The organism is Desemzia sp. FAM 23988 (assembly GCF_045528365.1).
In the GTDB taxonomy this organism is placed as follows: domain Bacteria; phylum Bacillota; class Bacilli; order Lactobacillales; family Carnobacteriaceae; genus Desemzia.
In genome coordinates, this window is sequence record NZ_JBGQQS010000021.1 from 1 (window position 1) to 46,901 (window position 46,901).

General features: G+C 38.0%; 38 protein-coding genes, 1 tRNA gene and 1 other annotated feature. Of the genes, 15 read left to right on the forward strand and 24 right to left on the reverse strand.

Annotated features, from left to right (window positions below; genetic code table 11):
• Window positions 1-491: 491 nt before the first annotated feature.
• From msrA to rsmG, 13 genes are all read right to left on the reverse strand, one after another.
• A complete protein-coding gene (gene msrA, locus ACEN4L_RS10575) occupies window positions 492-1,028 on the reverse strand; it encodes a peptide-methionine (S)-S-oxide reductase MsrA (protein WP_407097297.1) in 537 nt (178 codons plus the stop codon).
• A 164-nt stretch (window positions 1,029-1,192) separates the two neighbouring features.
• Entirely contained in the window at window positions 1,193-2,467 is a 1,275-nt protein-coding gene (gene serS / locus ACEN4L_RS10580; protein ID WP_407097296.1) for a serine--tRNA ligase, read from the reverse strand.
• Between the two features lie 55 nt (window positions 2,468-2,522).
• Window positions 2,523-2,761, reverse strand: a binding site (T-box leader).
• Window positions 2,762-2,831: 70 nt separating this feature from the next.
• Window positions 2,832-4,187, reverse strand: a complete 1,356-nt coding sequence (locus tag ACEN4L_RS10585; protein ID WP_407097295.1) for a serine hydrolase — start codon at window positions 4,185-4,187, stop codon at window positions 2,832-2,834.
• A 213-nt stretch (window positions 4,188-4,400) separates the two neighbouring features.
• Complete coding sequence (locus tag ACEN4L_RS10590) at window positions 4,401-5,525, reverse strand: sensor histidine kinase (protein ID WP_407097294.1); 1,125 nt, start codon at window positions 5,523-5,525, stop codon at window positions 4,401-4,403.
• Between the two features lie 62 nt (window positions 5,526-5,587).
• Window positions 5,588-6,274 carry a response regulator transcription factor gene (locus ACEN4L_RS10595; protein WP_407097293.1) on the reverse strand — a complete coding sequence of 229 codons (687 nt, stop codon included), beginning with the start codon at window positions 6,272-6,274 and terminating at the stop codon, window positions 5,588-5,590.
• Window positions 6,275-7,114: 840 nt separating this feature from the next.
• Window positions 7,115-8,596: an IMP dehydrogenase gene (guaB, locus tag ACEN4L_RS10600; RefSeq protein WP_407097300.1), complete on the reverse strand. Its 1,482-nt coding sequence runs from the start codon at window positions 8,594-8,596 to the stop codon at window positions 7,115-7,117.
• Between the two features lie 329 nt (window positions 8,597-8,925).
• Window positions 8,926-9,642 (reverse strand): DUF1129 domain-containing protein, encoded by a 717-nt coding sequence (locus ACEN4L_RS10605; protein WP_407097292.1) that lies wholly within the window; start codon window positions 9,640-9,642, stop codon window positions 8,926-8,928.
• A 23-nt stretch (window positions 9,643-9,665) separates the two neighbouring features.
• Window positions 9,666-10,766, reverse strand: a complete 1,101-nt coding sequence (gene ychF / locus ACEN4L_RS10610) for a redox-regulated ATPase YchF (RefSeq protein ID WP_407097291.1) — start codon at window positions 10,764-10,766, stop codon at window positions 9,666-9,668.
• Window positions 10,767-10,788: 22 nt separating this feature from the next.
• On the reverse strand, window positions 10,789-10,998 hold the full coding sequence (locus ACEN4L_RS10615; RefSeq protein ID WP_079650637.1) for a DUF951 domain-containing protein: 210 nt from the start codon (window positions 10,996-10,998) through the stop codon (window positions 10,789-10,791).
• A gap of 34 nt (window positions 10,999-11,032) precedes the next feature.
• Entirely contained in the window at window positions 11,033-11,920 is an 888-nt protein-coding gene (locus tag ACEN4L_RS10620) for a ParB/RepB/Spo0J family partition protein (RefSeq protein WP_407097290.1), read from the reverse strand.
• Window positions 11,913-12,674, reverse strand: coding sequence for a ParA family protein (locus tag ACEN4L_RS10625; RefSeq protein WP_407097289.1), 762 nt, complete (start codon window positions 12,672-12,674; stop codon window positions 11,913-11,915). The genes ACEN4L_RS10620 and ACEN4L_RS10625 overlap by 8 nt, the downstream gene beginning before the upstream one ends.
• Before the next feature lie 127 nt (window positions 12,675-12,801).
• Complete coding sequence (gene noc / locus ACEN4L_RS10630) at window positions 12,802-13,674, reverse strand: nucleoid occlusion protein (RefSeq protein WP_407097288.1); 873 nt, start codon at window positions 13,672-13,674, stop codon at window positions 12,802-12,804.
• Window positions 13,675-13,808: 134 nt separating this feature from the next.
• Entirely contained in the window at window positions 13,809-14,525 is a 717-nt protein-coding gene (gene rsmG, locus ACEN4L_RS10635) for a 16S rRNA (guanine(527)-N(7))-methyltransferase RsmG (RefSeq protein WP_407097287.1), read from the reverse strand.
• 514 nt (window positions 14,526-15,039) lie between these two features.
• On the opposite strand from rsmG, the gene ACEN4L_RS10640 reads away from it, so the two are divergent.
• Window positions 15,040-16,056, forward strand: coding sequence for a PTS transporter subunit IIC (locus ACEN4L_RS10640; protein WP_407097286.1), 1,017 nt, complete (start codon window positions 15,040-15,042; stop codon window positions 16,054-16,056).
• Between the two features lie 283 nt (window positions 16,057-16,339).
• Here the strand turns inward: ACEN4L_RS10640 and ACEN4L_RS10645 are convergent.
• Window positions 16,340-16,412, reverse strand: a tRNA-Val gene (locus ACEN4L_RS10645).
• 206 nt (window positions 16,413-16,618) lie between these two features.
• On the opposite strand from ACEN4L_RS10645, the gene ACEN4L_RS10650 reads away from it, so the two are divergent.
• A complete protein-coding gene (locus tag ACEN4L_RS10650; protein ID WP_407097285.1) occupies window positions 16,619-17,134 on the forward strand; it encodes a helix-turn-helix domain-containing protein in 516 nt (171 codons plus the stop codon).
• A 99-nt stretch (window positions 17,135-17,233) separates the two neighbouring features.
• On the opposite strand, the gene ACEN4L_RS10655 is transcribed toward ACEN4L_RS10650, so the two are convergent.
• On the reverse strand, window positions 17,234-17,620 hold the full coding sequence (locus ACEN4L_RS10655) for a DUF5626 family protein (protein ID WP_407097284.1): 387 nt from the start codon (window positions 17,618-17,620) through the stop codon (window positions 17,234-17,236).
• A gap of 271 nt (window positions 17,621-17,891) precedes the next feature.
• On the opposite strand from ACEN4L_RS10655, the gene ACEN4L_RS10660 reads away from it, so the two are divergent.
• From ACEN4L_RS10660 to ACEN4L_RS10685, 6 genes are all read left to right on the forward strand, one after another.
• Window positions 17,892-18,056, forward strand: coding sequence for a hypothetical protein (locus ACEN4L_RS10660; protein WP_407097283.1), 165 nt, complete (start codon window positions 17,892-17,894; stop codon window positions 18,054-18,056).
• A gap of 93 nt (window positions 18,057-18,149) precedes the next feature.
• Window positions 18,150-18,470 (forward strand): hypothetical protein, encoded by a 321-nt coding sequence (locus ACEN4L_RS10665; protein ID WP_407097282.1) that lies wholly within the window; start codon window positions 18,150-18,152, stop codon window positions 18,468-18,470.
• A 365-nt stretch (window positions 18,471-18,835) separates the two neighbouring features.
• Window positions 18,836-19,333 (forward strand): AI-2E family transporter, encoded by a 498-nt coding sequence (locus ACEN4L_RS10670; protein WP_407097281.1) that lies wholly within the window; start codon window positions 18,836-18,838, stop codon window positions 19,331-19,333.
• Between the two features lie 176 nt (window positions 19,334-19,509).
• Entirely contained in the window at window positions 19,510-21,039 is a 1,530-nt protein-coding gene (locus ACEN4L_RS10675; RefSeq protein WP_407097280.1) for a chloride channel protein, read from the forward strand.
• A 114-nt stretch (window positions 21,040-21,153) separates the two neighbouring features.
• Window positions 21,154-22,410, forward strand: a complete 1,257-nt coding sequence (locus tag ACEN4L_RS10680; protein WP_407097279.1) for a cytochrome P450 — start codon at window positions 21,154-21,156, stop codon at window positions 22,408-22,410.
• A 296-nt stretch (window positions 22,411-22,706) separates the two neighbouring features.
• The gene (locus ACEN4L_RS10685) at window positions 22,707-23,528 is read left to right on the forward strand and encodes a ZIP family metal transporter (RefSeq protein WP_407097278.1); all 822 of its coding nucleotides are present in this window, start codon (window positions 22,707-22,709) and stop codon (window positions 23,526-23,528) included.
• A 126-nt stretch (window positions 23,529-23,654) separates the two neighbouring features.
• Here the strand turns inward: ACEN4L_RS10685 and ACEN4L_RS10690 are convergent, their stop codons facing one another.
• The 3 genes from ACEN4L_RS10690 to mnmE all read right to left on the reverse strand — a co-directional run bounded on the left by ACEN4L_RS10690 (window position 23,655) and on the right by mnmE (window position 28,898).
• Window positions 23,655-25,031, reverse strand: coding sequence for a Xaa-Pro aminopeptidase (locus tag ACEN4L_RS10690; RefSeq protein WP_407097277.1), 1,377 nt, complete (start codon window positions 25,029-25,031; stop codon window positions 23,655-23,657).
• A 555-nt stretch (window positions 25,032-25,586) separates the two neighbouring features.
• On the reverse strand, window positions 25,587-27,476 hold the full coding sequence (mnmG, locus tag ACEN4L_RS10695) for a tRNA uridine-5-carboxymethylaminomethyl(34) synthesis enzyme MnmG (RefSeq protein ID WP_407097276.1): 1,890 nt from the start codon (window positions 27,474-27,476) through the stop codon (window positions 25,587-25,589).
• Between the two features lie 33 nt (window positions 27,477-27,509).
• Entirely contained in the window at window positions 27,510-28,898 is a 1,389-nt protein-coding gene (gene mnmE, locus ACEN4L_RS10700) for a tRNA uridine-5-carboxymethylaminomethyl(34) synthesis GTPase MnmE (RefSeq protein WP_407097275.1), read from the reverse strand.
• A gap of 343 nt (window positions 28,899-29,241) precedes the next feature.
• Between mnmE and treR the strand changes: the two genes are divergently transcribed.
• Entirely contained in the window at window positions 29,242-29,955 is a 714-nt protein-coding gene (gene treR, locus ACEN4L_RS10705; protein ID WP_407097274.1) for a trehalose operon repressor, read from the forward strand.
• A gap of 529 nt (window positions 29,956-30,484) precedes the next feature.
• Here treR and treC read toward each other — a convergent pair.
• The 6 genes from treC to rpmH form a co-directional block, all read right to left on the reverse strand.
• Window positions 30,485-32,140, reverse strand: coding sequence for an alpha,alpha-phosphotrehalase (gene treC / locus ACEN4L_RS10710; protein WP_407097273.1), 1,656 nt, complete (start codon window positions 32,138-32,140; stop codon window positions 30,485-30,487).
• A 37-nt stretch (window positions 32,141-32,177) separates the two neighbouring features.
• A complete protein-coding gene (gene treP / locus ACEN4L_RS10715; RefSeq protein ID WP_407097272.1) occupies window positions 32,178-33,680 on the reverse strand; it encodes a PTS system trehalose-specific EIIBC component in 1,503 nt (500 codons plus the stop codon).
• 422 nt (window positions 33,681-34,102) lie between these two features.
• Window positions 34,103-34,915, reverse strand: a complete 813-nt coding sequence (gene jag / locus ACEN4L_RS10720; RefSeq protein ID WP_407097271.1) for an RNA-binding cell elongation regulator Jag/EloR — start codon at window positions 34,913-34,915, stop codon at window positions 34,103-34,105.
• A gap of 56 nt (window positions 34,916-34,971) precedes the next feature.
• Window positions 34,972-35,817, reverse strand: coding sequence for a membrane protein insertase YidC (yidC, locus tag ACEN4L_RS10725; protein WP_407097270.1), 846 nt, complete (start codon window positions 35,815-35,817; stop codon window positions 34,972-34,974).
• A gap of 22 nt (window positions 35,818-35,839) precedes the next feature.
• The gene (gene rnpA / locus ACEN4L_RS10730; protein ID WP_407097299.1) at window positions 35,840-36,181 is read right to left on the reverse strand and encodes a ribonuclease P protein component; all 342 of its coding nucleotides are present in this window, start codon (window positions 36,179-36,181) and stop codon (window positions 35,840-35,842) included.
• Between the two features lie 125 nt (window positions 36,182-36,306).
• Window positions 36,307-36,441 (reverse strand): 50S ribosomal protein L34, encoded by a 135-nt coding sequence (gene rpmH / locus ACEN4L_RS10735; protein WP_007725519.1) that lies wholly within the window; start codon window positions 36,439-36,441, stop codon window positions 36,307-36,309.
• A gap of 1,057 nt (window positions 36,442-37,498) precedes the next feature.
• Between rpmH and dnaA the strand changes: the two genes are divergently transcribed.
• The 6 genes from dnaA to gyrA all read left to right on the forward strand — a co-directional run bounded on the left by dnaA (window position 37,499) and on the right by gyrA (window position 46,406).
• Window positions 37,499-38,836 carry a chromosomal replication initiator protein DnaA gene (gene dnaA / locus ACEN4L_RS10740; protein WP_407097269.1) on the forward strand — a complete coding sequence of 446 codons (1,338 nt, stop codon included), beginning with the start codon at window positions 37,499-37,501 and terminating at the stop codon, window positions 38,834-38,836.
• A 190-nt stretch (window positions 38,837-39,026) separates the two neighbouring features.
• On the forward strand, window positions 39,027-40,169 hold the full coding sequence (gene dnaN / locus ACEN4L_RS10745; RefSeq protein WP_407097268.1) for a DNA polymerase III subunit beta: 1,143 nt from the start codon (window positions 39,027-39,029) through the stop codon (window positions 40,167-40,169).
• A 343-nt stretch (window positions 40,170-40,512) separates the two neighbouring features.
• Window positions 40,513-40,761, forward strand: a complete 249-nt coding sequence (yaaA, locus tag ACEN4L_RS10750) for a S4 domain-containing protein YaaA (RefSeq protein ID WP_407097267.1) — start codon at window positions 40,513-40,515, stop codon at window positions 40,759-40,761.
• Window positions 40,761-41,882, forward strand: coding sequence for a DNA replication/repair protein RecF (recF, locus tag ACEN4L_RS10755; protein ID WP_407097266.1), 1,122 nt, complete (start codon window positions 40,761-40,763; stop codon window positions 41,880-41,882). Before yaaA ends, recF begins: the two co-directional genes overlap by 1 nt.
• 14 nt (window positions 41,883-41,896) lie before the next feature.
• A complete protein-coding gene (gene gyrB, locus ACEN4L_RS10760; RefSeq protein ID WP_407097298.1) occupies window positions 41,897-43,822 on the forward strand; it encodes a DNA topoisomerase (ATP-hydrolyzing) subunit B in 1,926 nt (641 codons plus the stop codon).
• Window positions 43,823-43,838: 16 nt separating this feature from the next.
• Window positions 43,839-46,406 carry a DNA gyrase subunit A gene (gene gyrA / locus ACEN4L_RS10765; RefSeq protein WP_407097265.1) on the forward strand — a complete coding sequence of 856 codons (2,568 nt, stop codon included), beginning with the start codon at window positions 43,839-43,841 and terminating at the stop codon, window positions 46,404-46,406.
• Window positions 46,407-46,901: the final 495 nt, after the last annotated feature.

Consider the following 46,901-nt stretch of genomic DNA (forward strand, 5'->3'; position numbering starts at 1 on the left):
CAGGATCAAACTCTCATAAAAGTTGCAGACCGAAGCCTGCTTATTTTAATGATGCTTGTAGCTCATTAATTGATTGCTAGCGAATAAATATTCACTAATTTGTTTGTTTTGGCACTTGCCAAAACTTCCTTACACGTTTGGTTCGTCTTACTTTGTTTAGTTTTCAAAGGTCTAATTTCGTTCGCGTTGTCGCTGTGACAACTTCTTAATAATACCAGAGTGTCAAATCAATGTCAACAACTTTTTGAAATTATTTTTTGTTACTGGTTTGTTAAATCTTTGTCACCTGCAACGTTTATTACTATACCAACATTCTTGGGTTTCGTCAAGCTTTTCATTGAAATAAAATTTACAAAATACCAAAGCTGAACTTTACAAATCAAACCTTCGCTAAAACGACATATTTCATTCAAATTAGCGAACGTTAGTCGATTGATTTCTAAAATGGTACAGCTTTAATCAAAATGTATATTTATTGCAAAAATATACTATTATTCATTTCCCCAGTTTTGTTGGATAAACCCGACTCTACCTGAACCGCGACTGTATCTATTGTAATGAGCACTATTTTTCTTGTAGAAGTCTTGGTGATACTCTTCTGCTTCATAGAATGGTTGTGCCGGTTCTATAGAGGTAACAATCGGTTGCTTAAATCTTCCGCTGCTTTGTAAAGCTTGTTTAGAAGCTTCTGCAATTCTCTTTTGCTCTTCATCATAATAAAAAATAACAGGGCGGTAAGAATCTCCTTTGTCTGCAAATTGGCCTGAAGCATCTGTTGGGTCCGTTTGTCTCCAATACACTTCTACTAAATCTTCGTATTTAAATACTTCTGGATCGTATGTGATTTGTACAGCTTCTGTATGTCCAGTAGTACCCGTTGTAACTTCTTCATAGGTTGGATTCTTAACGTGCCCACCTGTATATCCAGAAACTACTTTCTCTATGCCGGGTAGAGAATCAAAAGGTTTTACCATACACCAGAAACATCCGCCAGCAAATGTAGCTTGTTTTAAATTAGTTTGTCCCATCTCTATACCTTCTTTTCTAAATTAGTATTTACTAGTATATCACCTTTAATGTAGATGTTAAAAAGTTACGACTGATGTTAATTACAAAAAGGAAGCATCAAATGACTGCTTCCTTTTGTACCTGTCTGATTAATAGAACAAGTTGCTACCATAGAATACATTTTTTAACGGATTTCAGTTAATCCACCCATATAGGAAACCAATGCTTCTGGAATTTTTACTGAGCCATCTGCTTGTTGATAGTTTTCTAGAATAGCTGCTACTGTTCGTCCTACTGCTAGTCCTGAACCATTTAACGTATGAACGTATTCTAATTTGCCTGTTTCTTCATTACGGTAGCGGATTTTTGCTCTTCTAGCTTGAAAAGCTTCCGTATTTGAGCAAGAAGAAATTTCGCGATACGTATTTTGAGCAGGTATCCATACTTCTAAATCATATGTTTTGGCTGCTGAAAAGCCCATATCTCCTGTACACAATGCCAACACACGGTAAGGAAGATTCAATTTTTGCAGCACATCCTCCGCATTAGCAGTCATTTTTTCTAGTTCTTCATATGATTCTTCAGGTTTACTAAATTTAACCATTTCTACTTTATTGAATTGGTGCAAACGAATCAAACCTCTGGTGTCTCGTCCAGCACTTCCAGCTTCAGATCTAAAAGAAGGGCTTAAAGCTGTGAAATAAATCGGCAATTCTTTTGCATCAATAATCTCATCTTGGTAATAGTTGGTCAGTGGTACTTCAGCGGTTGGAATCAAGGTCAGATCACTGTCTTGCATTTGGAAAACATCTTCTTTAAATTTAGGGAATTGTCCTGTTCCAAACATCGCTTTGCTGTTTACCAAGTAAGGTGTCATCATTTCTGTATAGTTGTGTTCATAAATATGCAAGTCTAACATAAAATTGTAAACAGCTCGTTCCAGTCGGGCTCCAAGTCCTTTATAGTAAAGGAAACGGCTGCCAGATACTTTCGCGCCGCGTTCGAAATCTAAAATTCCCAATTCTTCCCCTATTTCCCAGTGTGGTTTAGGTACAAAGTCATAACTAGGAGTTTCGCCCCATTTGCGTATTTCTACGTTTTCTTCTTCATCAGCGCCAACTGGTACTGATTCGTGCGGTAAATTAGGTAAACGAGTGGCAATGTTTTCCAGGTTTTCTTCTATAGTAGCCAACTCTTGATCCAACTGTTTGATCTTTCCGCCTACTTCACGCATTTCAACGATTTTACTCTCTGCATTTTCTTTCGCGCGCTTTAATGTAGCGATCGCATCGGACACTTCATTACGGTAGCTTTTTAACTTTTCTGTTTCGACTATTAAATCACGTCTCTTACCATCCAATTCGAGATAACGATTCAACTCTTCTTCCTTAACTCCACGAGCAGCTAATTTTTTAGCCACTTCATCAAAATTGTTTCTCAGCTCTTTGTTGTCTAACATTGTTTTCCCTCCTAAAATTGTATGTACAAAAAAAAGTCCAATTCGTCCCTAATGATATAGGGACGAATTGGACTATCTATTTCGCGGTACCACCCAGATTTAACTTTATAAAAAAGCTACTCTCTACTTCAGATAACGGTCTGGAGCCGAAATAATTTAATACTTAACAACAAGCCGTTAAGGTTCATTATTTACTTCATGTGATGGATTCAAGAAAAGTAATTATCAGCTTGCACCACCCGCTGACTCTCTGCAAATCAATTCTTCTTTACTAGCTCACATTACTAACGTTCAGTCTATTGAATTTATGTGCTTTTATTTTATCGAATCGCTATTTATAAGTCAACAAAAACTAAAACTTGGCTTACTTGAAGATATCAGCGAATAAATCTGAGAAGAAGTTACCAACCCAACGACCTGAAAGTACAAATACATTTGCTTTTTCAATGGCTTCTGTTGCAACAGCCGATACTTCTTGCCCATCATTTCCATCAATGTATCCTAGATCTTCACCTTCAACAGATACTTGGACTTTACCCATCTCTTGTCCTTTTTTAAGCGGAGCTGTTACTTGGTCTTCCGCATTTAGCAACTCTGGATCAGCAACAAAGTCAGCTGTTACAGATTCTGCGTCTGTTCCTTGTGGGACGACAATCGTTACATCAGAACCCGCTGAGACCTCTGCAGAATCAGCTTTTCCTTTATCAACAGCTACCGTTCCAGCTTCAGATACAACGTCTCCTTCTTTATAAACATCTAAGAAGTCCCAGTTGGCAAATACCCAATCCATGATTTTATCGGTTTCTTTGAAACGAGCCCCTTTGTCTGTCTCACCGTTTTCTGCGTTCATTACGATAGTGATAATACGCATGTCATCTTCTTTTGCCGTACCAGCTATTGAAGCTCCAGCAAAATCAGTCGTTCCTGTTTTAAGACCATCCACGTTTTCACGTTCAAATAACAAACCTTCCAGCATCCAGTTCCAGTTCGACATATCAATAGCGTCGGAAGTTCCTTCTCTAAAAGTCATTTTAGGAATACTCGTTGTTTCCAATACTTCTGGATAATCATTGACCAAATGCATCGCTACTTCAGCAATTCCTCTTGCAGTCATAGTGTTTTCATCTGTCTCTGAACTACCTGGATAAACATTTCCTTGTAAATCAGAATTATTTAAACCTGTAGCATTATAGATTTGGTATTCTGTGATACCCCACTCGTCCAGTTGTTCTCTCATTAAGTCAACAAAAGCTGGTTCTGATCCTGCAATAGCTTCAGCAATTGCGATCGTTGAGCCATTTGCTGAATAGATTGCTAGTGACTGGTACAATTCTTCGATAGAATAAGTTTCGTCTTGACGCAAATGAACATTTGACAGTCTTGTATCATGACTGATCTTAAATGCATAATCACTAATAGAAACTTGTTGATCCCAGCTCACTTCGCCAGCCTCAATAGCTTCAAATAAAATATATTCTACAATCATTTTCGTCATCGAAGCAATTCCTAGTGGAGTGTCTCCATTTTGGTTCAACAGCACTTTTCCTGTTCCTGCTTCTATAGCAAAGGCAGCATTTGCATTGATTTCAGGTGCTTGTGAAGCTGCTACAGCTTCTGTCGTGACGTTAAATTCTGTTCCAGCAATTTGAAAAGTAGGCGCTGCTGTCCCAACTAAGATTGTAGTAGCAAGGATAGCTCCGAATTTTTTAAGTTTTTTCATGGGTTTTATGTTCTCCTCAATCATATGATGATTTGTTTTTTAGTTTTTCTTTTAAATTCATTAAGGAATAGAGATAAATAAGTAATTTTCTCGCTTTTTCTATATTAACGAAGAAGGTATAAAAAAACAACCCTCTTTCCCGTTAAAGAAAGAATGACGGCTGTTTTGTGTTCACACTTTTTTAAAATGATTCACGTGAAACAATCAAGCATTTCACTCTAGAGAATTTAGTGGAAGTCGGATAATAAAACGCGTCCAGTTTTTATCTGATACTGCACTGATCGTCCCGTGATGCAATTCTACAATACTTTGAGCAATCGCTAGACCTAAACCAGTTCCAGCAGTCTCTTGAGAACGGGATTCATCCGCTCGGTAAAAACGATCAAAAAGATGCGCTAAAGCTTTGGAAGAAATTTTCTTCCCATCATTTTTGATGGTGATCACTGCTTCCTGTGCTTCCTGTTCCACTTCAATTAAGATGTGTTTGCCGTCTTTCCCGTATTTCAAAGCATTTGATAACAAATTATTGAATACCCGCACTAACTTTTCAGTGTCCGCTTCCATCTGCAAATGAGTTAAATGAGACACTACTTCAATTTCCATTTCACGTTTGCTCGCTTCTAACTCAAAATCAGCAGCAATTTGCTCCAGCATTTGGATCATATCAAAAGAAGTCGGCGTCAAAGGAGTCGTTTTTTGACGTACTCTGGTGTATTCAAACAGATCATCTACCAGAACTTTCATTTGCTTGGCTTTAGTGTACGCAGTTCTGGTGTACTTCAACAATTCTTCATTACTTTGGTAGCGTCCTTCTTCAATCAAGCCTAAGTAACCGATAATGGACGTTAGAGGAGTACGTATATCGTGACTGACATTGGTAATCAACTCATCTTTTGATTGTTCGATCATCCGTTCCTCTTCCATGGCTCTCACGGTACTGTCTACCAGCACATGGATACTATCCACTACTTCAGACATATCTCCTCGGTAATCATGTGAAATTCGATGTTCATAATGGCCTTCTGCAATGTAATGCAGTTCACTGATAATGTGGTTCAGCTGGTATTGACGGTAACGTCTTTTTAATCGCCAGTACGTCACTATTACGACGGATATCAGTAATAAAATAAGAAATGGTGGTGTAGAAGTAAACACTTGGCCGTCTTCAAGGTTGATGATCACGTCACCGATTACCCAAATAGATTTGAATGATTCAGGAAAAGCCAGCACTACACGTCTAAAAATCATGTGCACAGCATAGTAAGATAAGCACATTAATCCTGCAGTGATAAAAGCTTCTATAATCATTTTACTTTTTTCTTTTCTGGACAATTTCATGAGGAAAAAACTCCTTATATATAGTAGAAAGAACTGTTAGCGACAGCAAATAAAACCGCACCTTAACGATCTTCGATTTTATACCCTACTCCCCATACTGTTTGAATGACTTTCTCTCCACCAGTAGCTTCTTCAATCTTATCGCGCAAATGACTTACGTGAACCATAACGGTTTTCGCAGAAACAATACTTTCTTGCTGCCACACACGTTCAAAAATTTCTTCTGCGCTGAAAACACGGTTGGGATGACTGGCCAATAAATACAAAATACCGAATTCCAACACCGTAAGGACAATTTTTGTGCCAGTAATTGTTGAAACTTCGTGCGATTCTTTTTCAATAATCAGCGGCCCAATCTCCAATTTATCTGGTTGTTCAGGAACTCCCATATACTTACTCCTGCGAAGCAATGATTTGATACGGGCCATCACTTCTAACGGATTAAATGGTTTGACCACATAATCATCGGCTCCCGTCATTAAACCTTTTATCTTATCCACATCTGTTGTCTTAGCGCTCAACATTAAAATAGGCAGTTGCGTGTCTTTTCGAATTTCTTTAATGATCTCGTACCCGTCCATTTCGGGCATCATGACGTCTAAAACGACTAAATCGATCTCTTGCGTGTTCAATTTGCTCAATGCATCTTTTCCATTATAGGCTTTCTCTAAATCGAAGCCCTCATTTTGAATATATATCCCTAATAATTCAACAATTTCTTTATCATCATCAACGACCAATATTTTCATAACAATCCCTCGTTTTTCTTAGAATATAGTCACCTTCATCATAACAAAAAATAGCCGCTCTAAAGGTAAAATAATGATTAAGTTTTAAGAGAGTGGAGAAGAGTGTTTAGACTACTGGCTATAAGAAAATCTCAATAGACAGATGCGCAGAAAATGATTCAGCTGCTTAGTAAAATCTCCCCCAGAATCGAGTGTGCTTGGTGAGATCCATAGGAACGCTTTGCCGAAACCGTTGGAGCGTTAGCGAAGTACGGATTCGGTATGCGTAGCGAAGTCCAGCGCCTATGCTTTTTTAGAATATAGTACAACGATTAGTCATTTACGCTACTTAAGTTCTTCTAAGACAGCTTTTATTACTTCCAATATATTTCTCTTAATAAGCAAAAATAGTTTCAAAAATAAACTCTCTTAACTTTCACACACAAAAAAATTCTGGAGAAATCGTGATTGCTGGTAGCTATGTTCAAGATGAAATGCGAATTAGTCCGAGTTAACGCTTCAGCATTTATTTGGACTTTGAGGTTTGAAAGCTTTGAGACACTTTTTGACTCAAAGCGGTCCCATGGCTTTCACCCAGCAATCACGATTTTGGAAGAATTTTTTCTCTTTTCTTCAAGCCAAACGAAATCTTAAAATATCTAAATTTTAATTTACAAAAAAAGACTGCCTCAACTGAGACAATCTTTTAGTCTAAACGGCTTGCGTCACGCTCTTACTAGACGCGTTATGCAAGCCAGACTCTCTATGATTTCACTCCTCCTTTTATTTGGGAAAAGCACCCAATTAAAAGGAGGAGATGAACTCTACGAGAGTCTAAACGGCTTGCGTCACGCTCTTATCTTACTGAATAGAGTAGTTTGGTGATTCTTTTGTAATTTGTACATCGTGTGGGTGAGATTCGCGTAAACCTGCACCACTCATTTGAACAAATTGAGCATCTTCACGAAGCTCTTTTAAATTTCCTGCTCCAACATATCCCATACCTGAACGGATTCCGCCAAGCATTTGGAAAATAATATCTTGGACGCTTCCTTTATAAGCTACACGTCCTTCGATACCTTCAGGAACTAGCTTATTCGCTTCATTGGTTGCTTTTTGGAAGTAACGATCACTGGAACCAGCTTTCATTGCGCCTAAGCTGCCCATTCCACGATAAGTCTTGAAACGGCGTCCTTGGAAAATCTCGAATTCACCTGGAGATTCATCTGTACCAGCTAACATACTGCCCAGCATTACTGCGTGTCCTCCAGCAGCCATCGCTTTAACAATGTCTCCAGAATACTTGATTCCGCCATCAGCAATAATAGATTTGCCATACTCTTTAGCAGCTGTAGCTGCATCGTAAATCGCTGTGATTTGAGGAACACCAACACCCGCAACAACACGTGTCGTACAAATAGAACCTGGTCCAATACCAACTTTTACAACGTCAACTCCAACATCGAACAACGCTCTAGTTGCTGCGCCTGTTGCCACGTTACCAGCAATTAAATCAATATTTGGGAATTCTTCACGAATTTCTTTGATTTTACGGATAACGCCGGCACTATGTCCATGGGCTGTATCCACAATAATAGCATCCACACCTGCGTCAATTAACGCTTGAGCACGTTCAAACGTATCACTTGTTACTCCTACTGCTGCAGCAACTAATAAACGACCATGTTTGTCTTTAGCGCCATTAGGGAATTGGATGATCTTTTCAATATCTTTGATTGTGATCAACCCACTCAAACGACCCTCTTTATCTACTAAGGGTAATTTTTCAATTTTGTGTTGATGCAATAACTGTTCTGCTTCTTTGAGAGAAGTACCTTCTGGAGCCGTAACAAGTTTATCTTTCGTCATGACATCATTGATTTTTTGAGAGTAATCTGTGATGAAACGCATATCACGATTCGTTAAAATTCCTACTAATGTGCGTTCTTCCATTGTGTTGACAACTGGAACACCGCTGATACGGTAACGGGACATCAATGCTTCTGCATCTGAAACAAGATGATCAGGAGTCAAATAAAATGGATCAATAATAACGCCGCTTTCTGAACGTTTTACTTTACGTACTTCATCAGCTTGCGCTTCAATACTCATATTTTTATGAATAACACCTAACCCGCCTTGACGCGCCATAGCAATCGCCATATTTGCATCTGTTACAGTATCCATACTTGCACTCATAATTGGAATATTCAATTTAATCTTTTTAGTCAATTGAACACTCAAATCTACATCATTCGGCAATACATGGCTTTCCGCCGGCATTAATAAAACATCATCAAACGTAAACCCTTTTTTAGCAAATTTCGTTTCCCAGTTAGACATTTCCATCAAGCACTCCTTCTCAAATATACTGAACTTTTGTCAGATTTTTTACTATCTAACCTATCAAAATAACCCCCTTGCGTCAAGCCGTTTTCCCATTTCTTTCAAGATTTGCCTCCTTTTCTCATTTGTTCCTCATTCCAAATAGCAAAATAAAAAACTGCTGATTCGATTCGAAAATAAATCTCGAATGGAATCAGCAGCTTAAGTTATTTTGTATGAACATTGCATAATCGCAACTGTTCGGAAAGAACCTCCCACTGTCACAGTCGCAAGTCGTTCAGTAAGTATAACGTGTTTTGGAAATCAAAATGGGTTGCTCCACGCTCTTAAAATAAGGTCCCTTTTACGTGGTATTTGCGTTTGAAGTACCATTTCCCTGCAAAGGCAAGTGCTCCGATAATCAGATTAACGATGCCTGGCAACACGACGTTGATTGAAGTTGGGAGAAGAGCCATTGATCCGGTCATGACGATAATCCAAGCAAACATCGCTACAACGGAAACTAAAATGTAGCGCAATAAACTTCCTTTGACGCCTTGTGTAGGTGCATTCTTAGTGATCGCCAAAATAACAAATCCCCCCACTATGAAGTTCAATAGAAGAGTGATGATTCCCATACCCGTAGAATTAGCCCCATCTCCCAACAAAGCGGACAATCCTGTAATCAAAGCAAACATTCCACCCAACATCAGTGCTCCATCTACGTACAGCTTCCAATCTTCGGAACGTTCTGCTTTCCCGTCAACCGCTTGTTGAGGACCTTCAACGATTTCAATAGAACGCTCGGTAACCGTACCATATAATTTACGGGCTGTTATTCCAGAAGCTTGCTGAGAAATGATATTCTTTAACATGTCGTTAAACACTCTTGTTTTGTCATCATCTGGGTAATTAGCTTCTATCAAACGTTTGTCCAGTTTAGCCATGTAATCTTCATTTTTGTTAGTCAATTGTGCATATAAAGTAGTATTTTCTTCTTTCAACGCTACCAAATTATCTACTGCTTGTTCAGCGTTTACTTTTTTCTCTTCATTCTTCTTCACCGATTTAAAGCCCCCTATTTAGTCTATACATTAAATCTAAAGAGCATAATGTCGCCGTCTTGAACTACATACTCTTTACCTTCTGAACGCATTTTACCTGCTTCTTTCGCTGCTTTTTCACTGCCCAGTTGATCAAAGTCTTCATAAGCGATGGTTTCAGCGCGAATAAAGCCTCGTTCAAAATCTGTATGGATTACTCCGGCTGCTTGAGGAGCTTTCATGCCTTTTTTAAATGTCCAAGCTCGTACTTCTTGTACACCAGCTGTGAAATAAGTGCCCAAGCCTAGTAGATTGTAAGCAGAACGAATCAATTTGTCTAAACCAGCTTCTTCAATTCCCAAGTCTTCTAAGAACATGGCTTTTTCATCATCATCCAGTTCAGCAATTTCTTCTTCCGCACGTGCACAAATCACGATCACTTCTGCATTTTCTTTAGCCGCATACTCGCGCACTTGTTTTACATATTCGTTTTCATCAGCATTCGTAATATCGTCTTCTGCAACGTTAGCTACATATAAAACAGGTTTTGTTGTTAACAAGAAAAAGCTTTTTACTGTCGGCATTTCATCGTCGGTAAAGTCTACTGAACGAGCGGGTTGCCCAGCTTCTAAAGCCGGCTTGATTTTATTTAAAACCGCTAATTCAGCCATAGCTTCCTTGTCTTTAGTTTTAGCCATTTTAGCTACACGTTTTTGACGTTTATCAACAGACTCTAAATCCGCCAATACCAACTCTAAGTTGATTGTTTCGATATCATCGATCGGATCTACTTTTCCGCTAACATGCGTGATATTGTCATCATCAAAACAACGCACGACTTGACAAATCGCATCTACTTCACGGATATTGGCCAAGAATTTATTTCCCAGTCCTTCTCCTTTACTAGCCCCTTTAACGATTCCAGCAATATCTGTAAACTCAAAAGTTGTGGGAACAGTTCGTTTCGGTTCAACTAGTTCAGTCAATCGATTCAAACGGTAATCCGGTACTTCTACTACTCCTACGTTAGGGTCGATCGTTGCAAACGGGTAATTTGCTGCTTCTGCTCCTGCTTTGGTGATGGCGTTAAACAATGTTGATTTTCCAACATTCGGCAATCCTACTATTCCTGCTGTTAATGGCATACTATCTGCTCACTTTCTATGATTAAAATTTACTGCTCGATTCACTTTTCTTCTCTGCAGTTTCAAGAACTTTTTTCATTTTCCGTTCAAAATCTCTTCTCGGCATCATGACCATATGACCGCACTTTGTGCACTTGATGCGAATATCCATTCCCATACGGATGATTTGCCAGCGATTTGCGCCACAAGGATGCGGTTTTTTCATTTCTACAATATCGTTTAAATCATACATCAAAGCCACTTCCATTCTTTAGTTATGCCCGGACTCATTCCTCATCAAATTGAATCTCAAGAATATCCAAGATCCGAGTTAAATCCTCTGTAGAAAGATACTCAATTTCAATCTTTCCTTTGCTTTTCTTGTCATTGATTGAGACATTTGTGCCAAATTTATCCATCAAACGCTCTTCGCTTTCACGAATATAATAAGGCTTTTTCACAGGTTCTTTAGACTGTGGTTTTTGTTTGCTTTCATTCATCTGTGATACCAACTGCTCGATTTGTCGAACGGTCAGATTATCTTTGATCACTTTTTTGGCCACTCGGACGATTTGCTTTTTATCTTTTAAACCCAATAGCGTGCGGGCTTGTCCCATTGAAATAGTATTCGTTTGCAACATTTTTTTGACTTCCTCTGGCAATCCCAACAATCTTAAATAATTGGCGATGTACGGACGACTTTTTCCTAATCGTTGAGCCACTTCTTCTTGAGTCAATTTCAAATTTTTCATTAACATGTTGTAAGCTTCTGCTTCTTCAAGAGGGGATAAATCTTCCCGTTGCAAGTTTTCCAATACGGCAACTTGCATCATCGTTTCTTCGTCAAACTCTCTGACAATAGCCGGAATCGTGTCTTTACCAGCTAGTTTAGAAGCTCTAAACCGACGCTCTCCGGCAATGATTTCAAACCCTTTTGCTGCAGACTCACGTAAAATGATCGGCTGGAACACACCGGACTGTTTGATCGAAGCCGCTAACTCATTCAACGCTTCTTCGTCAAAAGTACGGCGCGGTTGATAAGGATTCGGACGAATCTCACTCAGCTGAATCTCTTGTACTCGTTCGTCATTGGCGTCCACTTTATCAAATTCTGCAAATTCCGTAAACAACGCATCGATTCCGCGACCGAGACCTTTACTGTTTTTATTAACCAACTGCTAACACTTCCTTTGCTAGTTCAACATAAACTTCTGCACCTCTGGAACGTGGATCGTAATCAATAATAGAAAGCCCGTGACTTGGAGCTTCAGATAAACGAATGTTGCGTGGAATGATCGTTTTGTAGACTTTTTCACGGAAATATTTTTTCACTTCATCTACTACTTCATAGCCTAGATTTGTTCGTGCATCTAACATCGTCAGCAATACCCCTTCGATTCTTAGATCAGGGTTAAAGTGTTTTTGAACCAGCCGGACTGTATTCAGCAGTTGGCTTAACCCTTCAAGAGCATAGTACTCACATTGTACTGGGATAAGAATGGAATCACTAGCTGTAAAAGCATTGATGGTTAAATGCCCTAGTGAAGGCGGACAATCAATCAAAATATAATCGTACTCATCCTGCAAGTCACGCAAAGCACTTTTTAGACGAGATTCTCGAGCCATTTGCGTCGTTAATTCAATTTCTGCCCCAGCCAATTGAATAGTTGCCGGCACTACCCATAGATTTTCTCTAGAGGATGGCATGACAACTTCTGCTATCGGGGTTTCATTTACCAACACATCATAAATGTCTTTTTCAACATCTACCTTACGTACTCCTAAACCACTTGTCGCATTTCCTTGTGCATCAATATCAATCAATAAAATTTTCTTTCCTTGATGCGCTAATGCAGCGCCTAGATTTACCGTTGTGGTTGTTTTTCCAACGCCGCCTTTTTGATTTGCTACTGATATCACTCGGGCCATTTCATTTCCTCCATATTATAAACTTGCTAAAGCTGAACAATTCTTCTTTTCCAACGCCAAAAAAGAGACACGACACGCATCTCTCCTTATACGCATCTTTTCCAAATGATTTTTCATTTGCCGCTCTTTATTCTTTTTTGTCTTTAGGGATCTCAATCGTGATCCGATAAACATCCTCTAAGTTTTCTTCGGTTGCTTTGATCTTCATACCGGTCTCTTTTACCATAGAGACTGTTTTTTTGATCGTATTCATCGCCAAACGAACATCTTTAGAGACGCTTTTTCGTCTAGCTTTTTTCGGAACTTCTTTTGACAACTCTACAGTTTCATTTTTAATGAGTTGTTCTACTTCTTTGACCGTTAATTTTTCTGCTTTGATCCGGTCGAGGTATTCTTGTTGTTTTTCTGCGTCCACTGCCAACAAACTACGTCCATGTCGTTCAGTGATCTCATTTTGCAATAAAGCCTTTCTGACCGGTTCAGACAACTTCAGCAACCTCAATTTATTGGCTACAAAAGATTGGCTTTTCCCAATACGTCCAGCTAATGTTTCTTGAGTAATCTTATTCATGTGCATCAAGTCTCGATATGCTTGTGCTTCTTCAATAGAAGTCAACTCTTCGCGCTGCAAATTCTCGATCAACGCTACCGATGCGGTTTCTTTATCCGTCATTTCCGTAACGATCGCTGTAACTTCTTTCCATTCTAATAGTTGAACAGCTCGAAAGCGACGCTCCCCAGCAATAATCTCATAATGATCTTCTTCTGTTTTACGCAAAATGATCGGTTGGATCAAACCATGCTCTTCTATAGTACGCGAAAGTTCCTGCAGCTTTTCGTCATTAAAGATTTTTCTAGGCTGGAACTGGTTGGGACGAATATTTTCTATCGGAATCTGTTGCACTTTTGATGAATCACTGAGTTCCTCCGCAAATATTTCTTCCATTTTCTCTGTTTTTTTCTTGGATTTTCCTGAACCAAACAAATCAGACAAAGCCATAATTCGCTAAACTCCCCTTAATTTCTACTCTGTACAACTCCAAATACTCCTCTATTATAACAAATGCCATTCTTAAAACATAGGTACTGCCACAAAAAGACAATCCTTGTTCAAATGCTGATGCAATTGGTTCGTTACAAAGGATTTTTATTTGGGGTACCTGGTTTTCTAGGGTATTTATTTGGGGTTTCTTTTTTCTTATCGATCACTAAGATATGACGTTCACCAGCTTCATTCGGCAACTCAAAAGAAAATTCCTCGCGAAACTTACCGCCTAAAGTAGCGATGGCTTTTTTACTGTCTTGCATTTCTGTTTCGCTGCTGGCTGCTTTCATAGCTATAAATGCTCCACCCTTTTTAACCAAAGGCAAACACAATTCCGACAATACACTCATTCTGGCTACAGCTCTGGCTGTAACATAGTCAAAAGTTTCTCTGAATTGCTTATTCTGACCAAATGTTTCTGCTCGATCATGGTACAAATGAACATTTTCTAATCCTAGTGTTTCAACTAGTAAATTCAAAAATTGAATTCGCTTATTTAATGAATCAACAATCGTTACTTCCAACTCTGGAAAAACGATTTTTAGGGGGATGCTTGGAAATCCTGCACCAGCACCTACATCACACAGGCTTTGGACCCCTTTAGTAAAATCCACATACAATCCAGCTGTAATCGAATCATAAAAATGTTTCAGATAAACTTCTTCACGTTGAGTAATTGCGGTTAAGTTGATTTTTTCGTTCCACTCTTGCAACAGTTTTAAATATTGCTCAAACTGTTCCATTTTCTTCTCTGTAAGCGGAATCCCTTTCTCTTGAAGGGCTTTTTTAAACTCTTCTGGGTTCATCATTCCAACTCCTTGTTTTCCAAATGTGAAACACAATTTGTTTCACGGATTACTTGTTTAACTGTATAACAAATCCCTTTGAACTTCAATGCTTTTAGAAGAATTTTTACGAAAAATTTCTGTCTATTCCCTCGTTTGATAACAATTAGATTAGAAAGATTAAAATCAAATGATTTTATTTATTGACATTCTCATGGAAGGTCGTTAAACTATCTTCAATGGTCAAAAAATACAGTGCAGACAAAGGAGTTGTTGAAAAATGATGAATCTAAAAACACATCTAGCGAGACCTGTTTCTCGTATTTTCAGCACCTCTTTTGTCGTCATTGTCATTTTATTACTTTAGCTAGGATTCGAACTATTCATTTAGTTGAGTCCTTGTTCGCGTACACGGGCTTAGCTTTAGTAATGAAGCAAGCCTGAACGATTTGGGGCTTGCTTCTTTTTTTATTTCGTTTTTTACCTAGATGACATAAAAGACCAAAACTATCACTAAAAATGGAGGGCAACAAGTATGAAAAAATATTTAGTAGATCGCATGTACAAGGCATCATCAGGAATAGCCAATGCTATTTTCGTCACCATCGGTATCGGCTTATTGTTAGAAACTATTGGCAACATGACTGGTCTCTCTGTTTTAGTGACTATTGGCGTAGCAACGAAAATGCTGATGGCACCAGCAATTGGTGCAGGAATCGCTATTATGCTAGGTGGGAACACCTTGACCATCTTTAGTGCTATGGCCGCTGGGACGGTAGGTGCAGGTGCTGTTCAAACAACTGCCGATGGGTTGATCACCATTGCTTCAGGTGAACCAATTGGTTGTTTGATCGCAGCTACTATTGCTACATTTATCGGAAAACGAACTTCCGGAAAAACGCCTTTAGATATGATGGCTATTCCTTTATCAGCTGTTTTGGTTGGTGGTATCAGCGGGTATTATTTGAACTTTGTGATCTCGCCTTTATTGAATACGATTAGTGCATTTATTTCGGCTTCTGTTGCTGGTTACCCTGTTATCGGTTCTGCTGTTATTGCTATGGTCGGAGGTCTTGTACTGATGTCTCCTGCTTCTTCCGCTGCAATAGCTATCGCCTTAAACTTAGATCCTGTATCCAGTGCTGCTATGTTAATCGGCACAACTAGTATGTATGTAGCCTTCTCATTTGTATCGTTACGTGAAAATGACTTAGGCGGATTTTTGGCTCAATTTATTTGTACACCAAAAGTACAGCTGCCAAACATCATTAAAAATCCAATGATTCTTGTAGCACCGACTATTGCATGTGCAATCGCTGCACCCATCGCAACGTCAGTACTTGGTTTGACTACTGCTAGCGCATTAGGCGGTCTGGGATTCTGTTCTTTCATCGCTCCCATCACTATTCTTGGGACTCAAGGTTTAAGCAGCTTCCTTAATTATATGATTGCTGGTGTGGTCGTTCCATTTGCAGTTACTTTCTTTATCTCATTTGCCATGAATAAATTTGAGTATGTGCGTAAAGGGGATATGGCTTTAGTAGTTAAATAAAATCATCTCTATATAAGGTGTCGGCGTGATTTTACGCTGACACCTTTTTTACGTATATGCTGAATATCTCTTAGCTATATTGCATCTAAAAAATAGCCCTAGAATAAAGACTGCTGTCTCGATTCTGTGACTATTCCTGAAAGAATTATTGAGGGCTTTACTTTCAAAGCTTTGACTAAGTTACAAGCTTGTTTCTTAATTTATTTTCTCTAATACTTAAAAAATAGGTAAGAAAAAACGGCAAGGACCTTTAAGAAAAAATCCGCTGCCGTTTTATAATTGATGGTCCCTACTGGGCTCGAACCAGCGACCCCCACCTTGTCGAGGTGATGCTCTCCCAACTGAGCTAAGGAACCTTTTTTTGTTCATTGTTACACAATCCTTAATTAGTATACCTTAAAAATAACGGTTCGTAAATACTACAATATAAAAATAATTGTATGGTGCTGCATGTTCCTCTATTGCAGCAACTAGCAGGTGCTAAAATACAACTAATAAATGATAGTCAATAACCTTTAGTTTCGGTATGATAAGCATGAGTAAGACATAAGGAGGAAAACAAATGGCCTTAGGAGAAAAATTAAAAGAAAGTAGAATCAAAAAAGGATACTCGCAGGGTGATGTAGCAGAACTGTTGCATATTTCAAGACAATCCATCTCAAAATGGGAAAATGGCAATAGTTACCCTGATTTAGATAATTTAGTAAAGTTAAGCAACTACTACGAAGTTTCCATTGATGAATTACTGAAAGAGAATCAGGAATTTAAAAAGAAAATAGCAGAAAATGAAGTTAAAATTGAGGAAAATTATCAAAAATTGGATTTCATTCGTGGAAATTCTGTAAAAGACGAAGGGCTTATACTATTGATTCTTGCTTTTATTGGTTGTTTAATTGCACCTTTAGGGTTTATTGTGGCTCCATTCCTCATCAAGCGCAACAAAAAAACAAACACACTCTATAAGTTGGTGTACTTAGCATGTGCTTGTTGTTTATTCGTTAATGTATTTGTTGTGTATAGTGCTGTCGGCGACTATATGGGCTGGGGCACAACAACTGTTGAATATCTTGGCGATTAATAACTAGTACGTGATGACAATATTACTGCCAGATAATTTAGCTCTCAAATTTATAGAAGATTCTACAAGCAGCACCGTTCTCTTTAAATAATAAGTGGCTTATGTAGGACTATCTACTTTTAGTTGCAAGCTTTTAAAACTTCCAATTAAAGCTGTTGCCGAAGCAGAATGTGCTCTTGTAATTTTCTGATTGCTTATGTCAATTTTATAGCTTGCCTTCCACTGTAAGGGTCTTTCTTTAGTAATTTTATAGGTACCATTCTTGACGTTGCTTGCCCTCATAAAAAATTGCGGCTCTTCTTCAACACTAATGATATACGTCTCCCCTAGATCGCCTTCAACTTCAAATTGTTGCATCCCGCCTTGGTTTATATCATAAAAAACACTGTTATAGGGTGATGGAAAAGTCTCTTCAGCGTGCACCTTCGTTGTAGTGACCAAACTAAAAAAAGTAACACAATTTAAAAGAAAAACTATTTTTTTCAACTAAATCCCTCCAAATATATTTTATAATAACATATAAAATATAACAGATAAGTTCGCATTAATAACTACTTATTTTAATTTAAGTGAACAATTATTAACTTCCCACTTCGAATAAAACTTACAATAAGTAAAAAAATCCCTCTTAAAATTAAATTTCTTTTCTTTTGACACTTCAGCAACCATTGAGTGCTAAAAAGCAACTGATGGCTTATAGTCATTGCTGATTACTTTCAGTATGATAGTTAAAAGAGCGAAAGAGGAGAAATAAATTATGAAAGAAGTCATTTTTCTTACGTGTGTTTCGATCATTTTAGGAGGATCTTATATTCTTTTTGAAGTATGTATTGGAAGTAATTTAGTAACCTTCCTTATTTCGATCATTTTAATATTGGTTATCTTTCAACTAGCTTGCCAATATATCGATAAAAAGAATTAACTCCTATAAAACCAATCATTGTTTAAATTTTTAGTGTCTACATGTGTTATAATAAACCAAAAGAAAGCGGATTCTGTAATGGAGGGATAAGATATGTTTGGTCTTTTGATACTACTTGTCGTCATTGGAATATTTGTTTATTCTGCTAAACAAGGTGATGAGTCCTCACTGTTAGGAACTCAGTTTAATACAGTAGTTACTTTTCAAGATGAATCTTACGCAGATATTAGAAGTTATGAATTATTTAGAAAAGTTGCTAAGTGGGAAAAAAGCGGTCAGTTATCATTTAAAGGAAATATCACCATTCTCAAAGCAGAGCTTATCCAATTGATTCATACAGAATTAGATATTCCTACAGACCAATTTAAAGTGACTTTTTCAAAAGCAATACGACTAAATTTGATTACATTGTAACATTTACCACTATTCCCAGACCTTTAATAGAGAACCAGCCTATTTTAGAAATACTGGGCATTTGGGAGAATTACGGGAAAAGTAGTTATAGAATATCAACTACTCTCTCTGAAGAAAATTTTAGAGAACTGATAGCACAAGAACTTTCTATTCCTGAAGATAGTTTTACTATCCATAATGCAGCGAGTTTTGTCTGGTCAAGATTGTTATGATTTTTTCTATCTGCTTAATGCAAAATAAGTATTCATTTTTTATTTCCCAGGAAATAATCCTCCAAAATCCATTGCTCAAACCTTAGACTGAGTAAAATAGGAAAGCTTCGTGTTATACTACACCTACTAATTCATCAAGAGAGGGATTTGAAAATGGATAAATGGGCTTATTATTTAAGAGAAATTTTGTATGCGACCGGTAAAGGAATCAAAGGTTTCCTGATTGCTCAACTAAAACTTTCTGTCTTAACATTTGTTTTGCTGTGTATTGGATTTGTAGTGATCGGAATCGACTGGTGGGGATTAAAAGCTCTAGGTATCGCTATTGTAGATATGATTCCAATTTTAGGCAGTGGAATCATCATGCTTCCTTGGGCCATCATTCGTGCATTAATGGGCGATGGTGATGTCGCTTGGAAAATCGCAGTGCTTTACGTTGTCATCTTGCTGGTACGCCAATTCGCAGAACCTTATCTGACTGGGAAACAAATTGGAGTTCGTCCACTGTACACATTCCTGTCTACTATTGTCTGTGTGTTGATATTTGGACCGATTGGAGCTCTTTTGGGTGCAGTTGTAGCGATTATCATCAAAGCGATCTTTAGCGTCCGCGATATGCATCAGGTGATAGAAGAATCAGATTACAAATAATTAGTTGTACACAAGCGGCAGCCGACAAAAAGGGCTCAACACTGGAGGAATATCCAGTGTTGAGCCCTTTTTTTTATTAACTGTTCAAAAAAACGCCCTGTTTTAGCTAAATGAAAAGTAGTAGTATAGAAAGTAGAGTCTAAAAGTCAATTTTATAGAGAAAGGACCTCGTTATCGTGAAAAAATTATTTTCTGTACTTGCTGACCGCCGTATCCGATACATCACTAAAGGGATTGTGGTAGGTATTTTTGCAGGTTTAGTTGTCAGTTTATTCCGTTTAGGAGTAGAACTTATTCTTGAACATATGCTTAATTTGTATTCATTTTTCCATGAACAACCATTATGGTTGATTCCTTGGGTGCTGGTTTCAATCGTTACAGCAATCATTATTGGTTTATTTGTCAAAAGCGAACCTCATATCAAAGGGAGTGGTATTCCGCAAGTAGAAGGCCAAGTCCAAGGTGTGATCCAGGTCAAGTGGTGGCCTATTTTGTGGAAAAAATTTATCAGCGGACTACTAGCGATTGGATCAGGTCTGTTTCTTGGAAGAGAAGGTCCTTCAATCCAATTGGGAGCATCTGTGGGCTTAGGAGTTAGCCAGTTGACTCATGGGGATGAGACGGAGGAAAATGTCCTCTTATCTAGTGGCGCTGGAGCGGGTTTAGCGGCCGCATTCAACGCTCCCATCGCAGGATTGATGTTTGTATTGGAAGAAGTACATCACAATTTCTCCCCTGTAGTCGCAATCACCACCTTTACTTCAGCTATAGTCGCTAATTTTGTATCTTTAACTATTTTTGGTTTAACCCCGGTGTTGGACATTGGTCCTGTACTTTCGCTGCCGTTAGAATACTACATCTATTTGCCGATATTAGGAATCGTGTTAGGCTTTTGTGGTTGGTTTTACAACAAAGTCTTATTAGATGTACTGCCTAAATTTTATCAGCTTTTTTCATTTATACCTGTCTATTTTAATTCAGTGATTCCTCTTTTATTCTTGATTCCGATCACCTTTTATTTGCCTGAACTGGTTGGCGGAGGAAGCGGGATCGTTGTGAACCTACCTGAATGGAATCTATCATTAGCCATCTTATTTGGCTTATTTATTTTTAGATTTATTTTTTCAATGGCCTCTTATGGTGCTCATGTTCCAGGTGGTATTTTCTTGCCTATTTTATCTTTAGGTGCCATTATTGGAGCGTTGTTCGCCCAACTATTGGTCCTTTATTTTCAAATGGAACCTCTGTTTGTGACGCATTTTATTTTATTTGCTATGGCAGGTTACTTTACCGCTATTGGTAAAGCTCCATTAACAGCTATTTTATTGGTAACAGAGATGGTAGGTGGATTGAATCAATTGATGCCATTAGCGGTCGTTGCCTTAATCGCTTATGTAACAGCTGACTTTTTAGGGTCTAAACCCATTTATGAAAGTTTATTGGAAAAATTGATTCCTTCCAGCACGAATGTCACTCTCCATAAACCCTACTCTTTTGTTCATTCTGTTGAGCCTGATAGTTCTTTAGCTGGCAAATCGATCAAAGAAGTCGCTTGGCCTAAAGAAATGGTAATCACATCCTTGCGTAGAGGGAGCGAATACCATGTTCCTCATGGAGAAACTTTGATTCATGTTGGAGATCACTTGGTCATTGCTTGCGATTTGAAGTTAGCAGGTATGGTCCAACAAACATTAAACGAATACTAGCTCTAATTTTCACATGAGAGATACAGTTCTCCAACTGTATCTCTCTTTTTCAAGCTCTTTAGTTGACTCCATTCCTAGAAAAAAATATGCTTTGAATTAAGGGAGGAATTTAATATGACTCATACTCAAGAGATACCTAAAGAAGAAGGATTGGATCATTCATTGGATGTATTGAAAGAAGGTTATGCTTATTTTCTGGAAAGACGTAAAAAACTTGATACGGATGTATTTGAAACGACTGTATTGGGACAAAAAACGTATTGTCTAGGTGGAGAAGCAGGTGCTGAACTGTTTTATGATACTTCTAAATTTAAAAGAGAAAATGCCATGCCGAAACCTATCCAAAAAGTACTTACTGGCGAACATGGAGTGCAGTCACTGGATGGAGAAGAACACGAGAATCGTAAAAAAATGTTTATGTCCTTGATGTCGCCTAAAGAATTGGACCGATTAACTGCTATTTTAAACAGCTACTGGAATCAGTATGCCTCTAAATGGAAATCAATGGATCAAGTAGTCTTTTATGAAGAAGTCAAAGAGATTCTTTTCCACACAGCATGTGAATGGGCTGGTGTGCCATTATCTGAAGAAGAGGTGGCCGGTCGTACAAAAGACGTCGCGAATTTATTTGAAACGACCGCTTCTGTCAGTCCTGCTTATTTAAAAGGCAGACATTCTAGGACAAAATCTGAAAAGTGGATTAAAGACCTTGTCCAACAAGTTCGTCATCAAAACTTATCCGTTGAAGAGAATACTGCTCTTTATGTCTTTGCTTGGCATAGAGACACTACTGGAAAGTTACTAGATGAAGATGTTGCAGCAGTCGAAATATTAAATATTATTCGTCCAATCGTTGCTATTTCGATCTATGCAGCTTTTACAGCTTTGGCCTTGATTCAGTTTCCCACTGCAGCAGAAACATTGAACTCACAAAATCCTGCAGACTACCAGCACTTTGTCCAAGAGGTGCGCCGTTTTTATCCCTTCTTCCCTTTTCAAGGTGCTTTAACCAAAAAAGATTTCTCTTGGAATGGATACGAATTTAAAAAAGACACCTTAACCATTCTGGATATTTATGGAACCAATCACGATCCAAAAATTTGGAAAGAAGCTCACGAATTTCTACCTGAACGATTTAAAGATTGGAAAGAAAGTCCCTTCTCTTTTATTCCTCAAGGCGGTGGAGACCACTTAGGCGGACATCGGTGTGCCGGAGAATGGATCACGATCAAAGTGATGAATGTATTTTTAGACCACTTGGTCAATCAGCTGCAGTTTTCTGTTCCTGAACAAGACTTAAATTTTAATCTGTCAGAATTTCCTACTATCCCAAATAGTAAAATTATTCTCTCCAACATACATTTCAAGTAATTGTTTATCGTTTTCAGGGCGCTTCAAAATTCCAGAATATCGTTGCTTAATCAGCTAATTGAAGGTGCTTCGCTTCAAATTGAGTCAATTGGAAGTAAAGCATCTTTAATATATTTCTTGCAAAATCCGACAAGTACGTTTAATATAAATTTTAGGCAAGCCTAAACTAATAATAAAATGAAATTATTCTGAATTTAATTTCTTAAATCGAATCCATTATATGGATTCCATTTAAATTTTTAGGCACGCTTTATCTTTAATCTAATAAAAATGGTGTTTATCAAGGAGGAAAGAATATGCTTGAAACATTTTCATCGTTTCACCCTGTACTACAAGCACTTATAGCAGGATTATTTACATGGGGTTGTACAATATTTGGTTCAGCTTTTGTCTTTTTATTTAAGGATATCAATCGCAAATTTCTTGATTCTATGAATGGTTTTGCAGCTGGTGTCATGATTGCTGCATCATTTTGGTCATTACTAGCCCCCTCTATTTCTTATGCAGAACAAAATGGTTACGGCACTTGGTCTTGGGTTCCAGCAGCAGTTGGGTTTTTAGTGGGAGGATTCTTTTTAAGATTGATCGATGTGGTCATTCCCCATCTGCATTTGGAAGAACCTATCGAACATAGTGAAGGTCCAAAAACAAAAGCTTCCAAAAATTTATTGCTCTTTTTAGCCGTTACGATTCACAACATTCCTGAAGGGTTGTCTGTAGGGGTTGCTTTTGGAGCAACTGTTGCAGGAGCAGCTAATGGAGATGCTTTCTTAAGCGCGATTGGACTTGCTTTAGGAATCGGGATTCAAAATATACCAGAAGGCTCCGCTTTGTCCATGCCGATTCGTGCTGCTGGAAACAGCCGTTGGAAAGCCTTTAATCTGGGTCAATTATCCGCTATCGTAGAACCGATTGCTGCTGTTATTGGTGCTATAGCAGTTATCTCCATGGCAGCTATCTTACCTTATGCCTTAGCATTTGCTGCAGGAGCTATGATCTTCGTAGTAGTAGAACAATTGATTCCTGAATCTCAAACAAATGGGAACAATGATATTGCTACCCTGTCCTTAATGATTGGATTTGCTGTGATGATGGTTCTAGACGTTGCTTTAGGTTAAAAAAAACTGCTCCCTATAATGAACAAGCTTTTAACAAGCTGTTTCTTATAGGGGGCAGTTTGTGCGTTTCTTTAGATAAAAGGTTTTTGGTTGAAACAAGTTCAGTATTTTTTAGTAATAGTCCATTTAGTTTTCTTTTATCCCTAACGCGAAATCCTTATTGAGTAAGAACGGACGATAGTACCCTAATGTACTCGCTAGAGGAAGAACTGATGCGTCTAATTGAATATTCAACTCTTCGGCTAAATAGTTCCTTCTTGCCTCAATACGCTTCCACAATTTCGGATAATTAGATGCAATCTCTTTTCTTAATTGCTCATCCGCTAAAGCAACGGTGCTTTCTGCTGAAATGCCATTGTGTCCTTCTTGTGAAGGGATAAAATCAACTTGAAATATCATTCCGCTTTGAATAGTTGCTTTTGAACCAGCATAAAAGGGCGAGGACAACCATTCTTCATCAGCTGTTAGATGTCCTGGACACAATTCCCAACCGTATGTTGCTTGAGGATAAAACTTTTCAAATTCTTGGTAAAAATCCCCACCATTTTTTCCGATCTCAATATTTTGAAGCCAGAAGTGATAGGCCGAAAAATAAGGTTTTACTACTTCATCAAAATAATTTTTGTCTACAGCTTCCAATTCATCTTTATTGGATACAGCGTAACCTGATCGGCTAGACAAACCACCTCTATATCCTACTGTTAAGGCAACTTTTTCGCCTTTTTCTAGTTTATTATCGGTAGGGTATAAATTCCCCTTCACAAAACGAGGACCAAATGCTGAAATGGTGACAACGTTATTGTATTGCCCAGCGCGATTCAAATAGTTCCCTATTTCTGTTTCCACGACTCCAACTTGCAGCTTGTTCATACTTTCTAGTACACCGTCTGAAGCTAAGGAAGCTCCAAATTCATAATGAGCTATCTCATTTGCATTGTTTGTGGTACGTGCTCCATCTACAGGACCGATAAATAAGCCGGTAGCGTTGTGTAACTTATCATCTGTTACAATCGATCGAACAGCTTCAAGAACAAAATACGGTAGATCAAATGACTTGCCTAAAGTGTCCGGCATCAGTTTCCAGCCTACCAGTCCTACTTTTTCGCTTTTATCTAACGAAACCTTTTTTAAACATTCTGTTAATTCACTACTGTCTCCCATTGGCTGATTAGGCAGAGAAAATAATGAGCATTTCTGCCCTTCTGCTTTAATACGCGAATAGGAAACTTTATTAGAGTTCTCATTTCCTAAAATCAAATGAGCGCTCCCGTCTGCATTAAAAACCAATAAAGCTTCTTCAAAGCGAGGAATAAAACCAACTAAATACTCAAAGTTGCTCCCATGTTCTTTATCTGCATAAATAATCAAAGAACTATAGCCAAAATCTTTCATCAATTGTCTCACTTTTTGCTTCCGCTCTTCAATCGTTTCATCCGTCAACATAACAGGAATACCTGAATGATCCAAAATAGGTGCTTTCACTTTCATAACATCGATTTTCATTCTTCTTTCTCTTCCTTTCTTTGAGAACGCTAACTTAACCTACATTATATCATATTCGACCATTATTTTGCCCTCATTCCTGAAAGTTACCTTTTAGCTGCGTCAGCCTTCTTATTTAGAGCGAAAAAACAGGCCCCACTAAGAAAAATTGTTTTCTTAGTGGCACCTGTTTGATTTTCGCCATAACTCACGGTTGAATTTTGATTCTACAACATTTGACGTTGGTAAGTAGAAAATACACTTCTTTCTAACTCTAAATCTATTAGAAACTCAGTTCTAGAAATTTCTGGAGGAATATGGGGTTGCTTATAGCCATGAAAAGGATGCAATGAGAATTACCCCGAGTTAAGCTTCAGCTTTTACTCGGGGTTTGTTCTCCGCTGCGCTGCGCATACCATATCCGTACGTTGCTAGCGCTCCAACGGCTTCGGCAAAGCTTGCAAGTCTTGAGACGCGGTTTTCGGCTCAAGGCATTCCCATGGCGTTCTATAAGCGACCCCATAGGCCGGAGGAAATTTCTTTACCAACGTTAGAAGATGAAGAGACTAAATTTTCTTACACTTTTGCGATTTTTCCTTGTTCTACATAAACCATCAATATCGAAATATCAGAAGGATTTACACCACTGATCCGGCTTGCTTGAGCAATCGTTTCAGGTTGAATCTTAATCAATTTTTCTTTCGCTTCTGTAGCTAAACCATTGATGGCACGGTAATCAATATTTTCAGGAATACGTTTGTTTTCCATGCGTTTCAGTTTATCCACTTTATTAACTGCTTTTGCAATGTAACCTTCATATTTCACTTGAATAGAGACTTGTTCTTGCACATCTTCAGGCAATTCAATATCATCTCCAGCAAAGTACATCAAATCTTGGAAGCTGATCTCTGGACGACGCAAGAAATCGATCGCTAAAATACCATCTTTCAACGGTGCTTTTCCTTTTTCTGCTAAGAAAGCTTGGATCTCAGCTGTAGGTTTTAACCGAATGTTGCTTAATCGTTCTACTTCGCCTTCGATTTGAGCCTTTTTCACTAAAAATGTATCGTAACGTTCTTGTGTGACTAAACCAATATCGTAACCTAATTGAGTCAGACGTAAATCAGCATTGTCATGACGCAATAATAAACGGTATTCAGCGCGAGACGTTAACAAACGATACGGCTCATTCGTTCCTTTTGTCACCAAGTCATCAATCATCACGCCAATGTACCCTTCACTGCGTTTCAATATTACCGGTTCTTTTCCTTGAACCTTCAACGCCGCATTAATACCAGCAATAATCCCTTGTCCAGCTGCTTCTTCATAACCAGATGTTCCGTTCATTTGACCAGCTGTAAATAAGTTTTCAATTTTCTTCGTTTCTAAAGATGGACGTAATTGGTATGGAGTGATTACATCATACTCAATCGCATATCCTGTACGCATCATACGAGCATTTTCCAAACCGGCAATGGAATGTAAAATCTCTTCTTGAACATCTTCAGGGAGTGACGTAGATAAGCCTTGAACATAAACTTCCTCTGTGTTCCGGCCTTCTGGTTCTAAGAACAATTGATGACGTGGTTTATCGCTGAAACGTACGATTTTATCCTCGATCGATGGACAGTAACGTGCGCCTACACCTTCAACGATTCCTGTGAACATCGGTGCACGGTGCAAATTATTCTGAATAATCTCATGCGTTCTTTCATTCGTATACGTTAAGAAACAAGACAACTGATCTTTCAAATACGCACTGTTTGGCGTTTCATAACTAAAATGATTGGCTTCTTCATCACCCGGTTGTTCAGTTGTGACACTGTAATCGATTGTTGAAGCATTTACACGCGGTGGCGTTCCTGTTTTGAATCGGTTCAATTCAAAGCCGTGCTCCAATAAACTTTCAGATAATTTGATCGAAGGTTGAGAATTGTTGGGACCTGAAGAATATTTCAGTTCTCCAATAATAATTTCTCCGCGTGAAGATGTCCCAGCAGTTAAGATAACTGCTCCAGCTCGATAAACAGCACCAGTATTGGTGATAATTCCTTTTACGACGCGATCTTCAATGACTAATTCTTCAGCTATCCCTTGTTTTAAATCCAAGTTTTCTTCTTGTTCAATCGTTTTTTTCATTTCATTGGCATACATAAACTTGTCTGCTTGCGCACGCAATGCTCTAACAGCAGGTCCTTTTGATGTGTTCAACATCCGCATTTGAATATACGTTTTATCGATGTTGCGTCCCATTTCTCCGCCTAAAGCATCAATTTCACGTACAACTACACCTTTAGCCGGTCCTCCAATAGAAGGATTACATGGCATAAAAGCAACCATATCCAAATTGATAGTAATCAACAACGTTTTTGAGCCCATGCGTGCTGCAGCTAAGGCAGCTTCTGATCCTGCATGACCTGCTCCAACAACAATAACATCATAATATCCTGCTTCGTATTGGTTCATCTAAACATCCTCTCTTTTTCATCCACAGCATTTTTATTTTCCTAAACAGAATTGGGAGAACAATTGAGTTAACAGTTCGTCTTGAACACTGTCTCCGGTAATTTCGCCTAATAAGTCCCAACAGCGTGTCATATCGATTTGGACAAGGTCGACAGGCATGCCGTCCTCTACTCCTTCAATCACGCTGTCTAATGCTTCTTCCGCTTCATTCAATAAAGCAATGTGGCGTACGTTCGATACGTAAGTCGCATCTTTTTCTCCCGTGTTTCCTGAGAAAAACAGATCCGCTATTTTTTGTTCCAGTACATCTACTCCTACTTGAGTCAAGACAGACGTTTTAACGATTGTGTCTTCTCCTACTAGGAACTCTAATTGTTCTAAATCTAATTTGTTGGGCAAGTCCATTTTGTTTAAGATAACAATTCGGTTGTTGTGGTTTGTCACTTCGATCAACGCTTTGTCTTCATCGGTCAACGGTTCATTTTGGTTGAACACCAATAAAATCAAATCTGCGTCTACTAACGCTTTACGACTCCGTTCAACACCGATTCGTTCAATGATATCTTCTGTTTCCCGGATTCCCGCCGTATCGATCAATCGTAACGGAACGCCTTTAACACTCACGTACTCTTCAATAACATCCCGTGTCGTCCCCGCTATTTCGGTTACAATTGCTTTTTCTTCACGCAGCAAATGGTTCAACAGGCTGGATTTCCCTACATTTGGACGACCAATGATTGCTGTAGCTAATCCCTCTCTTAAAATTTTCCCTTGACTAGCTGTTTCCAATAATTGCTGGATATGTGCTTTGACTTGCTTCGCTTTTTCGATCAGCAAGATAGAAGTCATTTCTTCTACATCATCATATTCAGGGTAATCAATATTCACTTCTACTTGGGCCAAAGTATCCAATATTTCTGAACGTAAATTGCGAATTAAATTAGACAAGTTTCCGTCCAATTGTTGCAAAGCTACATTCATTGCTTTATCTGTTTTAGCACGTATCAAGTCCATCACAGCTTCTGCTTGAGATAGATCGATTCGACCATTCAAGAAAGCACGTTTCGTAAATTCACCAGGTTCAGCTAAACGAGCGCCATTATGCAATACCGTTTGCAATACTTGATTGACAGCTAATATCCCGCCGTGACAGTTGATTTCAACGACATCTTCTCTGGTAAATGTTTTTGGCGCACGCATGATGGTTACCATCACTTCATCGACTGTCTTATTTGTCTTGGGATTAGCGATGTGGCCATAGTGAATCGTATGGCTGTCTTGATCTTTTAATTGTTTTGAACCTAGTTGATAAACACTGTCTGCAATAGTTATCGCGTCTTCTCCACTTAAACGGACGATCCCGATAGCCCCTTCTCCAGGCGGTGTTGAAATAGCTGCAATAGTATCAAATTCTAATGACAAACTCGTTCACTCCTTTATTTTTTTGCACGAAAAAAGTGCCCACTCCACCCCTTGATTTGAACTGTTCAAATTAGAAATGGATAAAGCACTTTGACTACTTTTTATCCTTTAGATAAATTTATTTAATTAGTGAGCATTCTTGTAGAGAACTATAAATCCTACATCCTTAAGCATAATACAAGGTCTCTAACTTTTTGTCAATAAATTCGAAGACTTTTTTTCATATTTTGAAGCAATCTTATCTTTTTTGCCATAAATTCATTTACAACACGCGCCTAGTTAAAGAATTTAGTCTCTAAATGTGGTAAACTATTGATGAATAAAGGATTGCGAGGTTAATGATATGAATAAATTCCATGAAATTTATTTAGACCTTGAGGCAGATATATTAAATCAACGTTACAAACCAGGCGAACTTTTGCCAAGCGAAAACAAACTAGCTGTAAATTACAATGTTTCCCGTGAAACAATACGAAAGGCTTTGGTCTTGTTATTAGAAAGCGGATACATTCAAAAACAGCAAGGAAAAGGCTCCATCGTTTTAGATGTTAAAAGATTTAATTTCCCAGTCTCTGGTTTAACAAGCTATAAAGAACTGCAAGAAACACAACATATAACTGGTAAGACGATTCTGACAGCGAATCAGCGTCAATTACTGCCCAAACACGTTATTCAACAACTCGGTATGCCTGCGGACACAGAAGTCCATTATATTGAACGTCAGCGTCAAGTAGATGGCGAATGCGTGATTTTAGATAAAGACTACTTAATGACCTCCATCATTCCACAGATACCTGATAAAGAAGCTGAAAATTCCTTATACCGTTATATCGAAGATGGATTAGGACTAACAATCGGATACGCTCAAAAAGAATTTACGGTTGAGCCAATTACTAAAGATGACAAGCTATTGATGGACTTACACAACGATTCTCATGTAGTCGTAGTCAGGAGTACGGTATATTTAGAAGACACTCGATTTTTCCAATACACCGAATCCCGCCACAGACTCGATAAATTCAGATTTGTAGACTTCGCCAGAAGAAAAACACCCTAGAGATTGGAGCAGAGCGCTTAGACTACTGGCTATAAGAAGAGAGCTGGACAAGGCGTTTAAGTTGCCTTGTCCAGCTCGTCTACAGAGCACAAACTAAAACACACTCCCAAAACTATGAACGATTTTGTTCAGCAGGGAGTGTGTTTTGTTGTCTATTTACCTTAAGCGAGCGGACAAAGCCAACTTGTTTAACAACCCTGCCGTTGTCTCTGCTTTTTATGCCTATCAGGAGGGCTGCATTCTCTTACCTGACTTATCGATCTCAAAATCATTGCCACAAGTCAGGTAACTCTTCTTTATCTGACTTGTGGAGATGAAAATCTGAGGCACAAGTCAGCTTTAAGAGATAAACCTGACTTGTGAGTGCCAGAATATTTCTCACAAGTCAGCTAACGGCCTTTTACCACGCTATTGTCCAGAACTTCATACCTGCACTAAGCAAATACCCATTCATTTAACAGAAAACACCCTAAAATGAGACTATAGAGTCCGCATTTTAGGGTGTTCTCATTTTGTTTTGTTCTAACACTTATTTTTCAAACAAGTAAGCTGCCGTTTCATAAGCTCCCAAAGTAATGGAAGAACCTAATGATCGTTCTTCTCCATTACCAATAAGGAATTTACTACTACGGTTTTGAAATTCTTCAGGAACATCAATCGCTACCGGATCAGCATAGAAATGGTTCAGCACTAATAACTGCTGCCCTTCATATTCTCTTACATAAGCGTAGACGTTGGGATGATCCATCATTATTCCACGATAGCTGCCTTCAGAAATAACTTTCATTTCTTTTCTTAAAGCAATCAATCGTTTGTAGTATTCTATAATCGAACCGTTTGCTAATTCATTTTCAACATTGATTTCATGAGAATTATCAGTCACTTTCAACCAAGGTTCCCCAGTTGTAAAACCAGCATTCAATTCATTTGTCCATTGCATCGGTGTGCGACTGTTGTCTCTCGATTTATCTCTGATGATTTCCATAATTTCTTCATGTTGCATACCTTTTTCAGATAGTTCTTTATAGGCATTGAGGGTTTCAACATCCGCAAAATCTTGAATATCGGAATAATTCGGATTGGTCATCCCAATTTCTTCGCCTTGATAAACATAAGGAGTTCCTCTTAGTAAATGAATGGTTTGAGCATGAAGTTTAGCCGAGGCTTCAAAATGATTTACCGGATCCCCAAAGCGACTGATTGATCTGGGTTGGTCATGGTTGTTCCAGAACAAGGCATTCCATCCATTCCCTTTTGACATCCCATCTTGCCACTCATCCAATATTCTCTTTAATTCCATGAAATCAAAGTCCATTTTAGTCCATTTTTCGCCCTCAACGTAATCCACTTTCAAATGATGGAAACTAAAAATCATAGACAGCTCTTCATTTTCTGGATTAGAGTATTGAACTCCATTCGGCACTGTCGTAGAAGACATTTCTCCAACTGTCATGATGTCTTCATATCGGCCAAATGTGCGTTGGTTCAATTCACGCAGAAATTCATGTGCGATTGGTCTGTCAGTATAACGTGCTTTCCCTATACCGTCTTCTGCATCCAACAGTACTTCATCTTTACCGATAACATTGATCACATCAAAACGAAACCCTTTTACGCCTTTTTCCAGCCAGAAGTTCACGATGCTAAAGAGCTCTTCGCGCACTTCAGGATTACGCCAATCTAAGTCAGCTTGGGTAACATCGTAAAGGTGCAGATAATATTGATCAGTATCTCCAAATTTTGACCATGATGGACCTCCGAATTTGGAAGCCCAGTTTGTAGGCAAACTGCCGTCCGCTTTCGCTTCTCTTAAAATATAGTAATCTTGGTATTTCTTCTCTCCAGCCAAAGCTTTTTGAAACCATTCATGTTCTGTAGAAGTATGGTTCAGCACCATATCCAGCATAAGTCCCATACCATTTTCTTTTGCTTTAGATACCAACTCATCAAAATCAGCCATTGTTCCAAATAATGGGTCTATTTCTGTATAATGTGCAACATCATAGCCATTATCGTTTTGTGGTGAAATAAAGAATGGATTAAGCCATAACATGTCTACACCTAGTCTTGCTAAATAAGGAATTTTTTCAATGATCCCCCTTAGATCCCCTACTCCATTTCCGTCCGAATCATTAAATGACTTTGGATAAATTTGATAAACGACTTTTTCATGCATGTTACTCACAGAATCCCTGCCTTCTTATAGTTGATTAATTTCTTGATTACGAACCTAATTTAGGTTGTGGTAGATCATCGATTCCCATTTTGCTGAATCGTTTGTTTTTGCTGAATACAAATGTCAATACAAAAGGTACTACGATAGCGATAGCCATACAAACTAGGAAAATTACCCAATATTGATTTTGGATAGACAAGATACCTGGAAGTCCACCAACACCAATTGAGTTTGCTGTTACGTTAAAGATAGATGCGACCAACCCGGCAATTCCTGAACCAATCATCGCTGCAAAGAACGGGTACGCATATTTAATATTGATACCGAACATCGCCGGTTCAGTAACTCCCAAGTAACAAGAAATAGCTGCTGGGATTGAAATATCGCGTTCTTCTTTGTTGTCGCGGTTGATGAAGATAATCGCCAATACTGCTGAACCTTGAGCAATATTAGATAAAGCGATCATCGGCCATAAGTTTGTTCCGCCAAAGTCAGCTACTAACTGCAAGTCGATTGCATTTGTCATATGGTGCAATCCAGTAATAACCAGTGGCGAGTAGAATGTTCCAAATAATAGACCAAACAACCAACTGAATGAACCTGTCAAACCAGAGTAGACAACATTTGAGATCCAGTCTCCAATTTGCCAGCCAATTGGTCCTAAAACCGTGTGAGCAATCAATACTGTCGGTACTAATGCAAATAACGGAACAAAAATCATCGAGATGGCTTGCGGGATGATTTTACGTAAACCCAGTTCCAAGTAAGCCAATACGAAACCAGCCAACATCGCCGGAATAACTTGAGCTTGGTAACCGATCATATCGATTTGGAAGAACCCAAAGTCCCAAAATGGAATCTCTGTTGCTTCAGCTACTCCATAAGCATTTAATAATTGTGGAGATACTAATGTAATACCAAGTACAATACCAAGAATTTGTGTTGTTCCCATTTTCTTAGCAATACTCCACGTGATTCCTACTGGCAAGAAGTGGAAGATCGCTTCACCAATCAGCCATAAGAAAGAGTTAACCCCATTCCAGAATTGAGATACTTGAACGATCGTATTGTAAATAGGGTCTCCAGCTGCATTAACTTGTGGTACACCATCTACTATTGCTTGTCCAAGTGTTTCCATTGGAATGGCTTCCAAAATATTACGGAACCCTAAAATAAGACCCCCAACAACGATTGCTGGAATAATAGGTGAGAAAACTTCTGCCAATACCGACATTGCACGTTGCAATAGGTTTTGGTTTTGCTTACTGGCTTTTTTCACATCATCTTTTGAAACGCCGGATTTTCCGGAAACCTTTTCAAATTCATTGTAAAAAGTAGCTACATCATTTCCAATAATAACCTGATATTGTCCTGCTTGTGTAAAGGTACCCTTTACTGCTGGAATTTTTTCGATCTTTTTGTTGTCTGCCTTGCTCGGATCGTTCAATACAAACCGCATACGTGTCGCACAATGAGTAACAGCTGAAATGTTATCTGATCCACCAATATCCTCAAGCAACTGTTTTGCATCTTGCTTAAAATCTGCCATCTTGTTTCCTCCTTAAAAAAATGTAATAAGTGCTGAAAAAAATTATTTAACTTGTATATACAAGTTTATTATAACGTTTTTTATTATTATTGCAAGCGTTTTAAAAACAAGTTTCGATTTTGTTCAGCTTTCCTCTACAATAAAGGGATAGATTCACTATTTTTAGATTGTTATTTTCCTTGGTTTGTTGAAATGAGAGAGTGGCTTAAGTGCTCGGACGATGAACTTGTCTGGTTAGCGAAGAGATGTTTACTATGGGGACTTTAAAAGAATGACGGTACCGTAAAACAGTCACAGATACCTTTCACGCTCCTTTCGTTTCTTTAGTTTTAATGTAGCTCGCTTCCCTTATTTATGCAAAAAAAAAGCCTTCATCAAAGTGAATTCTTTGATGAAGACTTCTGCGTTTAAAGATTGAATGATTATATTTGTTTATCCGAAGGTTCTACTACCAAATAACGATGTGGCTCTCTGCCTTCTGAATGAGTGGTTACCCATTCGTTTTGACTGAGATAATAATGTATGACCTTTCTTTCGAAAGCCGGCATAGGTTCTAGGAACACTGGTTGGTTCGTTTGTTCCACTTTTGATGCCGTACGTTCTGCTAAACGTTTTAGAATAGCTTCCCGACGTTCTCGATAATCTCCCACATTGACTACAGCAACCATCTTCGTTTTTGCTTGACGGTGCAGCAATACTTGTGCCAGAGATTGAAGTGCATTCAAAACTTTTCCATGCTTTCCAATGATGACCCCTGCTTTTTGAGAATCTAAATGAAAAATGACTTGTTTTTCTTTTTGCTCAACACTAATGGTCGCTGGAGCACCAAGTTTTGCAACGACATCTACTAAATAATCAGATACCGTCTCAATAGCTTGGCTATCGTTTCTAGTATTGATATCTTCATTGAAGTCAGTGGATTCTTCCATATCATTTACTTCATTAGGACCCTTCTCAGCTTCAGCAGTTATTGTAACATGGGGAAGTTCAGCTTCACTATCTTCAGTCTTTTCTGGTACGGCTTCGTCTGTGTCAGTAAAAATATCCTTTTCTACTCTAACAGCAGATTTATTTCTGACTGTAACGATCGCATCTTTTTGACCGAATCCAAGAAACCCTTTTTTCCCTTCTTCAATAACCTCAATAGAAGCTTCCTCTTTACTAATTCCTAAAGTGCGTAAAGCTTTGTCAACAGCTTCCTCAGCAGTAGGGGCTTTTGCGGTATACTTATCCATATCTATCCTCCATTCAAAACTGTTAGATAATCATAAAGATTTTATAACCTAAACTACTATTTTTTCTTCACATTACGTTTTGTTTTTTGTGCTAATTTCAACGCTCGTTGACGATCTTTTTCTCGTTGTCTTTCTGCGTCTTCTTTTTCTTGTCGCTCTTTTTTTATTTTAAATGGATTGTTGAACAACAGTGTTTGAGCCACAGAGAATCCATTACTTACTACAAAGTACAATGAAACAGCACTTGGTAATGAAATACTGATGAATAAAATCATGATCGGCATCATGTATGTCATAATAGCCGTTGTCGGGTTAGAACCTGCTTGACTCATACTAGATAACTTAGATGTAGCTAAAGTTAATAGAGCTGCCAAGACTGGTAAAATGAAGTATGGATCCGGTGTTCCTAAGTTTGCCCATAAGAAATCACCTGTACTTAATACTTCCGTACGATTAATTGATTGGTACAATGCAATCAACACAGGCATTTGAATCAATAGAGGTAAACAACCTGCTACAGGATTCACTCCTGCTTCTTCATATAACTTAGATGTTTCGGCTTGTAATTTTTCTTTTGTTTCAGCATCTTTAGAAGAATATTTTTCTTGCAAAGCTTTTAATTGCGGTTGTACATCTGTCATCTTACGACTACTCTTTGTTTGGTAATAAGTAAGAGGCAAAAGAATGATTCGAATAATCAAGGTAAAGGCAATAATACCGATCCCATAATTTCCTCCAAATAAATTAGACAACCAAATAATAACTTGTGAAAAGTTATAGATAACATATCGATCAAAAAAACCAGTACTGTCACTTGTAATCGGACCTGTACCGCATGCTGCTAAGACTACAGTCAGTCCTAACATTCCTAATAAAAGAAGTAATCGCTTACGCTTTTTCACGCTGTATTTCCTCCACTTCTCTTCATTTATCCCACATTTTAGCTAACTTCAGAACGTGAATCAAACTTTTTTTGATTTCACTCGTCGACATAGTCGCTGTCGGCTTGCGGGCAATAACAATAAAATCCTTATCCGCTTTTAGGTCCGGCTTCAGTTCGGTTAGACTTTGCCGAACTTTGCGTTTCACTGCATTTCTTACAACTGCATTGCCTATTTTTTTCCCAACAGAAAGTCCAACTCTAAAATGAGGTTGATTTTCTTTCTTTAATACATAAACAACAAACTGACGATTTGCTGTGGATTTTCCGTGATGAAAGACTTTTTGAAATTCGGTTTCTTTTTTTACACGATAAGCTTTCCTCATAACGTTCATTCCCTCATCTTACAAATCTTTTTTATAGAGACCTAGTGACTCATTCAAGTTTTTGATACAGTCTGCCCCTTTGCATAAAAAATAGAAAAAAAAGACCACTGAGACGGTCAGTGATCTTATGCAGACAATACTTTTCTGCCTTTACGGCGTCTACTTTGCAATACATTACGTCCATTTTTAGTACTCATACGTTTACGGAAACCATGTACTTTTTGACGTTTACGCTTTTTAGGTTGGTAAGTTCTTTTCATGCGTGTTACACCTCCTGAAAAACTATCTTTCTTAAAATTATTAGGATTTTTAAAGACAGTCTTGAACATTCTAATGATAAAAATTAGACTTGTCAAGGACATCTACCCAATTTCAATCATTCACTAAGATATCATATCATAAATGAAATAAACATAAAACAACTTTTTAGTATTTTCTCATATTTGTCACTTTTTTTATCCTTTTGTCTAAAAAAATCCATTATGCGATGAGTATCGATCAGTCCTAGGCACACTGCAGCTATTTTTTATTTATATATAGAAGAATAGTTCATTTGCATTTTATAGCGCTTCTTTTTAGCAATTCCTAAAAATATTTTTATTTTGACCTTTTTCAATTTTTTTCTTTTTTGATTCCAGTTTTTCCGAAGGAGATTGCTCACGAATTAATAAGCGATTGTTAAACAATGAACATTTTTTCAGGCCTTCTCTGTGCTTTTTCTTGCTCTATAGTTATCCACACACCTATTTTTCTATCCCCATACTCTGTTTTTGCCATTTTTATTTAATAAACTTCTCCACCATGTTTTCCCGCACTTATGCACATACCAACAACTTGTTACTAGGCTGTCGCTTTTCTTTTGTTAAATTTGTGGAAAACTCTCGTAACCATTGATACAAAAGCTTTTAATCTGAATTTTTATCCACAATTTTTCTGGGATAAAAAAAGAAAATCCAAGTTATCCACCTGTTCTTTTTGCCTTGTGGATAACTTTATACACCTCGTCTGGATATATTTTCAACAGGTGGAAAGTACTTGTGGAAAACTTTTATTTATCGTGCTAGAATAGAAAAAGATATTATCTAGGAGTGTGGCTGGTTTTACCATTTCCTTAAAATGTGTGGAAAAGCTCTCTTTGATATTTAAATACATGGAACAATAAGGAATAGATCTAAATGAATTAGAGCCATACTTATTGAAATGAGAACTTTAAACAGGAAGTAATTTCTTTCTCAACCTATTTACAAACAAAATAGCAAAAATACTAATGAAGTACTGGAGCTTTTCTGGCTCTTATTTTTAAAAGGAGGTTTTCTGTTGGATGACTTGCATTCTCTATGGAACTATTTAAAAGAAAAATTTAAAGATTCACTCTCTAAAGTAAGTTATGATACTTGGATAGAATCTGCCAACCCAATCCGTTTAACGGACAAACATGTGATCGTTGAAGTTCCTTCGTCGCTGCACAAAGAATATTGGGAAAACAACCTGACTACGAGAATCGTAGAAAATATTTATGAATTTTCCGGACAAGAGTTATCCCCAATTTTCGTGATCAAAAATGAGGAAGAGGCTATTGCTGCACAAAAAGAATCTTCTGCAACATCTATAGAACAAAAAAATCCATTCAAAAAGAATGCCTTGTTAAATGACAAATACACATTTGATACTTTTGTTATTGGTAAAGGAAATCAAATGGCCCATGCCGCAGCTTTAGTTGTAGCTGAGGAACCTGGTACTATTTACAATCCATTGTTCTTTTATGGAGGAGTTGGTTTAGGAAAAACCCATTTGATGCATGCTATTGGTCATCAAATGTTATTATTGAATCCAGATGCAAAAATTAAATATGTAAGTAGTGAAACTTTTGCCAATGATTTCATTAATTCAATTCAAAACAAAACACAAGAAAAATTTCGTCAAGAGTACCGGAATGTAGACTTATTATTGGTAGATGATATTCAATTTTTTGCAGATAAAGAAGGAACGCAGGAAGAATTCTTCCATACGTTCAATGCTTTATACGATGATCGCAAACAAATCGTTTTAACAAGTGATCGGCTGCCTAATGAAATACCAAAATTACAAGAACGTCTTGTATCTCGCTTTGCATGGGGGTTATCTGTTGATATCACACCGCCAGATTTAGAAACACGTATCGCTATTTTGCGTAAAAAAGCTAATGCTGAAAGATTAGAGATTCCGGATGATACGTTAAGCTACATTGCAGGACAAATCGATTCAAACATTCGCGAACTCGAAGGAGCTTTAGTACGCGTTCAAGCTTATGCCGCGATCGTGAGTCAAGAAATTACGACAAGTTTAGCAGCTGATGCACTAAAAAGCATGCTTCCATCTTCTAAACCCACAACCATTACGATCAAAGATATCCAATCTGTTGTCAGCAAATATTATCAAATTTCGATGGTTGATTTGAAAGGTAAAAAACGAGTGAAATCCATTGTTTTGCCACGTCAGATCGCAATGTACTTATCTAGAGAATTGACTTCCAGCTCATTGCCTAAGATTGGGGCTGAATTTGGAGGAAAAGATCATACGACCGTTATTCATGCGTATGAAAAAATTGCGCAAGCTTTGACGACAAATGATCAGTTAAAAAAAGAAATCAGCGAATTGAAAAAAACATTTAGTTGATAAAGGAAATAAATCTCTTTTTTAACATGTGGATAACTCGTTGAGTTTTCCCGAGCTTTTACACAAGTTATCAACATGTGTAAAAGTCTCTGTCGTTTGGGTTCATGTGCGTTATCCACAGTATCAACAAGCCCTACTACTATTACTAAAGTAATTACTCTATTAAAACTAAACAGTCGGAGGTTAATTTATGAAATTTACAATTCATCGAAGTGCTTTTTTAAACAACTTAGCTGACGTACAAAGAGCTATTTCGTCAAAAACAACGATCCCTATTCTTACAGGTGTTAAAATCATTGCTTCCCAAGAAGGACTTACCTTAACAGGTAGCGATTCAGATATTTCAATTGAAGCTTTTATCCCTGTTGAAGATGACAAAAATCAATTGAACATTGAAAAAACAGGGGGTATTATTCTTCAAGCCCGTTTCTTCAACGAAATCGTTCGAAAATTACCAGATGACAAAATGACTATTGAAGTATTGGATCATTTCCAAACACAAATCACTTCAGCATCAGCTTCATTTACGATCAATGGACTGGATCCAAATAATTACCCACATTTACCAGTTATTGACAGCAATGAATCTTTTATTTTGAATGTTAATTTATTCAAACAAGTGATCTCACAAACGGTTATTGCAACGTCTACTCATGAAAGCCGCCCAATTTTGACAGGGGTCAATATCGTTATCGAAAACCAAACATTATCTGCTGTAGCAACAGACAGCCACCGTTTAAGTCAACGAATCATCCCTTTGACAATGAGTGAAGAACAAGCTCAACAGAAATACAAAATCATTATTCCTGGAAAAAGTTTAACGGAACTTTCTAAAATTCTAGAAGAAGATGCCGAAACTGCTGAAATGATGATCACCGAAAATCAGGTATTGTTTAAAACAGAGAATTTATACTTTTATACACGATTGTTAGAAGGGATTTATCCTGAAACACAGCGTTTGATTCCTGATACATCTTCTACAAGTGTTGTTTTTAATGCGAATTCTTTACTTGGGTCTATTGAACGTGCTTCGCTTCTTTCTCATGAAGGAAAAAACAATGTCGTTAAGCTAGCTGTATCAAAAGATAGAGTGGAAATTTCTGGAAATTCTCCTGAAATTGGAAATGTCCAAGAAGAAATCAACTTTCAATCATTTGAAGGGGAAGCAATCGAACTATCATTTAATCCGGATTATATGAAAGATGCACTAAGAACATTTGGACAATCAGATATTTTGATTAAATTTACATCTCCGATCCGCCCATTTGTCATCGTGCCATCGGAAGACGGAAAAGAATTTGTTCAACTGATTACGCCAGTACGCACATTTTAAGAGCTTTGCGTAAGACGGTTATAAACACACAAAACTTAAAGCAAACCGATTTTGTTGCATATTTATCAATCAAATAATTTAAAAAAACACAGTTCGAGACTTTTTATCTCAGACTGTGTTTTTTTATGTGGATAGATTTATATAGGCAAATTTTTCGTTTCTAGCTATTTTCGGTCCATTTAGGTAGTTTAGACGTTTTTTAGGTAAAAACGAAAGAAACACGTTTATTTTAAGATAAATTTGTAAAATAGCCGAAAAAGGAGTATAATAAAACCAAGACATAAAAGAGATTTGCGTGGATTTTTACGTTCCACGCTTATTTTATTGAAAAGCAGGTGACAAGATGAAAGAAACGGTCTTAATAGACAGCGAATATATTACATTAGGACAATTGTTGAAACACGTCGATATTATTTCAAGCGGCGGCATGGCTAAACATTTTTTAGCAGAAAACAGTGTCTTTTTAGACAATGAGTTGGAAAATCGCAGAGGCAAGAAGATTTTTCCTGGATCGATCGTAGAAATTCCAGGTGAAGGAACGTATTTTATTCAACATGAATCTTCAGAAGAACTTTCTGAGGAATCGCGCTAATGTATATCAATGAAATGAAACTGACGAATTATCGAAATTATGCAGATGCTGAGGTAGCTTTTTCAAATGGAATCAATGTTTTTTTGGGAGAAAATGCTCAAGGAAAGACCAATTTGATGGAAGCTATCTATGTTCTTGCGATGGCTAGAAGCCATCGGACTTCAAGTGATAAAGAACTGATTCAATGGGAAAAAGATTTTGCTAAAATCAGCGGCAGAGTTCAGAAAAAGAATTCTTCTTTTCCCTTGGAAATCGTTTTGTCCAAAAAAGGCAAGCAAGCGAGATTCAACCATTTAGAGCAGAAAAAGTTGAGCTCTTATATCGGAAATTTGAATGTGATTTTATTTGCCCCGGAAGATTTGTCTCTAGTGAAAGGTTCTCCTTCTGTGCGGCGTAAATTTGTGGATATGGAACTGGGACAAATGAATCCCGTTTATTTGCACCATTTAGTAGAGTACCAGCACTTGTTAAAGTCGCGGAATCTGTATTTAAAACAGTTGAGTATGAAACAAGCTTCAGATTTAACCTTTTTAGAAGTGTTAACTGAACAAATGGCTGCCCACGGAGCTTCAATTTTGGCGGAGCGCTTTTTATTTGTCGAACAATTGCAAAATTGGGCTCAAACTATCCATCAAGAGATCTCTAAACAAAAAGAAGTGCTGGAAATACACTATCATTCCAGTGTTCATTTAGAGAATCCAACTGATAAGGATGCTAATTATATCCATCTGATGGATACGTATAAAGCAAACCAAACAAGAGAATTAGAACAACGTACAACGCTTACTGGTCCACATCGAGATGATTTAAAGTTTTATGTCAACGGAAAAAATGTCCAGACGTATGGATCACAAGGACAACAACGAACGACTGCACTGAGTGTAAAACTGGCGGAGATCAATTTGATGCAGGAAATGACCGGTGAGTATCCTGTATTGTTGTTAGATGATGTGTTGTCTGAATTAGATGACAGCAGACAAACTCATTTATTAAAAGCGATTCAAAATAAAGTACAAACTTTTTTAACAACCACTAGTTTAGATGGCATTGAGAAAAACCTTATCGAAGCTCCAAGAGTTTTTAATATCGATCAAGGACAAGTAGAAATGGAGAGTGAATAAGCGTGGCAGAGGAAATGAGAAGCAGAGCTGATCTTGCAAAGGACTATAATGCAAGCCAAATCCAAGTATTAGAAGGATTAGAAGCTGTACGTAAACGCCCTGGTATGTATATTGGTTCAACAAGTAAAGAAGGTTTACACCATTTAGTATGGGAGATCGTAGATAATTCGATCGATGAAGCTCTAGCAGGATTTGCGGATGAAATTGATATTACTATTGAAGCGGATGACAGTATCACTGTTGTGGATAATGGACGTGGGATTCCAGTAGATATTCAAGAAAAAACCGGTCGTCCAGCAGTTGAAACAGTATTTACCATTTTGCATGCTGGAGGAAAGTTCGGCGGTGGAGGATACAAAGTTTCAGGTGGTCTACATGGGGTAGGTTCCTCTGTTGTTAATGCGTTATCTTCTGCTTTAGATGTTTATATTCATAAAGATGGAAAAATATACCACCAAGCTTTTGAGCGCGGAGCAGTAATGAATGATTTAGAAATCATTGGAGACACTGATCGCCATGGAACAACCGTTCATTTTATGCCGGATCCAACGATTTTTACAGAAACAACTACATTTGATTTTGATAAATTAGCTATTCGCGTTCGTGAATTAGCCTTTTTAAATCGAGGTTTGTCTATATCAATCGAAGACAAACGCAATCCAGATCAAGAAAAATACGATTACTTTTATGAAGGCGGAATTAAAAGTTACGTTGAGTTTTTAAATGAAAATAAAGAGGTTATTTATCCAGAACCGATTTTCTTGGAAGGCGAACAAGAAGGTATCGCGGTTGAAGTTGCTATGCAGCATACAGACGGGTACCATTCTAATTTAATGAGTTTTGCGAACAATATCCATACCTATGAAGGTGGAACACATGAGTCAGGGTTCAAAACAGCTTTGACACGTGTTGTAAATGATTACGCTCGTAAAAACAAATTGATGAAAGATAACGAAGACAATTTGAGCGGGGACGATGTACGTGAAGGATTAACAGTAGTAGTCTCTATCAAACATCCGGATCCTCAATTTGAAGGACAAACAAAAACAAAATTAGGAAATTCTGAAGCTCGTACTATAACAGATCGCCTATTTTCTACACATTTTGACCGCTTTTTGATGGAAAATCCGCAAACGGCTAAAAAAATCGTTGAGAAAGGTTTACTGGCGGCAAAAGCTCGTTTAGCTGCTAAACGAGCAAGAGAAGTGACGCGTAAGAAGAGTGGACTGGAGATCAGCAATTTACCTGGTAAATTAGCAGACTGTTCAAGTAAAAATCCAGAAATCAGCGAATTATTCATCGTTGAGGGGGATTCAGCGGGCGGTTCTGCTAAACAAGGCCGTTCACGTATCTTCCAAGCCATTTTACCGATTCGTGGTAAAATATTGAACGTTGAAAAAGCCTCATTAGATCGTATTTTAGCGAATGAAGAGATTCGTTCATTATTTACAGCTATGGGGACTGGTTTTGGAGAAGAATTTGATGTGTCTAAAGCGCGTTACCATAAATTAGTGATTATGACCGATGCCGATGTTGATGGCGCTCATATTCGTACATTACTCTTAACTTTATTCTATCGTTTTATGCGTCCAGTCGTAGAAGCGGGCTATGTTTATATTGCTCAACCACCTTTGTATCAAGTAAAACAAGGGAAAAAAGAAGTCTATTTAGATAGTGATGAAGAACTAGAGAATTATTTGAAAGAGATTCCTGCTAGTCCACGACCTTCTATCCAACGTTATAAAGGACTTGGAGAGATGGATGCTGAACAATTATGGGATACAACAATGAATCCTGAGCACCGAAGAATGTTGCGGGTAACGGTAGAAGATGCAGCGGATGCAGATAAAGTTTTAGATATGTTGATGGGTGACCGAGTAGAACCCAGACGTGATTTTATTGAGACCAATGCTAAATATGTTCAGAACTTAGACATTTAATCAAGGAGGGGAAAAAATGACAGAAAATAATTACGATAGAAAAATAGAAGATATTAATTTGTCAAAAGAAATGCGTACGTCATTCCTTGATTATGCTATGAGTGTTATTGTTGCTAGAGCATTACCAGATGTTCGTGATGGACTAAAACCAGTGCACCGTCGTATTTTATATGGAATGAATGAGCTGGGAGTAACTCCAGATAAAGCACACAAAAAATCCGCACGTATTGTAGGAGATGTTATGGGGAAATACCATCCTCATGGAGATAGTGCGATCTATGAATCTATGGTACGGATGTCACAAGATTTTAGTTACCGTTATCCTTTAGTAGATGGACATGGAAACTTTGGTTCCGTCGATGGTGACGGCGCTGCGGCGATGCGTTATACTGAAGCACGTATGGCAAAATTAGCTACGGAAATGTTGAGAGATATCAACAAAGATACGATTGACTTCATAGATAACTACGACGGTACTGAACGAGAGCCTGAGATTTTACCTGCACGCTTTCCAAACTTACTGGTAAATGGAGCAACAGGTATTGCTGTTGGGATGGCAACAAATATCCCGCCGCATAACTTAACTGAAATCATTTCAGGTTTGCAAATTTTGATGGAGAATCCAGAAGCTACTACAGCCGACTTGATGGAAGCTGTTCCTGGTCCTGACTTTCCAACAGGCGGTCTAGTCATAGGAAAATCAGGAATCAGAAAAGCTTACGAAACTGGAAGAGGCTCAATTACATTACGGGCTAAAGTGGACATTGAAATATTAAAAAATGGACGAGAACGCATCATTGTTTCTGAGATCCCTTATATGGTCAACAAAGCTCGCTTAGTATCTCGCATCGCTGAATTAGCTCGTGAGAAACGGTTAGAAGGAATCACGGACTTAGCGGATGAATCTGACCGTGATGGAATGCGTATTGTTATTGATGTACGAAGAGATGTGAGTGCGAGTGTAGTATTAAATAACTTGTATAAGATGACCTCTATGCAAACTTCTTTTGGATTTAACATGCTGGCTATTGTGAATGGTGAACCAAAAGTTCTTGGCTTGAAGAGTATCCTTGAAGAATATTTAAAACACCAAGAAATCGTTATTCGCAGAAGAACAGCTTTTGACAAGAAAAAAGCTGAAGCTAGAGCACATATTTTAGAAGGTTTAAGAATTGCTTTGGATCATATAGATGAAATTATTTCTATTATCCGCAGTTCACAAACAGCTGATTTAGCTAAACAAACATTGATCAGTCGTTTCGATTTATCGGATAAACAATCTCAAGCTATTTTAGATATGCGTATGGTCCGTTTAACTGGATTAGAACGTGAAAAAATTGAAGGCGAATATTTAGAGTTGTCTTCATTAATTGCCGATTTAGCTGACATACTAGCCAGACCTGAACGAATTCATAAGATCATTGAAGATGAATTGGCTGAGGTTCAAGCTAAATTTGGAGATGAACGTCGTACTGAATTACTAGTAGGCGAATTGTTGAGCATTGAAGATGAAGATTTAATCGAAGAAGAAAATAGTGTTATTACATTAACTAACAATGGTTATATTAAACGTCTTCCTAGTTCTGAGTTTAAAATCCAAAATCGTGGCGGACGCGGAGTTCAGGGTATGGGAGTACACGATGATGATTTCATCGAAACCTTAGTATCTTGTTCAACTCACGATACATTGCTGTTCTTTACCAATAATGGAAAAGTATACCGGTCTAAAGGGTATGAGATTCCAGAGTATGGTCGTACTGCCAAAGGAATACCAGCAATCAATTTACTTGGCATTGATTCTGGAGAGAGCATCCAAGCTATCATCAACGTACGAGGAGAAGCAGAAGAAGGGTTATATCTTTTCTTTACTACTCGAAAAGGGACGGTTAAACGGACAGCTGTAACAGAATTTGCAAATATTCGCAGCAATGGTTTGAAAGCTATCTCGCTAAATGAAGATGATGAACTGATGACAGTTTCTGTAACTGATGGAAACCAAAACATCATTATTGGAACTCATGAAGGACTAGCAGTAAGCTTCCATGAAAGCAAAGTTCGTAATATGGGACGTACTGCCCGAGGAGTTCGTGGTATTCGCGTAGCAGAAGATGATTACGTAGTCGGTATGGATCTACTGAAAGAAGACTCTGAAGTATTGATCATTACTGAAAAAGGATACGGTAAACGTACTGCTGCAAGCGAATATGCTATTCGCGGACGCGGAGGTAAAGGGGTCAAAACAGCTAATATTACTGAGAAAAATGGTAAATTAGTGGGTTTAACTACAGTTAACGGAAAAGAAGACGTCATGCTGATCACCAACTCCGGTATTATTATCCGTATTGGCGTAGGAACTATTTCTCAAACTGGACGTGCAACATTAGGCGTTCGTTTGATGCGCCTAGCAGATGGCGTGATAGTTTCTTCTATGGCGAAAGTAGAACCGGAAGAAGAGGAAGAGTTGTCAGCAGATACTAAAAATACCAGCGAAGTAATCAATGGTTCAGATGGTGAAATCGAAATTCTTTCAGAAGAAGAAATGGCTGAAGAGATTGAATCTGAAGACGCAGATACAGAAGAATAGATTAATCATGTATAGAAAGAAAGAGGGCTGAATATCGAAATTCAGTCCTCTTTTTTTACCGTTTATATTGGAACACTATTCTGGACTAAATCAATGAAGTATCACGACCACATCATACGTATAAAAAAATTTAAATAAAAAATAAGATTACGAATGCTCTCGGCTCTGCTAAAAGAAAAATGCGGAGGCGGGCGACATGAACGAGATTTTCCATCTGTTGAGTGAAGTGAAAGACTTCGGTCTTCATTATGAGATAGACCTGCTTTCTTTGAACTTCCCGAAATATTTAGACACGCTTTTTAAGCTGTGACTCGTTTGAGACCCGTGATATTTCTGGAGGAATAGGGTTTGCTTGTAGCCATGTAAAAGATGAAATGTGAATTACGGAGCGTTGGCGCTTCAGCGCTTACGATTCCGTTTGAAGCTTGAAAGTCTGGAGACTACAGGCTCCAGACGGTCCCATGGCTTTCCACAAGCAAACCCGTCCATTCCGGA

Excerpts from the sequence above, each read along its gene's own strand:
- msrA (WP_407097297.1), bottom strand. The coding sequence starts at position 1,028 with ATGGGACAAACTAATTTAAAACAAGCTACATTTGCTGGCGGATGTTTC.
- serS (WP_407097296.1), bottom strand. The coding sequence starts at position 2,467 with ATGTTAGACAACAAAGAGCTGAGAAACAATTTTGATGAAGTGGCTAAA.
- ACEN4L_RS10585 (WP_407097295.1), bottom strand. The coding sequence starts at position 4,187 with ATGAAAAAACTTAAAAAATTCGGAGCTATCCTTGCTACTACAATCTTA.
- ACEN4L_RS10590 (WP_407097294.1), bottom strand. The coding sequence starts at position 5,525 with ATGAAATTGTCCAGAAAAGAAAAAAGTAAAATGATTATAGAAGCTTTT.
- ACEN4L_RS10595 (WP_407097293.1), bottom strand. The coding sequence starts at position 6,274 with ATGAAAATATTGGTCGTTGATGATGATAAAGAAATTGTTGAATTATTA.
- guaB (WP_407097300.1), bottom strand. The coding sequence starts at position 8,596 with ATGTCTAACTGGGAAACGAAATTTGCTAAAAAAGGGTTTACGTTTGAT.
- ychF (WP_407097291.1), bottom strand. The coding sequence starts at position 10,766 with ATGCCATTAACAGCAGGAATAGTAGGATTGCCGAATGTTGGAAAATCA.
- ACEN4L_RS10615 (WP_079650637.1), bottom strand. The coding sequence starts at position 10,998 with ATGTATGATTTAAACGATATTGTAGAAATGAAAAAACCGCATCCTTGT.
- ACEN4L_RS10625 (WP_407097289.1), bottom strand. The coding sequence starts at position 12,674 with ATGGCCCGAGTGATATCAGTAGCAAATCAAAAAGGCGGCGTTGGAAAA.
- noc (WP_407097288.1), bottom strand. The coding sequence starts at position 13,674 with ATGGCTTTGTCTGATTTGTTTGGTTCAGGAAAATCCAAGAAAAAAACA.
- rsmG (WP_407097287.1), bottom strand. The coding sequence starts at position 14,525 with ATGAACCCAGAAGAGTTTAAAAAAGCCCTTCAAGAGAAAGGGATTCCG.
- ACEN4L_RS10640 (WP_407097286.1), top strand. The coding sequence starts at position 15,040 with ATGAAAAAATATTTAGTAGATCGCATGTACAAGGCATCATCAGGAATA.
- ACEN4L_RS10650 (WP_407097285.1), top strand. The coding sequence starts at position 16,619 with ATGGCCTTAGGAGAAAAATTAAAAGAAAGTAGAATCAAAAAAGGATAC.
- ACEN4L_RS10660 (WP_407097283.1), top strand. The coding sequence starts at position 17,892 with ATGAAAGAAGTCATTTTTCTTACGTGTGTTTCGATCATTTTAGGAGGA.
- ACEN4L_RS10665 (WP_407097282.1), top strand. The coding sequence starts at position 18,150 with ATGTTTGGTCTTTTGATACTACTTGTCGTCATTGGAATATTTGTTTAT.
- ACEN4L_RS10670 (WP_407097281.1), top strand. The coding sequence starts at position 18,836 with ATGGATAAATGGGCTTATTATTTAAGAGAAATTTTGTATGCGACCGGT.
- ACEN4L_RS10680 (WP_407097279.1), top strand. The coding sequence starts at position 21,154 with ATGACTCATACTCAAGAGATACCTAAAGAAGAAGGATTGGATCATTCA.
- ACEN4L_RS10685 (WP_407097278.1), top strand. The coding sequence starts at position 22,707 with ATGCTTGAAACATTTTCATCGTTTCACCCTGTACTACAAGCACTTATA.
- ACEN4L_RS10690 (WP_407097277.1), bottom strand. The coding sequence starts at position 25,031 with ATGAAAATCGATGTTATGAAAGTGAAAGCACCTATTTTGGATCATTCA.
- mnmG (WP_407097276.1), bottom strand. The coding sequence starts at position 27,476 with ATGAACCAATACGAAGCAGGATATTATGATGTTATTGTTGTTGGAGCA.
- treR (WP_407097274.1), top strand. The coding sequence starts at position 29,242 with ATGAATAAATTCCATGAAATTTATTTAGACCTTGAGGCAGATATATTA.
- treP (WP_407097272.1), bottom strand. The coding sequence starts at position 33,680 with ATGGCAGATTTTAAGCAAGATGCAAAACAGTTGCTTGAGGATATTGGT.
- jag (WP_407097271.1), bottom strand. The coding sequence starts at position 34,915 with ATGGATAAGTATACCGCAAAAGCCCCTACTGCTGAGGAAGCTGTTGAC.
- rnpA (WP_407097299.1), bottom strand. The coding sequence starts at position 36,181 with ATGAGGAAAGCTTATCGTGTAAAAAAAGAAACCGAATTTCAAAAAGTC.
- rpmH (WP_007725519.1), bottom strand. The coding sequence starts at position 36,441 with ATGAAAAGAACTTACCAACCTAAAAAGCGTAAACGTCAAAAAGTACAT.
- dnaN (WP_407097268.1), top strand. The coding sequence starts at position 39,027 with ATGAAATTTACAATTCATCGAAGTGCTTTTTTAAACAACTTAGCTGAC.
- yaaA (WP_407097267.1), top strand. The coding sequence starts at position 40,513 with ATGAAAGAAACGGTCTTAATAGACAGCGAATATATTACATTAGGACAA.
- recF (WP_407097266.1), top strand. The coding sequence starts at position 40,761 with ATGTATATCAATGAAATGAAACTGACGAATTATCGAAATTATGCAGAT.
- gyrB (WP_407097298.1), top strand. The coding sequence starts at position 41,897 with ATGAGAAGCAGAGCTGATCTTGCAAAGGACTATAATGCAAGCCAAATC.
- gyrA (WP_407097265.1), top strand. The coding sequence starts at position 43,839 with ATGACAGAAAATAATTACGATAGAAAAATAGAAGATATTAATTTGTCA.